Below are 55,862 nucleotides of genomic sequence, written 5' to 3'. Positions count from 1 at the left end.
CCGTAACGCGCCTGCGCGTACCAAAGGTGTTCGGTCAATGTCGCTAAGGGGCGGATGGACTGATTTGGATTCCTGATACTTGAAAGAATTGTCGGGAACAGTCGCGGCCGCATGTGTGCTGGCCGCCCGCTCGAACAGCATGTAGTTCGACCAATGCGCGCCTTCTCGCGCGTCCGGACGCCGGCGACCTCGGAATCCTCGCGCACGCCGCCCGCCCGCGGTGCCGACCGACTTCACAGCCCCCTCGCACGGTTCGTCCCTGCAACAGTCCCGCCGAAATTTCCGGCCGGGCCGTCGCACATCCCTTTCCCGGAGAACCCCATGCGATATCCCTTGCAGCATACCGACCAGCCCGCCGTCGCGCGGCGCCCGTCCGAACCGGAACCTCACGCACCCGCGCCGCGGGCGAATCTCGAGGAGGTGTGAGCCATGAGCAACGACACACTCGCCCCCCTGCTGCGCCAGATCGCGGAGAAGCGCCTGGGCCGGCCGCTCGAGCCGGGCGATGAACAGGCATTGCTGGCGCGGCTGTCGAGCGGGCAGGGGAACCCGTCGGCGCCCGTCGCCGGCACGGCGGCCACACAGGCGAGCGCCGCGAAGCCACCCTTGCCGCAGTTGAAAACCCGGCGCGAAGCGCGCGAACAGATCAAGCATTTTCTGCAGCTCAACCAGCAAAAGGCGTACGAGAAGATGCGCGGCATCCTGCAGACGATCGACACGCAGAACGAGACGACCCTCGGCATGCTGGCGTCGGAACAGCAGAAGGTGTCGGGCGTACTCGATGCCCACACACCGAACGACGCCGCGCAGGCCTCCGGCGCGGCGGAGATCCAGGACAGCACGCGCGAGGCGCTGACGCTGATCGGGGAACAGCTGACGGGCCTGATCCGGCAGGAAATCGAAACCTGCTTCCGCCAATACGGCGATGCGCTCGCCGAACGGCTCGCCGAAGGGCTTGCCGAACGGCTCGCCGTCAGGCTCGACTCGATGGAGGACCGGTTGCGAACCATCGGCGCCGATCCGGCCGAACCGTCCGAGCCCGCCGCCGCCGTTCACGATACGCCCGGCCCAGCGTCCATGGAGTAGCACGCGGGTCATGCGGCCGAACGCGAAACCGGACGGCCCCGTGTGCGACCTTTCAACTACGTGAACCAAGGAGCAACAAATGGCTGATACGTGTCAAGTGTGCCAGGTCAATCCCGCGATTACCGACGCGGTCACACAGGTCAACGTCAAGGTGGTCGCGGAAGCGCCGGCAATGGCGATGGGCTCGCTGTACCAGGCCCAGAGCCATTCGCTCAGCATCCTGTTCGAGAACGCGGTGCAGCAGCAGTCGCAGGCCGCGATCCAGTCGCAAACGTCGACGAACGTGGGGACGATGCAGCTCTACACGATCGGGCCGGAAAGCGCGGGCGCGGCCGCTACCGAAATCGGCGCGAACGGGATCATTTCCATTCTGGCCGATGTGATCGCGATCGGGAAGGCAGTGACCAAGCAGTAAGGCCTCATCGCAGCGCCGCGGTCGAGCGGCGGCGCAGGCGGCACGCGCCGCCGATACCGCCGCCCGCGCCGCGGAGTCGCAGCATGACCGCCGGCGCCTGACCCACGGTGCCGTGCGGTGTTCCGGAGCAAACGACAGAGCGGGCGAAGCCGATTCGATGCGGTGCCCGTTCGCGAACCAGGAGAAATACGATGCCGAATGACGCAAACGACCAGAAGGACCCCTGCAAGACCTGTACGGTCAACGCCGCGATCACCGACGCGGTCACGCAGACCAACGTCAAGGTGGTCGGCGAAGCGCCTGCGATGGCGACGGGCTCGCTGTACCAGGCCCAGAGCCACTCGCTCAGCGTGCTGTTCGAGAACGCCGTGCAGCAGCAGTCGCAGTCCGCGGTGCAACTGCCGACCTCGACGAACGTGGGCACGATGCAGCTGTACACGCTCGGGCCGGCGAGCGCCGGCGCCGCCGCGACGGAAATCGGCTCGAACGGCGTGCTGTCCGTACTGGCTGACGTGCTCGCGCTCGGCAAGGCGCTGGCCTGACGCGTAAGCCGGCGTCGGCGCCGGGCGGCGGCCCCGATCGCGGTGGCCGCCGCCCGGCGCCCGACGTCGTGTCGACGCCCGTGGCGGCGGGACGCCCTGCCGCGCATCGACGGCGCCGACCGACCGACTGACGCTTTCGCCATGATTGCGCCTCGGCGGCGCGCACACCAGGAGCAACGACATGCCGGAACAGGTTTCCCCTGCGATGACCGATGCGGTCACGCAAGCCAACGTCAAGGTGGTGGGCGAAGCGCCCGCCGTGGCCTTGGGCACGCTCATGCAGTCGAACAGCCATGCGTCCGCGATCCTGCTTCACAACGCGGTGCAGATGCAGGCGAACCAGGCGGCGTCCAATCTCGCCGCCACGACCGTCGGCATCATGCAGCTCTATGCCGGCTCGCCGGTGGCGCTGGCCAGCGCGGCGCGGTCGGCGAACGACAACTTCGTATCGCAACTGGCCGCCGTCGCGCAGTTGATGAACGCCATCGGCCACGGGCGCGGCTGACCCTGACGGCGCGCCGCGCAACCGGGCGCGCGCAAACCTGCCCGCACGGCGGCGCTGCATCACGCATGCGCTTGCCGGGGCGGGTGTCAATTGGCGTCGGCGATGGTCCGGAGCCGCTCCGGTTTCTCGATCGTCACGCCGTGTTCGTGTAGCCGGATCAGGCCGTCGCGCTGCATCTTCTGCAGGCTGCTGTTCAGCCGCGGCCGGCTGACGTTGAGCATCGCGGCGAGGATGCTCTGGCTCTCCGGCAGCGGCACCTCGAGATCATTCCCTTGCATGCGGTTCAGCAAATGGCGCGCGAGCCGTGCTTCGAGCCGGTACAGGCACGCCGACTCGACGAAGTCGCTCAACTGGTGAATGTGCCGGCACAGCTGCTCGTGGACGCGCGCCATGAATGCCGCGTTGGCCTGCAGCGGCGCGAAGTGCTGGCGATGCAGCAGCAAAACGCGGCAGTCGGAGCTCAACTGGGCGGTGAAGCTGCGCCGGTGCGCGCGAATCAGCGTGTTTTCGCCGATGAGGTCGCCCGGTATGGCGTGGCCGAGAATGATCTCGCGGCCGCCGGGTTCGTGCAGCGTCTTGTAGACACGGCCGTGGCGCACGAACGCGACGAAATCCTCCGGATCGCCCTTGAAGAACAACAGGCGATTGCCGTGTTCGGGCCAGGGCGTGACGTGCCGCTCGATGTGGGCGAGCAGACTTTCCGGAAGATCGGTCAGTATCGGTATATTGCGCAGCGTTTGAGCGTCAGCAAGGGCAGGCATGTTTTCCGCGCGAGGTTGTTTGACGATGCGGCCACCTAGCGAAAAACGCTGCCTTCGGCATGACGTGAAAAATGAATAACGAAAGTATTGAAATAATCGGCAGGCAGTCCGGACAGGGCGGCACTTCGGCGGCAAGCGCGCTTGATCGACCGACATGGAAAGCAGCATGCCGACGCACGGGCGCATCGCGGCGGTAGTCGTTCTTTTTCATCGCAATGCCGTTATTCGGTCAGGCCCGACGGCGCATCTGAAACGACGGATTCGGGCTATGCCGGTGAATTAAAATTTCCGTTCATAATAATCAAGAAAATTTACCGAAACCGATTATCGTTATATCGGTGTTACGCGGGTAACAGCGCTATTCCCGGTGTCGAATCGATTCTGTGTTTTCCATAAAAAAAGGAAGACACGGGATGACAACCTCGAACCAGCACGCTGCCCCGACGCTCGAGTCTTCGGCGCAGCAGCTCGATCGCACGTGGCGGGAAATGCAGGGGAAATTGCGGCGCCGCGCGCGCCTGTTGTGCAAGGGCGATATTCACCGTGCCGACGAACTGCTTTCCGATACCGCACTCAAGGTCCACATTTACCTGCAGCGCTCGCCCGAGCGCGTTCGCAACCTCGCGGGCTTTCTCTTTCTGGCGCTGAATCATGCATTCCTCGATGGCGCGCGCCGCCGTCTGCGCGAAAGCGGCATGCTCGAATTCGACCCGGCCTGGGACGACGATCATGCCGTCGAGCTGGCCGGCCACGCGCCGTCGGTGGAGCAGCAACTGCTGCTTCGGCAACAGCTGCTGCGCCTCGAGCAGGCGCTGTCGATGCTCTCCCCGCAGCAGCAAATGCTGTTCACGCTGAAGTTCGAGGAGGACCGGCCCTATCTGCACATCGCCGCGACGCTCGGGATCAACGAACCGCTTGCCCGAAAACGCGTCGAGCTGCTGCGCAAGAAGCTGCGCGAGGAACTCGCGTGAGCGCGTTCACGAATGCCGGCAGCCAGCGTTCCTGACTGCATGCACGGCGTCGATGGCCTGCGGGCCCGCCCGTTCCTTCAATCGCATGCCGGAGCCGAGATCCGAGGAGGCCTCGTGGCAGACAAAGTCAATGAGCAGATTACCGACGCGCTGACGCAGACCAACGTGAACGTCGTCGCGGGATCGCCGGCCCAGGCGCTGGGCATGCTTTACCAGATGTTCAGCCAGGCCGTCGGCATCTCGGCGCAGAACATGACGCAGCAGCAGGCGGCGCTGAACCAGATTTCGAACGCCGTCGTGTCGAAGGCGGTGGCCATGATCCTGTCCGTCGAGGCGTCGCCGAAGCCGCCATCGGGCGGCGCGGCGCTGCCCACGGCGGGCACGCCGCAGACGGGTTCCACGCATTAGGACGCGACGACTATCGGGATACCTAAGTCATGAACATGAAAGGTCTTTTGGACGGACGCGGAGCAGGCGCGACGCAAGCGCCGGATGACGCCGCGAGCGCCGCAGCCGCAGCCGCAGCCGAAGCAACGACGCAGGCCGATGCCGCGCCGCACGCCGCTGCTTCGGCAGCCGGCACGCGCGCGTGGCCGATCAACCGGCTGCGCAGGTTCACCGATGCGCTGAAGGCGCCGGATCAGATCGCGGGTGTGACCGGAGTCGCCCCGTCGGCGCTGAAGACCGTGCAGGCGATCAACGCGGAGGCGGCGTCCTACGCGACGACGCAGATCGCCGTCGGCCCGAACATGATGATCACGCAGGCGGGCGGCATGGTCGCGCAGGCGGCGGCCAACTACTTCGAGGCGTCGACGTCGCTGGCGATCGCGGGCAAGAGCGTGCTGATGAAGGACCTCGCGCAGAAGACCATCGACGAGGACGTGAAAGGCATGGCGATGGATGCGGTGGGCCTGCTGTTGACGGACCTGTTCGTCGCGACCGCGGCGGTCGTCGCGGGCGCCGCGGAGGCGATCGAAGGCGAGGCCGCGAGCGTCGCGCTCGACCGGATCGACGAGAGCCTGCAGAAGTATCAGGCGCTGCTGGACAAGAAGGGCACGTAGCGCACCTGGCGCACGCAGCGCGCGGCGCCGATGACGAACGTCGCGGGCAATCGCGTCGTGCGAACCGCGGGGCGATCGCCTGCCGTGCGTGCAGCGACACAGTATCGATCGACACGACCCGCCGGGCCGTTAGGGCCGATGCGGGGTGTGAGCGGCCGGCGCGACGCACGTTCCGGGTCGAACGCGTCGCGGCCTGCTACCGGCAGTCCTGTCCAGTCATGAGAGGAACCTATGTCCTACATCATTGAGAACGTACACGGTCCCGCGCCGCTGCGGGTTGGCGAGCGCAAATGGGGCGATGCGACGGAGATCGATTTCGGCGCGATGACGAGCTGCATCGCGCTCGTCGAGCAGACGCCGGGTCAGCCGACGCTGGTGCGCGGGATCCATTTGTCGATCGTCGGCGACGGCGGCACGAAGGTCTACGACACGGCCGCGGATGTCGCCGGACAGGTCGAGACGATCATGCAGCAAAACGGCGACATGCGAGCGTGCGTCGGGCGTATCGACCACTGGCAGGCCAACACGTCGCAAGAGGTGCAGGATTTCTTCGTCGCGTTGATGATGAGCCTCGACATGATCGACTGGGTGCAGGTGCCGGACGGCAACCTGCGGGTGCGGATCCACGGCGGCGTGATGCAATATCGGCAGGGCACCGACGCCTGGACCAACGTGTAGCCGGCACGATTCGCCGAAACCGGCGCCCGCGATGCGAGTGGGCGCCGGCGACATACCGTTTGATGGCGTTGACGCATCCGTTTTTTTCGGCGCCGATACGCAAGTGCCGGACCGTCCCCGGCCGGCTTACCGCTTCGGACTACGTGCACGCACGTCGCCCGCCGCCGGCCCCCGCCCCAGCTTTTTGTTCGTCAACACCAACAAAAAACCTCGTTTCGCCTCACGCAGCCTGTCAGCAGAATGTCTCCATTCCCGCTCACGCGACCCCGCGCGTCGCATGAGCCGCACTTCAGAAGGAGACAGCCGTGGCAGTCGAAACAACCGCAATCGATACGCTCGTCGTCGGCGCCGGGCAGGCCGGCGTGGCCATGAGCGAGCATCTGGGCAAGCTGGGCGTGCCGCACCTCGTGCTGGAGCGCGACCGTATCGCCGAACGCTGGCGCACCGGACGCTGGGATTCGCTGGTCGCGAACGGCCCCGCATGGCACGACCGGTTCCCGGGCCTCGAATTCGACGGTCTCGATCCCGACGCGTTCGCATCGAAGGACCAGGTCGCGGACTACTTCGAAGCGTATGCGCGCAAGTTCGATGCGCCGATCCGCACCGGCGTCGAAGTGAAGAACGTGGTGCGCAACACGGGCAAGCCGGGTTTCGTCGTCGAGACGTCCGACGGCACGATCGACGCGAACCGCGTGGTGGTCGCGACGGGGCCGTTCCAGCGCCCGGTGATTCCGCCGATCGCGCCGGACGACGCGCGCATCGTGCAGATTCACTCCGCCGACTATCGCAACCCGGGCCAGCTTCCGGCCGGCGCGGTGCTGGTGGTCGGCGCGGGTTCGTCGGGCGTGCAGATCGCCGACGAGCTGCAGCGTGCGGGCCGGCAGGTTTACCTGTCGGTCGGGCCGCACGATCGCCCGCCGCGTGCGTATCGCGGCCGCGACTTCTGCTGGTGGCTCGGCGTGCTCGGCGAATGGGACAAGGAAGTCGCGACACCCGGCCGCGAACACGTGACGATCGCGGTGAGCGGCGCGCGTGGCGGCCATACGGTCGATTTCCGCGCGCTCGCGAACCAGGGCGTGACGCTGGTCGGACTGACGAAGTCGTTCGACGGCGGCGTGGCCGTGTTCGAACGCGATCTCGCGACCAATCTCGCGCGCGGCGACGAGAACTACCTGTCGCTGCTCGACGCGGCCGACGCGTATGCGGCCCGCAACGGCCTCGACTTGCCGGAAGAGCCCGACGCACGGCGCATCCTGCCGAACCCCGACTGCGTCGCGCATCCGATCCTCACGCTCGATCTCGCCGTCGCAGGCATCACGTCGATCGTCTGGGCGACGGGCTACGCGGTCGACTACGGCTGGCTGAACGTCGACGCGTTCGGGCCGAACGGCAAGCCGCAGCACCAGCGCGGCGTGTCGAAGGAGCCGGGCATCTATTTCCTCGGGCTGCCGTGGCTGTCGCGACGCGGCTCCAGCTTCATCTGGGGCGTGTGGCACGACGCGAAACACATCGCCGATCACATCGTCACGCAGCGCAAGTACCTCGCGTATCACGACGCGTCGCAGCGCCGCGCGGCCGCGCAAGCGGGGCGGCCCGACACGCGCCTGCTCGCCGAAGCGGCGAACTGATCGCCTGACGAACAGACCCATCCCGCCGCGTCGCGACGGCTTCCGGCGCGGCGGGCGACCCCACCGACACTCGAAGGACCTCGATGAGCCAGCCTACCCATACGCGTATCCGGATGTTCAACACGAAGGATACCTATCCGAACCAGACGCTCGACAACGACCTGTGCCAGGCCGTGCGGGCCGGCAACACCGTCTACGTGCGCGGCCAGGTCGGCACCGATTTCGACGGCAACCTGATCGGCCTCGGCGACGCGCGCGCGCAGGCCGAGCAGGCGATGAAGAACGTCAAGCAGTTGCTCGAGGAAGCCGGCAGCGACATCACGCATGTCGTGAAGACGACGACCTACCTGATCGATCCGCGTTATCGCGAACCCGTGTACCGGGAAGTCGGCAAGTGGCTGAAAGGCGTCTATCCGATCTCGACGGGGCTCGTCGTCTCCGCGCTCGGCCAGCCGCAGTGGTTGATGGAGATCGACGTGATCGCGGTGATTCCCGACAACTGGCAGCCGAGCCGCGCACAGGAGGCGACATGACTTTCTCCATCGTCGGGCGCTGCCCGGAGACGGGCCAGCTCGGGATCGCGATCAGCTCGTCGAGCATCGCGGTGGGCGCGCGCTGCCCGTGGGTGCGCGCGGGCGTCGGCGCCGTCGCGACGCAGAACATCACGCTGCCGGCGCTCGGACCTCAGATTCTCGACCTGATCGAACACGACCTGCTCGCGCCTGCCGCGGCGCTCGACCGCGCGTTGAGCGCGAACGGCTGGAGCCAGTACAGGCAGGTCACGGCGATCGACGGGCAGGGGCAGACGGCATGCTTCACCGGCAAGGAGGCGCTCGGCATGCATCGCGCGGTGCAGGGCGAACAATGCGTGGCGGCCGGCAACCTGCTCGCCGCGCCGGCCGTGATCGACGCGATGGTGCGGGCCTTCGAGCAGGCGTCCGGCTTGCTCGCCGACAGGCTGCTGGCCGCGATGCACGCGGCCATGGCGGCCGGCGGCGAGGCCGGCCCGGTGCATTCGGCCGCGTTGAAGGTGGCCGGCGACGTGACCTGGCCGATCGTCGACCTGCGCGTCGACTGGGCCGACGCCGATCCGATCGGGCAGCTCGATGCGCTGTGGCGCGCGTATCGACCGCAGATGCAGGACTACCAGACGCGCGCGCTGAACCCGACCGCCGCGCCGAGCTACGGAGTGCCGGGCGATGAGTGATCCGTCGAGCCGCGCGTTGCTCGAACGGCTGATCGGCTTCGCGACGGTCAGCCGCGATTCGAATCTCGAGATGATCGGCTTCATCCACGACTATCTCGCCGGGTGGGGTGTGCAGAGCGAACTGTTCTACAACGCGGAACGCACGAAGGCGAGCCTGTATGCGACGATCGGCCCGCGCGATCGCGGTGGCGTCGCGCTGTCGGGGCACACCGACGTGGTGCCGGTCGACGGGCAGGCGTGGACGGTCGAGCCGTTCCGGCTGACCGAGCGCGACGGCCGGCTGTACGGCCGCGGCACGGCCGACATGAAGGGCTTCATCGCGTCGGTGCTCGCGGCCGTTCCGGCGTTCGTCGCGCGGCCGCTGAGCCTGCCGGTGCATCTCGCGTTCTCGTATGACGAGGAAGTCGGCTGTCTCGGTGTGCGGCCGATGCTTGAACGACTCGCCGCGCGCGAACATCGTCCGCGGATGTGCCTGATCGGCGAGCCGACCGAACTGAAGCCGGTGCTCGGTCACAAGGGCAAGCTCGCGATGCGCTGCCACGTGAAGGGCGCCGCGTGTCACTCGGCTTACGCGCCGTCGGGCGTTAACGCGATCGACTATGCGGCGAAGCTGATCGGCCGGCTCGGCGAGATCGGCGCGGCGCTCGCGCGGCCGGAACGGCACGACGGCCGCTTCGATCCGCCGTTCTCGACCGTGCAGACGGGGCTGATCAAGGGCGGCCGCGCGCTGAACATCGTGCCGGCCGAATGCGAATTCGATTTCGAGGTGCGTGCGCTGCCGGATTTCGATGCGCACGACGTGCCGAGAACGCTGCAGGACTATGCGGAATCCGAACTGTTGCCGAGGATGCGCGCGGTGCAGCCCGATACCGACATCCGGCTGCAGTCGCTCGGCGCATATCCGGGGCTGGCGACCGCGCCGGACAGCGAGGCCGCGCGCCTGCTCGCGCTGCTGAGCGGGTCCGACGCGTTCGGCACGGTGGCGTTCGGCACCGAGGGCGGGCTGTTCGGGCAGGCCGGCATTCCGACCGTGGTGTGCGGGCCGGGCAGCATGGATCAGGGGCACAAGCCCGACGAGTTCGTCACGCTCGAGCAACTGCATGGATGCGACGCGATGCTGGGCCGTCTGGTCGCGTATCTCTCGTCCGCCGCCTGAACGGGCGGCCGGGCGCGCGTGATCGTCCTCGTCCCGTTCCCGATCGTCGACCTTGCCGCCGCTATCGAGCCGATGGCGGCGATTGCCCCGATTGCGCGACGATCTGCGCGAGCCGCTCGCGGCAGAAATCGACGAACGACTGCGCCTGTTTCGTGAGCTGACCGCGCTTCAGCCGTGCGCTCACGAGCCCGGACGGGCTGACCGTTTCGCTGAGGCCGATCGTCACGACGCGCTGACCGTCGTACGTATATTCGGAATGCGGGCGCGTGACGAGCAGCGAGAAACCGAAGCCGCGGCCGACCATCCCGCGCACCATCTCGATCGACGGCGAACCGAACACGATGTTCGGCGTGAGCCCGAGCTCGTGAAACAGGCTGACGAAATACGTGCGGCTCGGCTGCACGTCGAGCAGGATCATCGGCTCGACGCACAGGTCGCGCAGCGACACGTGCGTCTGGCCCGCGAACCGGTGGTGCTCCGGCAGCAGCACGTACGGCTGCTGCGGCGGCATCAGCGGCTCGGTTTCGATCGTGCCGTCGAGATCGTGGTCGTACATCAGCGCGAGATCGAACGTGCCGGACGTCAGCCCCTGCACGAGTTCCTGTTGGTCGCCGTCGCGCAGCCGGATGTTCACGCCCGGGTAGCGCTCGCGAAAACCCGCGATCAGTTGCGGCAGATAGAGTGGCGCGACCGTCTCGAAGCAGCCGATGTCGATCTGCCCGGTGATCACGTCGTTGTCGGCGAGCGCGTTCTGTTCGAACTCGTGCGCGATGCGCAGCAGTTCCTGCGCTTTCCGGTAGAAGCGCGTGCCGCTCGGCGTCAGCGACACGCCCTGCGCGTGGTGGCGAATGAACAGCTTCACGCCGAAGCTCTCTTCGAGCCCCTTGATCGCGCTGGAAATCGACGGCTGCGCGATGAAGAGCTGACGCGATGCCTCGGCGACGCTGCCGGATTCGACCGTCGTGACGAAGTATTTCAGTTGCCGCAAAGTGTAGTGAGCCACAAGCACCCCTGATGCCCGGCCCCGGCGTGCCGCCGTGGGCGCATGCTGTTGGATTCGCGTAGCACCTTACCTGAAGTCGTTCGGCGCCGAAATTTCCGCTGCAGAGCTTTTTCGTATGTCGCGGAAATATTTTTAGTATTTTCCGGTCCCGATGCGCATGGCGCACCATCGTCTCCAGCCTGGATCGCGACGAGGCCGCGTGGGTGCCGGCAGGACACGTCATCCGTCCCCGCCTGGCGGCGCACGCGACGCTTCGTTCGGCGCCGCCGCGTGCATGCAGCGCGGCGGCGCTCGCGTATCCGGACCGATTGCCGGCGCGCCCCCCGACGCGCGCCGGCGCACACGGCACGCGCGCATCGCCGCGCAGGACTGGAGACATCACCATGACGAACGCGGAACGCAATGCGTCCCCGATGATAGAAAAGCACACGATCGGCTATGTGCCGCCCGCGGAACGCCACGGCAAGGTGCGCGACCTGTTCACGCTCTGGTTCGGCGGCAACATCGCGCCGCTGCCGATCGTGACCGGCGCGCTCGGCGTGCAGATGTTCCACCTGAACCTGATGTGGGGCATCGTCGCGATCGTCGTCGGCCAGGCGGTCGGCGGCGTGCTGATGGCGCTGCATTCGGCGCAGGGGCCGCAGATGGGGATTCCGCAGATGATCCAGAGCCGCGCGCAGTTCGGCTCGTGGGGCGCGCTGCTCGTCACGGTGATCGCGGCCGTGATGTACGTCGGCTTTTTCGCGTCGAACATCGTGCTCGCGGGCAAGTCGGTGCACGGCATCGCGTCGTCGGTGCCGGTCCCCGTCGGCATCGTGATCGGCGCGGTGGGCTCCGGGCTGATCGGGATCGTCGGCTACCGGTTCATCCACATCCTGAACCGGATCGGCACATGGGTGCTCGGCATCGGCATCGCCGTCGGCTTCTGGATGATCCTGTCGCACGTGAGCACCGCCGATTTCCTGACGCGCGGCGGCTTCGACTTCGCGGGCTGGCTCGCGACGGTATCGCTGTCGGCGCTGTGGCAGATCGCGTTCGCGCCGTACGTGTCGGACTATTCGCGCTATCTGCCGGAAAACGTCGGCGTCGCGTCGACGTTCTGGGCAACCTATCTCGGCTGCACGATCGGCTCGACGCTCGCGTTCGTCTTCGGCGCGGTCGCGGTGCTCGCGGTGCCGGCCGGCGCGGACACGATGGATGCGGTCAAGCAGGCGACCGGCCCGCTCGGCCCGTTGATGCTGGTGCTGTTCCTGCTGAGCGTGATCAGCCACAACGCGCTGAACCTGTACGGCGCGGTGCTCGCGGTGATCACGTCGGTACAGACGTTCGCATACAGATGGATTCCGACCGCGAAGACGCGCGCGGTGGTGTCGGTCGCGATCTTCGTCGCCTGCTGCTATGCGGCGATCGGTGCGTCGACGAACTTCGTCGGCAACCTCGTCGATCTGGTGCTCGCGCTGCTGGTCGTGCTGGTGCCGTGGACGGCGATCAACCTGATCGACTTCTACGTGATCCACAAGGGCAAGTACGACATCCAGTCGATCTTCATGGCGGACGGCGGGATCTACGGCCGCTTCAATCCGCAGGCGCTGCTCGCGTATGCGATCGGCATCGTCGTGCAGATTCCGTTCATGAACACGCCGATGTACGCCGGCCCGATTCCCGCCCATCTGGGCGGCGCGGACCTGTCGTGGCTCGTGGGCCTGCTGCTGACGTCGCCGCTGTACTACTGGCTCGCGACGCGCGACAGCGCGTATCGGCGCCGGCAGACGGGCGCGACGATGCCGCCGACGGCCGCACGATGAAGAAGGGGCCGCCGCGTCGCTCGCGCCGCGGCGGCGAGCGGTGGCGGGAGTCGGGCAGGCACGCGGCGGGTTACGTGGCGCGCGCCTGCCGCGGCATCACACGACCGCCGAGCGCGTAACGCGCACCGGTACCGACTTGTACGACGGCGTGCCGCTTTCCTTGTCGATGTAGTCGAGCGGCACGAGCACGTTCGCTTCCGGGTAGTACGCCCCGACCGAGCCCGGCGCGATGTCGTACTCGATCGCGGTGATCTTCTCGAGGCGCAGCGTACGGCCCGACGCGGCGACCGTCTCGATGTCGACGAGGTCGCCGTGTTCGAGCCCGTACTTCTCGAGATCGGCCGCGTTCATGAACAGCACGTCGCGCCGACCGAACACGCCGCGATAGCGATCGTCGAGCCCGTAGATCGTCGTGTTGTACTGGTCGTGGCTGCGCAGCGTGATCAGGCGCAGCACCTGTTCGGCGCCGAGCACGTCCGCGTCCTCCTTCACGCCCTTGTAGACCGAGAACATCGCCTTGCCGGTCGGCGTCGGCCACACGCGCTCGGTGGGCGGCAGCGGCAGGCGGAAGCCGCCCGGCGTGCGAATGCGCTCGTTGAACGCCTCGAAGCCGGATACCGTCTTGTCGATCAGGTCGCGGATGCGATCGTAGTCGGCGATCAGGTCGAGCCATGCGACCTTGCTGTTCGGCAGCGTCGCGTGTGCGATGCCGGCCACGATCGCGGGCTCCGAGCGCAACTGGTCCGATGCGGGCTTGAGCTTGCCGGCCGACGCATGGACCATCGACATCGAATCCTCGACGGTGATCGACTGCCGGCCGGTGGCCTGCATGTCGAGCTCGGTGCGGCCGAGCACCGGCAGGATGAAGGTTTCCTTGCCGACCAGCAGGTGCGAACGGTTGAGCTTCGTGCCGAGATGCACGCTCAGGTCGAGCTTCGCCATCGCCGGGAACGACTGTTCCGGATCGGGCAGCGCGACCGCGAAGTTGCCGCCGAGGCACAGCAGCGCCTTCGCGGTGCCGTCGATCATCGCCTGCATCGCCTGCACCGCGTCGTGCCCGTGCTGCGCGGGCGGCGTGAAGCCGCACACGTCCTCGATCTTCTTCAGGAATTCGGCCGACGGCTTCTCGGTGATGCCGACCGTGCGGTTGCCCTGCACGTTCGAATGACCGCGCAGCGGGCACACGCCGGCGCCGGGCTTGCCGATGTTGCCGCGCATCAGCAGCAGGTCGGCGATCAGGCGCACGGTGGCCGTGCCCTTGTTGTGCTGCGTGACGCCCATCCCGTACGTGACGATCGTCGCGTTCGACTTCGCGTACGCGAGCGCGACCTGTTCGAGTTGCGCCTGGCTCAGGCCGCTCGCGCGTTCGATGTCGTCCCACGACGTGGCTTCGAGATCGGCCGAGAACGCCTCGAAGCCGCTGGTGTGCTGCGCGATGAAGTCGCGGTCGAGCACGTTGCCTTGCTCGGCCTCGAGCCGCAGCAGCGCCTTCATGATGCCCTTCAGCGCGGCCGCGTCGCCGCCCGCATCGACCTGGTAGTACGTCGACGCGATTCGCGTCGAGCCGAACGACGCCATCTCGATCATGTCCTGCGGATCGGCGAAGCGTTCGAGCGCGCGTTCGCGCAGCGGGTTGAACACGATGATCGGCACGTTGCGGCGCGCGCACTCGTGCAGCGTGCCCATCATTCGCGGATGGTTCGTGCCGGGGTTGTGGCCGATCGAGATGATCAGCTCGCAGTGGTCGAAATCCTCCAGCGACACGGTGCCCTTGCCGATGCCGATCGATTGCGGCAGGCCGACGCTGGTCGGCTCGTGGCACATGTTCGAGCAGTCGGGGAAGTTGTTGGTGCCGAGCTCGCGCGCGAACAGCTGGTACAGGTATGCGGCTTCGTTCGACGCGCGGCCCGACGTGTAGAACTCGACCTGCTCGGGCGGCAGCGCGCGCAGCACTTCGCCGATGCGCGCGAATGCGTCGTCCCATTCGATCGCGCGGAACGTGTCGGTCGCGCGGTCGTAGACGAGCGGATGGGTGAGCCGGCCCATGTTCTCCAGTTCGTAGTCCGACATGCGCAGCAGCGACGACACGGTGTTCGCCGCGAAGAACTCGGGCGTCACGCGCTTGGTCGTCGCTTCCCACGTGACGGCCTTCGCGCCGTTCTCGCAGAACTGGAACGTCGACTTGTGCTCCTTGTCGGGCCACGCGCAGCCGGGGCAGTCGAAGCCGTCGGGCTGGTTGGTCCGCATCAGCACGATCGGCGCCTCGATGGTTTCCATCTGCGTGCGCACCGCATCGGCTGTCGCGCGAAGCGCGCCCCAACCGCCGGCGGGCCCATCGTATTTCCTGATGCCTGGCACTTCGCGTCGATTTGTCATGTGAATCTCCAATAGCCGGGCCCGGTGCGGGCGGCTCGGTTGCGCCGTGTCGCGGCGTGGGGCGGCTCCGTCCGGCGGACGGAGCCGGTCATGCGTGCCCCGGGTGGCGGGGCATGCGTTTTCCTAGCGGGCGTCCTTCTTCGCGCCGGACGACTTCTTGCCGGGCTTCGCCGTGGGCGGCGGGGCGTCGGCGGGCGTGTCGTCCGGCTTCGCGTCGCCGGTTGCGTTGGCAGCCTTGCCGGCCTTGCCGTTCGCTTCAGGCTTGCCGTCGGCGTCCGGCTTCGCGTCCTTCGTGCCTTTCGCTGCCTTGGTGTCCTTCGCTTCGGGCGCGGCGAGCTTGTTGAACTTCACTTCGTCGCTGCCCTCGTCGTAGTCGACTTCGCACCGGTCGCCCGACTTCAGCCGGTCGGCGAGGATCTCTTTCGCGAGTCGCGTCTCGATGGTCTGCCGGATCTGGCGCTTCAGCTCGCGTGCGCCGAACTCCGGCTGGTAGCCGGCTTCGGTCAGGTGTGCGACGAGCGCGTCGCCCATCACGAGCGTGATGTCTTGAGCGGCGGCCGTGCGCACCACGCGGTCGAGCTGGATCTGCACGATCGCGCGGATGTCGTCCTTCGACAGCGCGTGGAAGACGATCACCTCGTCGATCCGGTTCAGGAACTCGGGCCGGAAATGCCCCTTCAGCACCTGCATGAGTTCGTCGCGGATCGCCTTGTCGGTCTTGCGCGCGGCTTCCGGCTGCGTGAGGTTGTCCATGATGATCGCCGCGCCGAGGTTGCTGGTCGCGATGATGATCGTGTTGCTGAAATCGACCACGCGGCCCTTGCCGTCGGTCAGGCGGCCGTCGTCGAACACCTGCAGCAGCACGTTGTAGACGTCCGGGTGCGCCTTCTCGATCTCGTCGAGCAGGATCACGCTGTACGGGCGGCGCCGCACGCGCTCGGTGAGCTGGCCGCCTTCGTCGTAGCCGACGTAGCCGGGCGGCGCGCCGATCAGCCGCGCGACCGCGTGCCGCTCCATGTATTCCGACATGTCGATGCGGATGATCGCCTGCTCGTCGCCGAACACGGTCTCGGCCAGCGCCTTCGCGAGCTCGGTCTTGCCGACGCCCGTCGGCCCGAGGAACAGGAACGTCGCGATCGGCCGGTGCGTCTGGCCGAGGCCCGCGCGCGACAGCCGCACGGCATCGCTGACGGCGACCACCGCATCGCTCTGGCCGACCACGCGCTCGCGCAACTGCTCTTCCATCTTCAGCAGCTTCTGGCGTTCTTCCTGCGTGAGTTCGGACACGGGGATGCCGGTCAGTCGCGACACGACCTCGGCCACCGATTCGACGGTCACTTCGAGCGTCTCCGAGCCGGTCTTGCGCTGCCACGCCTCCATCTTCTCGTCGACGGCCTTCTGCTTCGCGTTGATCTGCTCTTCGAACTGTTTCGCTTCGTCGAAGCGCTTGCGCGAGGTCGCATAGTCCTGCTCGCGCTTCAGTTGCGCGATCTGCGCTTCGCCTTCCTGAATGTCGACCGGACGCGACGTCGCGCCGATCCGCACGCGCGCGGCGGCCTGGTCGATCAGGTCGATTGCCTTGTCGGGCAGGAAGCGCGACGTGATGTAGCGGTCGGCGAACTCGGCGGCCGCGACGAACGCGTCGTCGGCGAACGTCACCTGGTGATGCGCCTCGAGGCTGTCGCGCAGCCCGCGCAGGATCACGATCGTTTGCTCGACGCTCGGCTCCGGCACGAACACGGGCTGGAAGCGGCGTTCGAGCGCGGCGTCCTTCTCGATGTACTTCTGGTATTCGTTGAGCGTCGTCGCGCCGATCAGGCTCAGCTCGCCGCGCGCGAGCGCGGGCTTCAGCACGTTCGCGATGTCGAGGCCGCCTTCGCCGCCGCCCTGGCCCGCGCCGACGATCGTATGCAGCTCGTCGATGAACAGGATCAGTTCGTCCTGCTTCGCCGTCACTTCGTCGATCAGCTGTTTCGCGCGTTCCTCGAATTCGCCGCGATACTTCGCGCCGGCCACCATCGAGTTGATGTTGACTTCGACGAGCCGCTTGTCGCGCAGCACTTCGGGCACGTCGCCGTTGACGATCCGCTGCGCGAGCCCTTCGACGATCGCGGTCTTGCCGACACCCGGCTCGCCGATCAGCACCGGATTGTTCTTCTTGCGGCGCGCGAGCACCTCGATCGTGCTTTCGATTTCCTGCGCGCGGCCGAGCACCGGATCGAGCTTGCCCTGGCGCGCGATCGCGGTGAGGTCGCGGCCGAACTTGTCGAGGTTCGGCGTGCCGGTCGGCGCGTCGACGCGGCCGTCCTCGGCGCCCTTGCCGACCACCTTCACGACCTTCTGGCGCAGCGCCTCGGGCGTCACGCCGTATTTCTTCAGCAGCGTGCCGGCGACGCTGTCCGGCACCGATGCGAGCCCGATCAGCAGGTGCTCGGGGCCGATGTACGAGTGGCCGAGATCGCGCGACGCCTGGAACGCGTATTGGACGGCCTTCTTCACGCGCGGCGAGATCGACAGCTTGTCGAGCGGCGCATCGGGCGCGGCCGTGCCGGTGTGCGCGTGTTCGTCGATGTACGACCGGATGTCTTGCGGCGACAGCTTCAATTCCTTCAGCAGCGCGGCGCAGACGTCGGTGTCGGCGAGCGCGTACAACAGGTGCTCGGAATCGAGCTCGCTGCGGCGCAGCTCGTGCGCCTTCTCGGCCGCGCGCTGCAGCAGTTCGAGCGTCTGTTCGCTGAATGCGTCGGTCGGGTCGACCGATTCGCGCGGGATCTCGGCGGCGAGCGGCGATTCGTCGCCGAGGCCGCCGAACAACGACGACGGTCCGCCGCCGCCCAACAGCGCATCGAACGGATTCAGCATGCTCTGATGCCGCATCAGCTGGCGGAAGTGGTAATCGCAGATCGAGATCGTCTTGCGCTCGCCGTCCTGCATCACGGTTGCGCGCGCGACGGCCGGCCGGGCGTGACAGATATCGCAAAGTGCGGGCATGGTGGTCTGGCTCCTGTCGGTGAAGGTGGGGCGAAGGGTGAAGCCCGATGCGGTGCGGCGCTCACGCGCGCCGACCGCAGGCACGGCACGCACCGCGGCGGCGCGCGGGCCGCACCCGTGCGATCGCGCAGCGCGCGCCGGCGTGGCGCACGGTCGCGGTCCGGGCGGAAAGCGCGCGTGCCGAGAGGAGCCCACGGCATCGCTTCGACTGCGTTCAAAATAGCGAATCGGCGCGGGCCCTCCAAGACACAGTTCCATGCCGGACCGGCCGTGAATTGCACCCTCACATCGGCGCGCGATTCGGCGGCAAGGAGTACAGACGGGCGCGCGCACGGCGGCGCGGGCCGCCGGCGGTGGAAGGGGGCGGGAAAGCGGTAAAGGGCGGCGGGCGAACGGCGCGGTGCGACATGGGCGCGCAGGGCGCCGGCAGCCGGCAAACGGGGAGCGAAAGGCGGAGAAAAGCGGGGAGTGAAGCGGCGAGCGAACCTGAGTGCGACACGCAGCGCGGGCGCGAACCGGCTACGCCCGGCCCCGCGCGCACCGCAGCCGGTGCGCGCCGTGGGGCCGGCGCAGGCGAGCGCGGGGTGCACGGTACGCGCCGGACATCGCGCAACCGCCGTGAACCGCGATCAGTCCGACAGTGTCATCGCGAGCCGTTGCCGTGCGATCTGCTTCACGTCGGCCGACAGCGCCGCATTCGGCAGACCATTGGCCCAGACGGAGAACGAATCCTCGATCAGGTTGCGCGTGTCGGGCGGCAGCTCGGCCAGCATCAGCGACACGACGGTAAACAGCACGGCGGTATCGCCGGCCTGGCTGCCCGCGTTGGCATCGACCTTCTGCTGCAGGGTGGCGACGGACGCTTGCAGCGCCTGTAATGCGTCATTCGATTCGCTCATGACATCCTCCATCCAAGATGGGCTGGATCGGCGACGAACCTGCGGCCGGCAGCGCGGCCGTCGCGCGCGACGCCTGGGCGGGCATCGCGCGCCGGCAACCGCGCTCAGGCGGCCGCGTGGTCCTGCGGCGCCACGGCCACCGATGCCTCGCTCGTCAGCATCAGGAACGTGAACGTTTCGCGCAGGTACAGGCGGACGCCCCTGTCGGTGTGGCTCGTGTAGCCGATCGACACGTCTTCCCCGAGGTGCAGCTCGTAATCGCCGCCGCGCGTGGACAGCACGCAGCCGCCGCTGATCGCCGGCGCCCAGATGATCTCGCCGCTGACGATGCGTTTGATATGGCCGAGGACCGGATAGCCCTGGTCGCGCGCTTCGCTGAGCGCGGTGTACGCGTCCGACCCGAGCACGACCGAGTACGGGCCGTCGACGCCGGCGAGGCGCAGCGCCTCCAGCGCGTCGCTGATCGCGTCCGGGTACGCGCTCACGTCCGCCGGCAGCGTGAGCCGGCGGTTCGACGTGCCTTCGCGGATGCCGACGATGCCGGCCGCGCGGTAGCCGTCGAAAATCGCGTTGTCTTCGGCGAACGCGAGCCGCTGCGCGGCTTCCTTCGCCGGCTGCCAGTCGGCGTCGCGCGCGCCGCGCTCGACGCTGTCGATCGCGTCGCGGCTCAACTCGAACGGCACCGTCAGCTCGACGATCGTGCGCACCTCGCGCAGCCGCGCGTTCACGTGCTCGCGCGGCGCGGCGACGTCGAGCAGGTGCCCGGTGCCGACGGCCGACAGCTCGGGCCCCGCGGGGCCGTCGACGTCGACGACGCGGCGGCCGGCCACCGAGCGTTTGAAGGTGCGCGCCACTTCCTCCTCGATTTGTTCCCAGGCGGCGGACGAGATCGGGGCGAGTTCGCGGTGCAGGTTATTCATAGGTCGGGATTCCTTTCAGCGAGCCGATGTTCAGCGAGCCGTCGCGCTGCGGCGCGGACGGCGCGGATTCCGGTTGGGTGGCGCCGGCGGCCGGCGCCGCGCGATCGGCGAGCGCCTCGAGCAGGTCGGCCGACGGCACGAAGAACAGCGAGCCGGTGACCGCGCGGCTGTAGTCGAGCAGGCGGTCGTAGTTGCCGGGCGGGCGGCCGACGAACATGTTCTCGAGCATCTGCTCGATCGGCGCCGGCGAGCGCGCATAGCCGATGAAATAGGTGCCGAATTCGCCGGCGCCCGGGCGCCCGAACGGCATGTTGTCGCGCAGGATCTTCACTTCCCGGCCGCCTTCGTCGAGCGTGGTCAGCGAGCTGTGCGAGCACGACGGCTTCACGTCCGGCGCGAGCTCGATGTCGGACAGCTTGGTGCGGCCGATGATGCGCTCCTGCGTCTCGACCGCGAGCGCGTTCCAGCCGGCCATGTCGTGCAGGTACTTCTGCACGAGCACGTAGCTGCCGCCCGCGAATTCGGCATCCTCGTCGCCGATCACCGTGAAGTCGACCGCCGCGCGGCCTTCCGGGTTCTCGGTGCCGTCGACGAAGCCGATCATCGCGCGCTGGTCGAAATTGCGGAAGCCGTGCACTTCGTCGACGACCGTGACCGCGTCGCCGAGCGCGCCGAGCAGTTGCGTCGCGAGCTCGAAGCACAGGTCCATCGCTTCGGCGCGGATGTGCAGCAGGATGTCGCCGGGCGTCGCGACCGCGACGCGCTGGCCGGCGCCGAATTCGCGGAACGGATGCAGCGACGCCGGACGCGGCTCGCCGAACAGCGCATCCCATGCATCGGAGCCGAAGCCGCATACGCACGTGAGGTTGCCGCCCGGTACGCGCTTGCCGACCGAGCGCACGAGCGCGGCGATGTCGCCGCACCACGAACGGATCGTGTCGGCGTGATCGGCGCCGGGATTGATCGTCGCCACGAGAAAGATCGCGCTGCGCGTGATCGTGCTGTGAACGGCCTGGGAGATCGGGAGAGGGGGCGTCTGCATCGCGGCCTGCCGGTCAGTCGGGTCGGGACGGACGGGCCGCGGCAGCCGCGGCGCGCGAAGGCGAACGGTTGAACTGTGTCATGCGACGGTTCTCTGTGCTCTGTGTGACATGCGGATGAAGGACGTTGCGCGGGCATCGCGCAACGGGCCGCAGCGGCGGCGGCCGCCCCCCGGCGCGAAGGGAAGGCGGACGGTGGCGCCGCGCGTTCGCCCGGCGCGTGAACTGCCGCACCGCGTAACGTCGTCGAGCATGCAATCTAGCAGCTTCGGCGGGTCTTTGGAACACGTATCGACGATCTGTCATTCGAATGGATCAAACCGGGCCGGGTTTTGTGCGGCGGCGGCGCAGCTGTACTCCTGACGCCCGCGGCGCTGTGCTCTTGAGCGTGCGTGTCGCGTGCAGTAGATTAGGTTCCGCTCCGCCCGACGACGGCCATCATGATGAACCTTTTGGAAGCGATGCGTATTTTCGGTGCAATCGTCGAGCACGGCGGGCTGCACGGCGCGGCGTCCGATCTGAAGCTCGACGTCGCGCAGGTCGATGCGCGGCTCGATGGCCTCGAACGCTATCTCGGCTGCCGGTTGCTGCTGGACCGCGCGGGCGACGACGTCGTGTGCACCGATGCCGGCGTCGCGTTTTACGCGTGTTGCCGGCGGACGCTGTCCGCGGTCGCGCAGGCGACCGGCGCGAGCGGAGCCGATGCGTGCGCAACGGTTTCCGGTCCGCCCGTCGCGGGCTTTCCGTTACCCGACACTACCCGCCGCGGCGATGCGGCATCGATCGCACCCTCTACGACACTGCACCGGTCAACGCGTTGAATACGTCCACTGCATCCGCCGATACGACCGCCGAGCGCATTCGTCGCCGCTTCGGTCATTTCCTGCACGCGGCCGAGCTGGCCGGGCTGGTCGTGATCGGGCTGGCGACCGCGTTCGCGATGACGCAGGAAGCGTGGAAGGTCGTGCTCGCGGGCGAAGTGTCGCTGACCGACCTGCTGTTGATGTTCCTGTATCTGGAAGTGCTCGCGATGGACCTGCGCTATCTGCGGCTCGGCCGGCTGCCGGTGCGGTTTCCGCTGTTCATCGCGATGACGTCGCTCGCGCGCGACCTGATCCTGCGCGGCGCGACCGACAGTCCCGAGCGGATGCTGATGACGACCTTCGGAATCGTGCTGCTCGCGGTGGGCGTGCTGATCCTGAGTTTCGGGCAGCACCGCTTTCCGGCGGACGTCGACGATGTCGAGGACGACTTGCATGCCCGCAAGTAACGCGCGGGCGGCATGCGGAGCGAACCCCGGCACGCCGCGCGAGGTGCGGCGGCCCTACCTTCATCCCACCACACGAGGTGTCGCATGACCAGGCAATTGATCGTCGCCGTGTTCGGCGGCGTCGACACGGCTCGGCAGGCCGCGAACGATTTCGACGCGCTGTCGGAGAAGAACGAAGGATTCCACATCGAGAACGGCGTCGTCGTCGAGAAGGACGCGAACGGCAAGCTCGCGGTGCTCGACGCCGAATCGCGGCCGTTCAAGGGCGGCGTGATCGGCGCGATCGCGGGCGGGTTGCTCGGCCTGCTCGCCGGGCCGCTCGGCATGGCGACCGGCATGGCGGCCGGCGCGGGCGCCGGCATGCTCGCGCACGCGGCCGGCAATGCGCTGCTCGACGGTGCGTTCGTCGAGACGGTCGCGGCGCGGCTCGTGCCCGGCAGCGTCGCGGTCATTCTCGAAGCGAAGGAGGACACGCCGTTCTCGGTCGACAACGTCGTGACGGGATTCGGCGGCAAGGTCTTTCGCCAGGCGCTCGATTGAGCGCGTTCCTTTCGAACCGATTCGGGGGCATGGCATGCGTATCGATCAATCGTACCGGCGCTTCGACATCGCGGCGACGCTGTCGCCGCTGCCCGGCAACCGCGCGATCGCGGTCGTCGACGTGACGACCGACGATCCGGACCGCATCGCCAATCTCGGCACCGGCCAGTTCCTGCAGATCCGCAAGTGGATCGAGTCGAACGACGTCGCGCTGCTGACGGCGGTGTTCGACGAGTGCAAGGTCGCGATCGACCACTACGCGGACAACGTCGACGACGCGTGAGCGCGAGCGAGCCCGCGCGTGGCCGGGCCTCGCATTACCGCCGGCGCCTTCGGCACCCGCGGTACTTCATGACATGACGTGCGCGGCGAACGGCCGCGGCGCGGCCGCGCCGTCGCGTTCGCATCTGTTCACCACGCCGGCCGGATTTGAGTTTTCCTCGCCAAACTGTCACTTACATTCGCCGAAATGACGCAGTAGGATGCCGAACCTTGTCTTGATGAGATTCGCATTGCTATCCGCCTTCAATTTCGGTAACGGACGAGGTCCGCACCGGGACACCCGCGCCCGGCGACGGCTATCCGGCTTCATGCGTCGGCGTGGCCGTACCGCTCGTGCGGGGCAGGCCGGTTCATCGCTGGCGGGGCGAGGCGGATGAAGCTCTACGAGAAATTTGCAAACGACGTAGAGCGACTCATTCGGCAAGGGGTATATCGACACGGCGATCGTGTGCCGTCGGTGCGGCAGGCGAGCCAGCAGCACCGGATCAGCATCACGACCGTGCTGCACGCGTATCTGCTGCTGGAGAGCCGCGGGCTGCTCGAAAGCCGGCCGCAGTCGGGCTATTTCGTGAACCTGCGGCGCGACGACAGCCATGCGCCGGTTCGCGAGCTGCGACCGTCGAAGCCGATCGCGATCTCGTCGTCGGTCGACGTGAGCCGGCTCGTGCTGTCGACGCTGCGCTCGATCGGCACGGACGACGCGGTGCCGCTCGGCTCGCCGTATCCGGACCCGAGCCCGTTTCCGTTCGAGAAGCTGAATCGCTACGCGTACGCGGCCGGCCGCGACAAATCGCTGTGGGGCGTGACCGACGGGTTGCCGCCGGGCCACCCGCGGCTGATCCGGCAGATCGCGCGCCGCTACCTGGAAAACGGGATGTCGGTGGATCCGAACGAGATCATCGTGACGGTCGGCGCGACGGAGGCGATCAACCTGTGCCTGCAGGCGGTCGCGAAGCCGGGCGACACGATCGCGGTGGAGTCGCCGACGTTCTACGCGATGCTGCACGCGATCGAGCGGATGGGGATGAAGGCGATCGAAGTGGCCACGCATCCGGAATACGGGATCGACATCGCGGCGCTGGCCGCGATCGCGAAGTCGCAGCCGATCGCCGCGTGCATGGTGATGCCGAACTTCCAGAACCCGCTGGGCTTCCAGATGCCGGACGAGCGCAAGCGCGAACTGGTTGAGTTCGCAACCAAAGCCGGGATGCCGATCATCGAGAACGGCGTGTACAACGAACTGTATTTCGGCGACACGCATCCGAGTTCGCTGAAGTCGTACGACCGTAGCGGGATCGTGCTGCATTGCTCGTCGTTCTCGAAGAGCCTGACGGCCGCATACCGGATCGGCTGGGCGCTGCCGGGGCGCTATCGCGAACAGGTCGAAAAACTCAAATTCCTGAATACGCTCGCGACGCCGTCGTTGCCGCAGCTCGCGATCGCGGAGTTTCTCGAGCGAGACGGCTACGAGCATCACCTGCGGCGCTTGCGCAAGGCGTATGCGCAGCAAGCGAACCTGATGCGCGCGATGGTGTCGCGGTTCTTTCCGGAGGGCACGCGCATGTCGAGCCCGGCGGGCGGCTACGTGTTGTGGGTCGAGCTGCCCGCGCAGGTCGATGCGATGCGGTTGTACCAGCTCGCGCTGGAGCAGGGGATCACGATCGGGCCGGGCTACATGTTCTCGATCGCGGACAGCTACCGGAATTTCATCCGGCTGAACTACAGCAGCCCCTGGTCGCCGGAGATCGAGCACGCGGTCGTCGTCGTCGGCAAGCTCGCCGCAGCCTGCGTCGGCTGAACGTACCGCCGCGTGGTGCGCCGTCATCGCGGCCGGTACGGCTGCGCGCCGGTGCTCGGAGAGCGGGCGCGCGTCGGCACGCGGCTTGCGATGGCCCACACGGCGGCGGCCGCTCGCGGAGCGGCCGCCGTGTTGCGCCGCAACGTCGATCGCGTGCTACGCCGGTCATGGATCGGGTCCAGGCTACAGTCGGTGTTTGCGTGCGCTGCGGGGCGTCTGTGCCTGTTCTTTCCAGGACGGATGTCGATAATGGAATCGTTACCTGACTTTCCGGGAGCCACGTCATGACTGGAAGCGATGCTGCGTCCTCACCCGATCTCACGCAAGGGATCGCCGTCGACGATCTCGCCGACGGCGCGATGATCGAGGGCCATGTCGGCGACGCGGCGGTGCTGCTCGTGCGCCGCGCCGACGAACTGTTCGCGGTGGGCGCGCAATGCCCGCACTACGGCGGCCCGCTGGCCCAGGGCCTGCTGGTCGGCGACACGATTCGCTGCCCGTGGCATCACGCGGCGTTCTGCCTGCGCACCGGCGAGATGGAGCGCGCGCCGGCGCTCGACGGGCTGCCGTGCTGGCGCGTCGAGCGGCGCGACGGCCGCGCCGTCGTACTCGATGCGCGGCCGGCCGCCGTACCGGCTGCACCGAAGGCAGCCGGGCTGCCCGCGTCGGTCGTGATCGTCGGCGGCGGCGCCGCTGCGATCGCGGCCGCGGTGACGCTGCGGCAGGAAGGCTATCCGCATTCGATCACGCTGCTGAGCGCCGATGCCGATCCGCCGTACGACCGGCCGAACCTGTCGAAGGATTACCTCGCGGGCACCGCGCAGGCCGACTGGCTGCCGCTGCGTGCGCCGTCGTTCTATGCGGAGCAGCGGATCGACGTGCGCTGCAACACGCGGGTCGTGCGCATCGATCCCGCGCAGCGGGCGGTCGAGCTGGCCGACGGCGGCCGTGTCGAATACGGTGCGCTGCTGCTCGCTACCGGCACCGAGCCGAACCGATTGAACGTGCCCGGCGCCGATCTGCCGCACGTTTGCCTGCTGCGCTCGCGCGCCGATTGCGATGCGCTGATCGGCAAGCTGGAAACGGCGCGCCGTTGCGTGGTGGTCGGCGCGAGCTTCATCGGGCTCGAAGCGGCCGCCGCGCTGCGCACGCGCGGGCTCGACGTGCACGTCGTCGCGCCGGATGCGCATCCGATGGGCCGCGTGCTCGGCGATGCGCTCGGCGACACGATCAAGGCGTTGCACGAGGCGCACGGCGTCGTGTTTCATCTCGGCGCGACGCCCGCGCGGATCGGGCCGGACAGCGTGACGCTGTCGAACGGCGACGTGCTGCCGGCCGACGTCGTGGTGGTCGGCATCGGCGTGCATCCGAACGTCGGGCTCGCGCAGGACGCGGGGCTCGCCGTCGAACGCGGCGTGACGGTCGACCGCTTCCTTCGGACGAGCGCGCCCGACATCTACGCGGCCGGCGACATCGCGCGCTGGCCCGATCCGCTGACGGGCGAGCGGATTCGCGTCGAGCACTGGGTCGTCGCCGAGCGGCAGGGCGGCATCGCGGCGCGCAACATGCTCGGCCAGCAGCGGCCGTTCGACGCGGCGCCGTTTTTCTGGAGTCAGCAGTACGACCTGACGATCCGCTATGTCGGCCATGCGGAGCAATGGGATCGCGTGGAGATCGACGGCGACCTCGGCGCGCACGATTGCTCGATCGGTTACTGGCGCGGCAACACGCGGCTCGCGGTCGTGACGATCGGCCGCGATCTCGACAACCTGAAGGCCGAAGCGGCGCTCGAGCGGCAGATGGCCGCCGCGTGACGGCGGCATGACGGCACCGGCCTGACCGTTGATGGAGGCGCGACGAACCCCGACGTCCGTGCATGTTTCGAAACCGGGTCCGCGCCGCGCATCGCGACGCGCGGATGTTCCGGGCGTCGTTACCGGTCGCGCGTCCTGATCATCACGCGCCCCTGGTCGATGCCGCCGCGCAGTGCTTTGTCGCACGTGAGCCATTCGGGCGTGACGAGTTCGGGCGCGGGCAGATCGACCGGCGCGCCGTCGCGGAAGATCCGCACCTGCGCGACCCACGCGCCGTTCGCGTTGCGCGTCGCGTCGACGCGAATTTCGTGATCCATGAAAGTGTCGGTGGCTTGCATCGGTCGGGGCCCTCCGTCGTGCGCGAACGCGGTGCGTCGATCGTATCAGCAACGCGCGACGTGTTGTCCTGTTCCGATATCGACGCGCCGCCGGGCGACGACGTGACCGACGCGACACCGTCGCTCGGCGCCGAACCGACGCTCGTCGAAGCCATCTCGAACGCGCGTGACGGCGGCAGCGACAGCGGCCCGTCGACGGACCGACGCGCGGGCACGCCCCCTCCTCGAAAACGAAGCGCTTCCTGTCCGTGCATCGCGGCGCGCCGCACGCGCGCTGCACAGGAGCATGCCTTGCTCGATCGGCTCGACGGTCACATTCACCGTTTCCGCTTTCGACAAGGAGGGCCAGACATGAAAGCAGTCGTATTTCACGGCATCGGCGACATTCGCATCGACACGGTGCCCGATCCGGAAGTCTCCGAGGCGACCGACGCGGTCGTGCGCCTGACCGCCAGCGCGATCTGCGGCACCGATCTGCACATGGTGCGCGGCACGCTCGGCGGCATGAAGCCGGGCACGATTCTCGGCCACGAAGGCGTCGGCATCGTCGAGGCGGTCGGGCGCGACGTGCGCAACCTGCGGCGCGGCGATCGCGTGCTGATCCCGTCGACGATCGCGTGCGGCAGTTGCGCCTACTGTCGCGCGGGCTACACCGCGCAATGCGATGTCGCGAACCCGGGCGGGCCGCGGGCGGGCACCGCGTTCTTCGGCGGGCCGGCCGATACGGGCCCGTTCGACGGGCTGCAGGCCGAATACGCGCGCACGCCGCTTGCGCACGCGAGCCTGATCCGGCTGCCCGACGCGATCGACGACGATCGCGCGATCCTGATGTCGGACATTTTCCCGACCGGTTATTTCGGCGCGCAGCTCGCGGAAGTGAAACCGGGCGACACGGTCGCCGTGTTCGGCGCGGGGCCGGTCGGCCAGTTCGCGATCGCGAGCGCGAAGCTGATGGGCGCCGGGCGCGTGATCGCGATCGACCGCATCGCGTCGCGGCTCGAGATGGCGTGCGCGCAGGGCGCCGAGATCGTCGATTTTTCCGAGGACGATCCGGTCGATACGGTGCTGCGGCTGACGGGCGGGATCGGCGTCGATCGCGTGATCGACGCGGTGGGCGTCGACGCGATGCGCGCGACGCACGGGCCGGCGGCGGCCGATCGCGACGCCGCGCGCGCGTTCGATGCGGAAGTCGACGCGATCGCGCCGCACCGCAAGCCGGACGGTCGCAACTGGGTGCCGGGCGACGGGCCGTCGCAGGTGCTGCAATGGGCGGTGCGCGCGGTCGCGAAGGCCGGCACGGTCGCGGTGATCGGCGTGTATCCGCCGGCGGCCCGCGTGTTTCCGATCGGCGAGGCGATGAACCGCAACCTGACGATCAAGATGGGCAACTGCAATCACCGGACGGTGACGCCGCCGCTCGTCGAGCTCGTGCGCAGCGGTGCGTTCGATCCGCTGTCGGTGCTCACGCGCTGCGAGCCGCTGACGAACGCGATCGACGCGTATCGCGCGTTCGACGTGCGCGAACCGGGCTGGATGAAGGTGAAGCTGGCGCCGTGACGACACGAACCTCAACCGGGAGCACTGCAATGACGGATCGATACGACAACTGCATGGCCGCGTGCGACGCCTGCGCGCACGCGTGCGACACCTGTGCGGCCGCGTGCCTCGCGGAGCGCGACGTGCACGCGCTGGCCGGCTGCATCGCGCTCGACATCGAGTGCGCGCAGCTGTGCCGCTTCGCGTCGGGCGCGATGGCGCGCCGCAGCGCGTTTGCCCCGCGCATCTGCGGGCTGTGCGCGCACGCGTGCGACCTGTGCGCGGCCGAGTGTTCGCGGCATGCGCACGAACATTGCCGCCGCTGCGCGCTCGCGTGCGAGGCCTGCGCGGCGATGTGCCGCGCGATGGCCTGAGCACGGGCGCTTACGGCGTGCCCCGAACGTCGCGCGCGACGCGCTGAAGCAATGCATCGAGCACGGCCATCTCGACGGGCTTCACGAGATGGTCGTCGAAGCCCGCGCGTTCGGTGCGCGCGAGATCCGATGCGCGTGCATGGCCGGACAGCGCGACACAGGTCGTATCGCGCAGCGCATCGATCGCGCGCAGTTCCTCCAGCAGCGCGAAGCCGTCGACGTCCGGCATCGTCAGGTCGAGCAGCATCAACTGCGGCGCATAGTCGCGCGCGAGGGCCAGCGCGTCGGCCGCGTTGTACGCGACGCGCGGCGCATGGCCTTTCAGTTGCAGCAGCACGGCGAGCGTGTCGGCCGAGTCGCGGTTGTCGTCGACGATGACGACGCGCAGCGGCACGGCGGCCGGCTGAGCGGGCGCGGCAGGCGTGTGCGGTTCGGCGCGCTCGTTGCGCGCCGTTCGCACGATCGGCAGCCACACCGTGAACGTCGCGCCGTGGCCGGGCCCGTCGCTTGCCGCGACGATTCGCCCGCCGTGCAGCTCGACGAACGACCGGCAGATCGCGAGACCGAGCCCGAACCCGCCGGACGGGGAGCGGCCCGACGCACCTTCCTGCTGGAACAGGTCGAAGATCGTTTCGAGCGCGCCGGGCGCGATGCCCACGCCGTGATCGACGACGTCGATCGCCACCGACGATCCGTCGATACGCGCGCCGACGTCGATCCGGCCGCCGTGCGGCGAGAATTTCGATGCGTTGTCGAGCAGGTTGTGCAGCACCTGGACGAGTCGTGCGTCGTCGCCGTGCAGCACCACGGAATCGTCGGGCAGATCGACACGGATCCACTGCCCGCGCGCGGCCAGTTTCGGCTGGATGCTCTCGACGCCGCGGCACACGATGTCGCGCACGGTGACGGGGCGATCGTCGAGTTCGACCTTGCCGGCCGTGATGCGCCCGACGTCGAGCAGATCGTCGACGAGCCGCGTCAGTTGCCCCACCTGACGGTGCACGGCGTCGCGGCATCGCGCGAGCTCGGGTGCCGGATCGGGCAGGGTCTGCAGCACGCCGACCGAATTGCGCAGCGGCGCGAGATGATTGCGCAGCTCGTGCGCGAGCATCGCGATGAACACGCTGAGCCGCTGCGTCGATGCTTCGAGTTCCTCGAGCCGCTTGCGCTCGGTCATGTCGCGCGTGATCTTGATGAAGCCGCACAGCTGATGCGTCGCGTCGTGCACCGGCGTGATCGTCACGCTCGCCCAGAACTGCGTGCCGTCCTTGCGCACGCGCCACCCTTCGTCCGCGAAGTGGCCGTGCGCGGCGGCCAGCGCGAGCCCGTGCGCCGGCCGGCCGGCCGCGATCGCGTCGGACGGATAGAACTGCGAGAAGTGCCGGCCGACGATCTCGGCGGCGCGGTAACCCTTGATGCGCTGCGCGCCGGCGTTCCAGGTCGCGACGTTGCCCTGCGGGTCGAGCATGAACACCGCGTAATCGGTGATCGCCTCCACCACGGTCTGGAACCGGAATTCGGCGAAGCGGTGCAGCAGGTCCCGCGCGTCGTGCGAGCCAGGCGGCGGAAGCGGGTGAAGATCGGCGTCGTCGTTCGTCATCGGTGGGCGGCAGGTCCAAAATGCGGGCGGCCGAATACCGTCCGCCCGCCGCCGGACACGCCGGGGGCGGCTACGCGAACCGGATTGGCACGTCCGAAAGAATAAAGGAACTCGATTCGGCTGATCAATGGGTGCGCATCGGCCGTGCCGTCCACCGCACCGCGAGCCGGATTCGCGCCGGCGCGCCCGACGCCGGCCGGCGCGGCATGCCGATTGCACGACGGTTCGGTCCCCCTGCCGTGCCGCGGCCGTCCGGCCGGCTGCACGGCAGGCAAGCCAGGCAAGGAGATCGACATGAACAGCACGCTGAATCCCGACAACGAACCGGCCGGCCCGGACGACGACAACGCCAGCCGCGGCCGCGACGGCCGTGCGCTCGGCCCGAGCGACTCGTCCGACAGCGGCAGCGACACGGCGGGCGCGCGGCGCCATCCGTTCGACGTCGACTCGCCGCTCGACGATCACGCGCTCGAACGCGGCGACGCCTCGCTCGACAGCGATACCGACCGCGCGGGCACCGGCGAGCGCGCGTCGGCGGACGGCGACTCGACGCTCGAGGAGGGCGCCGACATCGAGCCGGACCGCACCGAGCGGCTGAGCGAGCCCGGTCGCACGGACGAACCGGACGACGGGGGCGGCCCCGGCGGCGCGCCGTGACGCGCGGCGCGCAAAAACTGCAATCGCGTTGCAGATTGGGGCGCCGGCGGCTTCCCGGCGCTGCGACGCACAACCGTCGCGGCCCGGCAACGGCCCCGGCACGCGATTTGCATTGACCCGACCGACGCGCGCCGCGACGCGGCATGGGGCCATGCGCGGCGCAGGCGCGATCAAGGAGAGACACGATGCAACGACGATATCCCGGACGGCACGGCGAGCGTGGCGGCCCGCCCGACTGGCAGGAGCGCAACGAACGCGCGTACCGGGGCGCCGGCGAGCGCGGCATCCCGGACGACCCGGCGCGATGGCCGGAAGAAGACGATGAATCGGCCTACCGCCGCTTCGCGAGCGAGGACGTGGGCCCGGAAGACTGGGGCAGCGAATGGACCGAGCGCGCCGCGCGCCCGGCCGAGCAGCGGCGCGGCGGCGCCGGCCCGGACTGGCCGGGCGGCGCGCGCCAGCCGGCGCGGGACCCCGAGCGCGGCTACGGCGGCACGGGCCGCCGCGCGGAGGGCCGGGAAGGCCGGTACGGCGACGAGCGCCCGGAATTCCGCGGCCAGCACCGGATGGGCGGGTACGGCGGCGAGCGGGAGCTCGGCGATCCTCGCGGCGCGCCGCGCGGCGACCCGCGCTACGGCGGCCGCGCCCCCGACCTGTCGCGGTTCGGCAGCGAAGCCGAACACGACGCGCTGCGCCATCGCCGCGGGCCGAAAGGCTATACGCGCTCGGACGAGCGGATTCGCGAGGACGTATGCGAGCGGCTCGCGCATGCGCTCGAGATCGACGTGAGCGATGTGACCGTGCAGGTGAAGGAGGGGCGCGTCGAGCTGGACGGCACGGTGCCGGCACGCTGGATGAGGCACGACATCGAGGATCTGGCCGACGGCTGCATGGGCGTGTGCGACGTCGAGAATCGTGTGCGCGTGCGTCGCGACGGCGAACACGATACGGGCATGGTGCTGCATCCGGATCAGCGGACCGTCACGCCGACCCAGCCTGCCGCGCGCGACCCCGAGCCCGGCACCGTCGTGCCCGGCCGCGAGCGTGAATCGCGCCACTGACGGCCGTGGGTGAAACGGCTCGACCCCGACCGCGGGCAACGCGTGCATGACGACCGGAATCGACGACACGCCGACCAGGCACCATGACGCCCCCGCAGCCCGCGCGCGCGGCGACGCGCGCGGCCTGCGGCTGCGGATCGCGGGCGAGCTGTGGCGCGCGATCTGGCGTTACCGCGCGCGCGTGCTCGCGGCGATCGGGCTGCTGGTGCTCGCGAAAGCGGCGGCCGTGTCGGTGCCGCTGCTGCTCAAGGACATCGTCGACGGTTTCGGCCGCGTGGCCGGCCAGCCGATGGCGTGGCCGGTGCTGCTGCTGTTCGCGTACGCGGTCGTGCGCTTCGCGTCGAACGCGCTGAACGAAGTGCGCGACATGACCTTCGTGCAGGTCACGCAGCATACGGTCGCGTCGTTTACCGTGCGCACGTTCGGTCACCTGCACCGGCTGGGCGCGCGCTTTCATGCGCAGCGCGAGACGGGCGCCGTCGTGCGCGACCTCGAGAAAGGCACGGCCGGCATCGGCTACCTGCTCGGCGTCGCCGTGTTCACGATCGTGCCGACGGCCATCGAGATCGGCTCGGTGCTCGTGATCGTGATCGGCAAGTACGGCGGCGGCTTTACCGCGATCATCCTCGTCACGTTCGCCGTCTACGCGGCGTATACGGTCGTATTTACACGCCGCCGCATGCGTTACCAGCGGCGGGTGAACGCGCTCGAGGCCGAGTCGAATTCGCGGGTGGTCGACAGCCTGCTGAACGTCGATACGGTCAAGTACTTCGCACGCGAGGACGTCGAGCGCGACCGGCTCGATCGCGTGCTCGACGCGTGGCGCGAAGCCGGCGTCGACAACCAGTACGCGCTGTCGACGCTGCATATCGGGCAGAGCGCGTGCATCGGCGCGGGGATCGCGGCCGTGATGCTGCTCGCCGGGCAGCAGGTCGCGCGCGGCGCGATGACGATCGGCGATCTCGTGCTGATCAACGCATACATCATCCAGATCAGCTTGCCGCTGAACGCGCTCGGCTTCGTGTTTCGCGAGGCGAACGACGCGATGACGAACGTCGAGCGGCTGTTCGGGCTGCTCGATGCGCGCGGCAAGCCCGGCGAGGACGGCGATGCGCCCGGCGCGCAGCCGCTCGTCGTGCGCGGCGGCGCGATCGAGTTCGAGCATGTCGACTTCGGCTACGAGCCGAGCCGGCAGATCCTGTTCGACGTGTCGTTCCGCATCGAGCCCGGGCAGACGATCGCCGTGGTCGGCGGCAGCGGCTCGGGCAAGTCGACGCTCGCGCGGCTGCTGTTCCGGCTGTATCAGCCCGACGCGGGCACGATCCGGATCGACGGCCAGGACTTGCGGCTCGTCACCGAGCGCAGCCTGCGCGACGCGCTCGGCATCGTCCCGCAGGACACCATCCTGTTCAACGACACGCTCGCGTACAACATCGCATACGGCAAGCGCGATGCGACCCGCGGCGAAGTGGTCGCGGCCGCGCGCGGCGCGCAGCTCGACGCGTTCATCGAGCGGCTGCCCGACGCGTACGACACGCGCGTCGGCGAGCGCGGCGTGCGGCTGTCGGGCGGCGAGCGGCAACGTGTCGCGATCGCGCGTGCGTTGCTGAAGGCGCCGCCGATCGTCGTATTCGACGAGGCGACGTCGGCGCTCGACACGCGCTCGGAGCGCGCGATCCAGCAGGAGTTGATGCGCGTCGCGCAGCATCGCACGAGCCTCATCATCGCGCACCGGCTGTCGACGATCGTCGATGCCGACCGCATCCTCGTGATGGAGCATGGCCGGCTCGTCGAGCACGGCACGCACGACGAGCTGCTCGAAAGCGGCGGCGTGTATGCGCAGATGTGGTCGCTGCAGGCGAAGCAGCGCGAACTGGAACGCACGGAGGCGAAGTTCGCGCGGCAGCCGGTGCGGATCAACCCGCTCGTGTCGCAGGTGCTCGATGCGCTGGCGGAGGCGGCCGCGCAGCGCGGCGTGCCGGTGTTCCGCCACATGTCCGACGAGGATCTCGTCGTCAAGGCCGATCCGGCCGCGCTGCGGCGCTTCGTGTGGGAACTGTGCCGCGGCGCCATCGACGCGAGCAGCGGCGGGCAACTCGAGGTGCGCACGGCACGCCACGATCCGGAAGCGCGGATCACGATCGCGTGCGCGGGCGTCGATGCCACCGAACTGTCGCTGATCGATCTCGAACGATTGCAGGACACGATCGAGGAGGCCGGCGGCTACGTCGTGCGCGAACGCGACGATATCGGCGTGACGCTGCACCTGTCGCTGCCGATGTGCGCGGTGGCGCCGGCGTCGATGCAGCCGGGCGGCGCCGTGCCGAACGCGGACGCCGGCGTGGCGGCGGCGGCCAGGCCGCTCGACGGCCTGCGCATCGCGTGCGTGGACGACCACGACGAGGCGCGCGACGCGCTCACCGCACTGCTGCAGGTGGCCGGCGCCGACGTGCACGCGTATGCGTCGGGCCAGGCGTTGCTGGACGACCTGTGGCGCGCGCGCCGGGCCGACTGGCCGGCGCTGCTCGTCTGCGACATCGACCTCGGCGACGACGAGGAGGACGGCTATACGGTGATGTCGCGCGTGCGTCAGCTCGACGCCGCGCGCGATCGCGATGGCCGCGCGCCGCTCGAGGCGCTGGCATTGTCCGGCCATGCGCGCGATCGCGATCGCACGCGCGCGGTCGAAGCCGGTTTCCATGCGTACCTGACCAAGCCCGCGGTAGCGGCCGACCTGATCGCGGCGTTGCGTGCGCTCGCGTATTCCTCCGGAGAAATCCATGCCGAACCTTCTGAATCCGACGACACCCGAAGCCCTGAACGCGCGTCGCGGCGGTAGTGCGTTCGCCGACCGCCAGGCCGCGGTGGCGGCCGTCGAGCTGCTGCTGCCGAGCCTGGCCGCCGCGCTGCAGAGCGACTTCGTCGGCGACAGCGGCTGCCTGCACATCGTGATCATGGACCCGGCGCTCGGGCCGCACGACGCGGCGTTCGAGGACGCGATCCTGTATGAATTTTCGCTGCCCGACCCGAAGGACTGGGACGCCGACTATCGCGCGTATGCGCGGGCCAAGGCGCGGCTGTCGTGGGAAACGGGCCGCGACGGCCACGTCGTGCAGGCGCTCGAGCCGTACCGGCTGCGCGCGGGCGACACGAACCTGTGGGGCGGCGTCGCGCTCGGCGGCATCGTGGTCGGCGTGTCGGGCGCGCAGCCGTGGTTCGACGAGGCGTTCGCGGGCTGCATCGCGCACTGCCTGCGCGCGCTCGCGAAGCACCGTGCGCAGGCGACGCCCGACGGGCTGGCGATCTGAGGGGGCCGCCCAGGCGCGAGCGCCCGGGACCCGTTTTTACAGCCGGTTATAAAAAAGCCAGCGCGCGCGCGGCACGGCCCGATGCGGCGCGGGCGCGCGCAGGCCGGCACGGTTTTCGCTGTACCTCGTCCACGGACGGTTGTCGCGACAAGCGTCGCCGTCAGCCGGATTGCTTTCCGACATCGACAGGAGGTGCAGGTGAACGCGACTCACGATCCAGCCAGACCGCCGCTCGCCGGCCGGACCGCCCTCGTGACCGGGGGCGGCCGCGGTCTCGGCGAAGCCATTTGCGAAGAGCTTGCGCGCCATGGCGCGCACGTGGTGGTCGCCGATCTCGACGGCGATCGCGCGGCGGCCGTCGCGCAGCGGCTCGAACGGCACGGCGGGCAGGCGGTGGGCCGGCCGCTCGACGTGCGCGACGAAGCATCGGTGCTGCAGGTCGTGCACGATGCGCGCGAGTCGCTCGGCGAGCTCGACGTGATCGTCAACAACGCGGCGATCGACGTGACCGCGCCGATCGACGACGTGAGCGTCGACGCGTGGCAGCAGGTGCTGATGACCAACCTGTTCGGCCCGTACCTGATGTGTCACGCGGCCGTGCCGATGATGAAGGCGCGCGGCGACGGGCATATCGTCAACATCGCGTCGACCGCGTCGAAGCGGGCGTGGCCGAACGCGTCCGCGTATCACGCGACGAAGTGGGGGTTGCTCGGCCTGTCGCACGCGCTGCATGCCGAACTGCGGGCGAGCGGGGTGCGCGTGTCGGCGATCGTCGCGGGCGGGATGCGCACGCCGTTCCTGCTCGACCGTTTTCCGGACATCGACGAGGACACGCTGCAGCCGCCGGAACACGTCGCGGCCGCCGTGCGTTTCGTGCTGACCCAGCCGCCGGGCACGGTCGTGCCGGAACTGATGGTGCTGCCGATGAAGGAGACGTCATGGCCCTGAAGCGCGAACGGCGGCTGCCCGGCGCGGTGCTGCTCGACAAGGACGGCACGCTGCTCGACGACGTGCCGTACAACGTCGATCCTGCCCGGATGCGCCTCGCGCCGGGCGCGGCGCGCGCGCTGCGCACGCTCGGCGCGACCGGCATGCCGCTGGCGGTCGTGTCGAACCAGTCGGGCGTCGCGCTCGGCCGCTTTACCGAAAACGAGCTTGGCGCGGTCCGCCAGCGTCTCGCCGAACTGTTCGAAGCGAACGGTGCGACGCTGGCGGATTTTTTTTACTGCCCGCATCACCCGCGGGGCAGCGTGCCGCGCTACACCTGTGACTGCATCTGCCGCAAGCCGCGCCCCGGCATGCTGCGTCGCGCGCTGGCGGCGCTCGGCGCCGTGCCCGAATGGAGCTGGATGATCGGCGACATCCTCGACGACGTCGAGGCCGGCCGCGCCGCGCGCTGCGGCACGATCCTGGTCGACTGCGGTCACGAGACCGAATGGCGCGTCAACGCCGCGCGCACGCCGCTGCACGTCGTCGACCGCATCGACCTGGCCGCCGACATCGTCGTGCGCGAAGCCGTGCGCCGGCACGGCTCGGGAGTGCGGCGATGAACATGGCCTGGAGCCGCGCCCGCCGCATCCTGTGCGTGCGGCTCGACAGCATGGGCGACGTGCTGATGACGACGCCCGCGCTGCGGGCGCTGAAGGAAAGCGGCGCCGACCGCCGGCTGACGCTGCTGACGTCGCGCACGGGCGCCGCGCTCGCCACGCATCTGCCGATGGTCGACGACGTGTGGCGCTACGACGCGCCGTGGGTCAAGCATCCCGACGTGCGCGGCGACCCGGTGGCCGATCTCGACATGATCGACCGGCTGCTGGCGGCCCGCTTCGACGCGGCCGTGATCTTCACCGTCTACAGCCAGAATCCGTTGCCCGCCGCGATGATGTGCTGGCTCGCCGGCATTCCGCTGCGGCTCGCGCATTGCCGCGAGAACCCGTACGAACTGCTGACCGACCGCGTGCCGGAAACCGAGCCGGAATCGCACGTGCGCCACGAGGTCGCGCGTCAGCTCGCGCTGGTGCGCACCGTCGGCGCGACGACGTCGGACTGGCGGATGGCGTTCGACCCGGGCGACGCGGCGCGGCGCGCGCTGCACGCGCGCTTGCAGGCCGCGTTGCAACGTATCGGCGGCGCACGCGGGCCGGACGCGCGGCGCGCGCGCTGGCTGGTCGTCCATCCGGGCGCGAGCGCGGCGTCGCGGCGCTGGCCGGCCGAGCGTTTCGGCGAAGCCGCCGCCGCGGTCGCGCCGCTGTTCGACGGCATCGCGGTGACGGGCAGCGCGGGCGAACGCGAGCTGATCGACGCGGTGTGCGAACGCGCCGGGCCGCGCGCGGTGCCGCTCGCCGGCGTGCTGCCGCTCGGCGAACTCGGCGCGCTGATCGAGACGGCCGATCTGCTGCTGTCGAACAACAGCGGCCCCGTGCATCTCGCGGCCGCGCTCGGCACGCCGGTGGTCGACCTGTACGCGCTGACCAATCCGCAGCACACGCCGTGGCGTGTGCCGCATCGTGTGCTGAACGTCGACGTGCCGTGCCGCAACTGCTACCGCAGCGTGTGCAACCAGCCCGGCCATCCGTGCCTGCGCGGCGTGAGCGTCGACGACGTGGTCGCCGCCGTGCACGCGCTGCTGCACGGCCGCGCGCGCCATGCGCAACGCGCGGCCGCGCGGGCCGCCGCGCACGGCAGCGAGCCGGTCGCGGCGCACGCGTCGAACGTGCTTCCGTTCGCGCACGTCATCACGAGGAACTGACGCATGCCTGACCCGATCCATACGCTCGGCATCAACGCCGCTTTCCACGACAGCGCCGCGTGCATCGTGCGCGACGGCGTCGTGATCGCGGCGGCCGAGGACGAACGCTTCACGCACGTGAAGCACGCGAAGCGCCCGGTGCCGTTCTCGACCTGGGAGCTGCCCTTCCACGCGATCGACTATTGCCTCGCGGAAGCGGGCATCACGCTCGCGGACGTGGACCACGTCGCGTATTCGTACGACCCGTGGCTCGAACTCGACCGCGACGGCACGGAGCCGGCGCTGACCCTGCCGCTGTCGCCGTCCGCGCATGCGCCGCGCGCCGACGGCGCGTCGCCGTGGCATCCGCTGTTCCTGTCGTCGATCGTCAACGCGCCGCGCCAGCTCGCGGGCGGCGTGCCGCATCATCTGCAGCGGCGCTTTCGCGGCGTCACGCACGACGGGCCGTTCCGCTGGCATTTCATCGAGCACCATCTCGCGCACGAGGCGAGCGCGTTTCTCGCGGCGCCGTTCGAGCGCTGCGCGGTGATGACGATGGACGGGCGCGGCGAGCGCGCGACGACGAGCTACGGCGTGTTCGACGGCCGCACGTACCGGCGGCTCGGGCAGGTCAACCTGCCGCATTCGCTCGGGCTGCTGTACGAGCGCGTGACCCGCTATCTCGGCTTCCTGCACTCGTCCGACGAATACAAGGTGATGGCGCTCGCGTCGTACGGCAAGCCGGTGTTCGCCGACGAGATGCGCAAGCTGGTGCGGTATCGCGACGCAGGGCGCTACGACGTGGTCGACGGCGATCTGGCCGCGCAATTCGGGCCGCCGCGCGAACGCGGCGGCCCGATCGAGCCGCATCACTGCGACATCGCGCATGCGTTGCAACTGGTGCTCGAGGAGACGACGCTGCAGGCGGTCGACTGGCTGGCCGCCGAAACCGGCGAGCGGCAGCTCGCGATGGCGGGCGGCGTCGCGCTGAACTGCGTGATGAACGCGAAGATTCGCGATCGCGGCCCGTTCGACGACGTGTGGGTGCAGCCGGCTGCCGGCGACGCGGGCACGGCGCTCGGCGCCGCGCTGTGGACCGACTTCCGGATGCGCGGCGAGCGCGGCGGCTGGCGGATGGATCATGCGTATCTCGGGCCGGCCTACGACGACGATGCGATCGAGGCGTTCCTGAAGGAAGCGCAGCTGCCGTACCGGCGGCTCGCCGACGTCGCCGCGCAGACGGCCGCGCTGCTCGCGGCGAACCGCGTGATCGGCTGGTTCCAGGGGCGCATGGAATTCGGCCCGCGCGCGCTCGGCGCACGGTCGATCCTCGCGTCGCCGATCGACCCGGACATGCAGCGCAAGCTGAACCGGATCAAGGATCGCGAGGATTTCCGGCCGGTCGCGCCGGTCGTGCTCGAAGACCGTGCGCATCACTGGTTCAGCGGCGGCCGGCGTACGCCGCTGCGCGCGCCGTTCATGCTGTTCGTGTACGACGTCGTGCCCGAGCGCGCCGAGCGGATTCCGGCGGTGCGCCACATCGACGGCACCGCGCGCGTGCAGACCGTCGACGAAACGCAGCACCCGCTGCTGCATGCGCTGCTGACCGAGTTCGACGCGCTCACCGGCGTGCCGGTGCTCGTCAACACGTCGTTCAACACGCGCGGCGAACCGATCGTGTGCTCGCCGCGCGACGCGATCGAATGCTTCTGGACGTCGCCGCTCGACGCGCTCGTGATCGGGCCGTTCCTGCTGGAGAAACCGAGATGAACGCGCGCGACACGCAACTGCCGCCGGTCGTGTCGGTCGTCGTGCCCACCTACCGGCGGCCCGACCTGCTCGCACGCTGCCTCGACGCGCTGTGCGTGCAGGTGTTCGATCCGACCACCTACGAGATCGTCGTCGTGGACGACGATCCGGCCGGCAGTGCGCGCGCCGTCGTCGATGCGTGCCGCACGCGCGTGACCGACGTGCCGGCGATCCGCTACATGACCGCGCCCGACACGCAGGGCCCGGCCGGCGCGCGCAACGTCGGCTGGCGCAGCGCGTGCGGCGCGCTGATCGCGTTCACCGACGACGACACGATTCCCGATCCGACCTGGCTGCGCCACGGCGCGGCCGCGCTGCTGGCCGAGCCGTCGGCGGCGGCCGCGGCCGGCCGGATCGACGTGCCGCTGCGGCCGTGCCCGACCGACTACGAGCGCGATGCGGCGGGGCTCGCGCGTGCGGAATTCGCGACCGCGAACTGCTTCGTGCGGCGCGCGGCGCTCGAACGCGTCGGCGGCTTCGACGAACGCTTCACGCGCGCGTGGCGCGAGGACGCCGACCTGATGTTCGCGCTGCGCGAGCATGCGGGGCCGATCGTCGAGGCCGACGCCGCGCGCATCGTGCATCCGGTGCGTCCCGCGCGCTGGGGATCGAGCATCGGCGCACAGTCGAAGGTGTATTTCGATGCGCTGCTGTACAAGAAGCATCGCACGACTTACCGGCGTCATATCCGGCCGACGCCGCCGTGGCATTACTACGCGGCGGTGCTGGCCGCGCTCGGCGCGCTCGGCTGCCTCGCGGCCGGCTGGCCGGCGCCGGCCATCGCGTGCGCAGGGGTGTGGGCCGCGATTACCGCGGCGTTCTGCGCGAAACGGTTGCGCGGCACGCAGCTCACGCCGTCGCATGTGGCCGAAATGATCGTCACGTCCATCGCGATTCCGCCCGTGTCGCTGTACTGGCGCATGCGCGGCGCGCTTCACTTCCGGGTACTGTTTCTATGAAGCTCGATCCCAGCGTCGATTCCGACAGCCCGCGCGGCCCGAAGCGGATCGCGGTGTTCCGCGCGCTGCAGCTCGGCGACATGCTGTGCGCGGTGCCCGCGCTGCGGGCGCTGCGGCGCGGCGAACCGGATGCGCGCATCACGCTGATCGGCCTGCCGTGGGCGCGCGAGTTCGCGTCGCGCTTTTCGGACTACATCGACGGTTTCATCGCCTTCCCCGGCGCGGCGGGGCTCGGCGAACAGCCCGAACCCGACGCGGCCACGCGCGAGGCGTTCATCGCCGAATGCCGCTCGCGCGACTTCGACCTCGCGATCCAGTTGCACGGCAGCGGCGCGCACACGAATGCGATCGTCGCGTCGCTCGGCGCGACGCGCACGGCCGGCTTCGTGCCGGCCGACGGCGGCACGGCCGCGCTCGACTGCACGCTCGTGTGGCGCGACGGCGAACCGGAAGTGGCGCGCTATCTGGCGCTCACGCGCAAGCTCGGTTACGCGGACTGGGGCGACTACCTCGAATTCCCGCTCGGCGGGCTCGACTACGCGCTGTGGCACGTGCTCTGCGACGAACACGCGCTCGATCCCGGCCGCTACGTGATCGTCCATCCCGGCGCGCGGATGGTGTCGCGGCGCTGGCCGGTCGAACGCTTCGCGCTCGCTGCGCGGCAGCTCGCCGACGACGGCTGGCAGATCGTGCTGACCGGCACGCGCGCGGAACTGGCGCTCGCGAGCGCGTTCGCCGAGCACCTCGGGCGGCCGTGCGTGAACCTGTGCGGCCGCACGCCGCTCGGCGCGCTGGCCGCGCTGATCGCCCGCGCGCGGCTGCTGCTGTGCAACGACACGGGCGTGTCGCACGTCGCGGCGGCGCTCGGCACGCCGAGCATCGTCGTCGCATGCGGCAGCGATACGGCCCGCTGGGCGCCGCTCGACGCCGAACGCCATCGCGTGCTCGCGAACTACCCGGCGTGCCGGCCGTGCATGTTCGATACGTGTCCGTACGGGCACGAGTGCGCGACCGCGATCGGCGTCGGCGAAGTGATCGATCGCGCGGGCGAGCTGCTCGCCGAGGAGAGACGTCATGTCACGTAAGCGATTGCGCGTGCTGACCTGGCACGTGCATGGCAACTACCTGTATTACCTGTCGCAGGCGCCGCACGATTTCTACATCGTGACGAAGCCGCAGCATCCGCCCGGTTATGCGGGCCGGGTCGGGCACCTGCCGTGGGGCGACAACGTGCACGAGGTGCCGGCCGAGTGCGTGCGCGACACCGCATTCGACTGCGTGCTGTACCAGCACGTGAATCATTACCGGAACGACCGCCTGCGGCTGCTGAGCGAAGCGCAGCGCGCGCTGCCGACGCTGTTCGTCGAGCACGATCCGCCGCGCGAGCATCCGACCGACACGCTGCATCCGGTGCAGGACCCGAACGTGTTGCTGGTGCACGTGACGCCGTTCAACGCGCTGATGTGGGACAACGGCGTGACGCCGACGCGCGTGATCGAGCACGGCGTGCTGCTGCCGGAAGGCGTCGAGTATCACGGCACGCTGCCGAAGGGCGTCGCCGTCGTGAACAACCTCGCGCGCCGCGGCCGGCGCCTCGGCGCGGACCTGTTCGAGGTGGTGCGGCACAGCGTGCCGATCGATCTGGTCGGGATGGGCTCGACCGAACTCGGCGGGATCGGCGAAGTGCCGAACCCGGCGCTGCCGCAATTCCTGTCGCACTACCGGTTCTTCTTCAATCCGATCCGCTACACGAGCCTCGGGCTCGCGGTGATCGAGGCGATGATGATCGGGCTGCCGATCGTCGCGCTCGCGACGACCGAGATGGCGCAACTCGTGAAGACCGGCAGCAACGGCGTGGCCGATACGCGGCCGGCCGTGCTGATCGACGCGATGCGGATGCTGATTCGCGATCAGGAACTGGCGCGCGAGTGGGGCGCGGCGGCCAGGCGCGACGCCTGCGAGCGATTCGGCATCGAGCGCTTCGCGCGCGACTGGGACGCCGCACTGCGCGACGTGACGGCGTGACGTGACGGCGTGACGAAGGCGGCGTGACGAAGGCGGCGTCACCCGCCGTCTTCATTGCGTCGTCGCGGGCGGCGAAGCGGGCGGACTGCCGCCGTTCGCGGCGTTCGGCGCCGCCGGCGCGCCGCCGCTGGCTGCATTGCGCTCGTTCTCGGGCAGCAGCGCGAGGCGGTTGTACAGCGTTTTCAGGCTGATGCCGAGCGCCTTCGCGGTGCGCGGCTTGTCGCCGTTGAAATGGCGCAGCGACGCGACGATGAAGCGCTGCTGCGTATGCGCGAGCGTCGTGCCGATATGCAGCGTCATCGCGTTGTGGCGCACTTCCTCGCGCGGCGGCTGGCGGCGCGGCAACTGCAGTTCGATCTGCTCGTCGGCGAGGATGAACGCGCGCTCCAGCGCGTTGCGCAGCTCGCGCACGTTGCCGGGCCACGTGTACGCACGCAGCGCCTTCATCGCCTGCGTCGACAGGCGCTTTCGCGTGCGGTGCCGCGCGTTCAGCCGTTCGACGATCTGCAGCGCGATGTCGCCGACGTCGTCCTCGCGCTGCCTGAGCGCGGGCACGTGCAGCGCGACCGGCGCGATCCGGTAGAACAGGTCTTCGCGCAGCCGGCCGCTGCGCAGTGCCTCGACCGGATCGTGGTGGGTGGCCGCGACGATCCGCACGTCGAGCGGAATCGGCTCGTGGCCGCCCACGCGCACGATCGTGTTGGTTTCGAGCGTGCGCAGCAGCTTGACCTGCAGCTCGGCGGGCATCTCGGCGATCTCGTCGAGAAACAGCGTGCCGCCGCGCGCGGCCTCGAACATGCCCACATGTTGCGCGACGGCGCCCGTGAAGCTGCCCTTTTCGTGACCGAACAACTGCGACTCCGCGATGTCCTTCGGAATCGCGCCGCAGTTGACGGGCACGAACGGCCCGCGCCGGCGCGGGCTCATGTCGTGAATGAGCCGGGCGACGATATCCTTGCCCGCCCCGCTTTCGCCGACCACCAGCACACTCACGCGGGTAGCGGCGACGCGCGACACTTTCAGCAGCAAATCCTGAATTGTTCGCGAACGGCCGAACAGTCGCGTGCCGTCATCGTCGGATTTCGACATGGAGTATGACCGAGTTGGGAAGTTTTGACCGAAGGTGTCGTGATCAGGTAAAAAACGACGTGGCACACATCGTCATTCACGTATGCAGGATACCTTTTATACCGATTCGTCGACATTGAATCTGGCAATGCGGCTGGCGTCGATAGATAGATTTATTCGATGAACGACGAATGCACGACACCGTTCTTCTATACTGCTAAGCACTCGTTTTCAGTGCAGGACCGCTTGTCTGCCCGATCGTGTGCAGCGTTGAAGATGCGTCGTGTGCCCGATGCGTGCATGACGCTGCACGTGTCGCGGTGCCGGCCCACGCATGCGCCGGGCCGCATTAAAAGGAGCCTCGATGCCTTACGTCCTGATCGTCGAAGACGATGCCGATACGCGAGCGATGCTGGCCACGCTCGCGCGCACGCAGCAGCTTTCGTGCGATACGGCCGCGACGCTTGAAGAAGCGCGCACGCTCGTCTCGACGCATACCCCCGATCTCGTGCTGTGCGACCTCGTGCTGCCCGACGGCAACGGGATGGATCTGTTCGACGCCTTGCCCAAGCGCGGGCATTGCGAAATGGTGTTGACCACCGGCCACGCGAGCCTCGAAACCGCGATCGACGCGTTGCGGCGCGGCGCGACCGACTATCTGGTGAAGCCGCTCAACATGCAGCGGCTGAACAGCATCTTCGCGCGCGTGCCGCGCACGACCGCGCTGCACGAGGAAATCGCGGAGCTGCGCTCGGAGCTGCAGCGGCTCGGCCGGTTCGGCCGCATGCTCGGCAGCTCGCCCGCGATGCAGGCCGTCTACGATGCGATCGGCCGGGTCGCGCGCACCGAAGCGTCGGTGCTGCTCACCGGCGAATCGGGCACCGGCAAGGAACTCGCCGCGCAGACCGTGCACGACCTCAGCCTGCGCCGCCGCGGCCCGTTCCTCGCGGTGAACTGCGGCGCGATCGCCGCGAATCTCGTCGAGAGCGAGATGTTCGGCCACGATCGCGGCAGCTTCACCGGCGCGGAACGCCAGCACAAGGGCTTCTTCGAACGGGCGGACGGCGGCACGCTGTTTCTCGACGAAATCACCGAGATGCCGGTCGAATCGCAGGTCAAGCTGCTGCGCGTGCTGGAGACCGGGCGCGTCACGCGGCTCGGCTCGACGCGCGAGATCGACGTCGACGTACGCATCGTCGCCGCGACGAACCGCGATCCGGAAGCGGCGATGGCGGAAGGCAAGCTGCGGCCCGACCTGTTCCACCGGATCAATGTGTTCCCGATTCCGCTGCCGGCGCTGCGCGAGCGCGGCGACGACATCCCGATGCTCGCCGATGCGTTCCTGCAGCGCTACAACGAGGAGAGCGGCCGCAACCTGCGTTTCGCGCCCGCTGCCCGCGAAGCGCTGAAGGGCTACGAATGGCCCGGCAACGTGCGCGAGCTGCGCAACTTCGTGCAGCGCGCGAGCATCTTCACCGATGCCGACGTGATCGAGACGTTGCCTCCGCCGATCATGGACGAGTTGTCGAGCATGGTCGATTCGCATGAAGATCGCGTGACGGTGCCGTTCGGCACGCCGCTCGAGGAGGTCGACCGCAAGCTGATCCTCGGCACGATCGCGCAATGCGGCGGCGTGAAGGCGCAGGCGGCGGAGGTGCTCGACGTCAGCCTGAAGACGATCTACAACCGGCTCGCGCAGCTGGAAGACGAAACGGAGAAACCGGATTCCTGATGCGGCCCCGATCGCGCCCGTGTTCCCGTTCATGGTCCCGTTTCGGCCTCGCGGGGCGCGTCGCGCTCGAGCCGCCGCCGCATGCATTCGACGTGCGGCGGAATCGCGCGTCGTTCGCGCAGGATCCACGGCAGGCCGGCGAACGTGCGCACGATCGCCCGTTCGCGGCGCAGCAGCGGCAACATGCGCACCGTGTGCAGCCACGCGGCCGCGGCCGGCCATCTGAGCCACGCCGTCCATACCGCGTTGCGGGCGGCGGTGCGCGCGCGCGTGGGCCGGTCGCGCTGCGCCGACGGGTAGTGATGGACCGTCAGGTGCGGCGCATACACGAGCCAGTGGCCGGCGCGCGACAGATCGAGCGCGAGCAGCGCTTCCTCGCCGCCGAGAAAGTAGCGCGGATGGTAGCCGCCCGCGCGCACGAACGCGTCGCGCCGGAACGCGGTCGCGCCGGCCAGCAGCCCGAGGATCGGGCGGCCCGGCAGCGCGACGGGCGCGTCCAGCGGGCTGTCGGCCATCAGCCGGCAGGTCGGGTCCTCGCGCCGGTCGGGGCCGACGAGCACGCGTGCGGTGACGGCCGCGACGTGCGGATACGCGTCGAGCAGGTTCGCGGCTTCGGCGATCGAGCCGGGCGCCCACCACGTGTCGTCGTCGCAGAACGCGACGTGGCGCGTGCGCGCCACGGCGACGCCGAGATTGCGGCCGGCCGCGCCGAGATTGCCCGGCGCATGCACGAGCGCGACGTGCGCGAAGCGCTCGCGGATCAGCGCGACCGTCTCGGCGTCCGCCGCGTTGTCGACGACGACGATCGCCGGCCGGTCGGGCAGCGCGGAAAGATGTTCGAGCGTGCGCGCGAGTTCGGCGGCGCGCCGGCAGGTCAGCACGACGGCGGTCATGCGCGGCTCGCCCGGCGGCAGCGCGACGCGCGCGGGCGTTACGCGGACGTGACGTCGCATTCGAGCCGCCAGATCGTTTCGGGTTCGTGGAGAGCGGCGCGCATATGAGGTTCGAACAGCGTTACCTGGCTCGCATAGGCATCGACGGCGGCGGCTTTCGCGGCGGCGCCCGTCGCATCGCGGCCGGCGGGCGGCGCGACCGGGTGCGCGATCCAGCCGCGCTCGCGCCAGCCGATCAGGCGCCTGGCCATCAGCCCGTCGATGCGGCGATACGGCACGTCCTCGTAGAAGCGCCAGACGCGCGCCGGATCGGCTTCGCGCAGCAGCGACAGCATGGCCTCCTGCACCTGCAGGTGATCGCGGTGGAACAGGCCGGCCGGCGCGAGCACGCCGAAGCCCGGGTGCGCATCGATCGTCGCGGCCACGCGTGCCGCGATCGCGGTCGCCGTGGTCGGCATGCCGTACTGATCGTCGAGGAAGTCGAGCCACACGGGGCGAGCGTCGAGCAGCGCGAGCGCGCGGCGGTCTTCGTCGCGGCGCGCGCGCACCGCTTCGTCGGCGTCGCGAAACCCTGCGCGGCGATCCCACGGCGGCGCGGGCGTGCCGCGCGGCGGGATTCCCGCGAATACGGTGACGACGATCGAGCCGGGCGCCTGCGCGAGCAGTTGTCCGCAACTGAAGACGGCATCGTCGAGATGCGGCGAGACGACGAGCCAGCGTGTCGGGTCGGGCATGGCGTGAGGATCTCCATCGTGAGCGGCCGGGCCGCCGATGCCGATCGGCCAGCATGCGCCGTGCCCGCCGGCGGCGCCCACGGCGCCCGCTGTCGACTGTTCCCGCAGGAGCGTGTTCAATGACCGAAATTGCACGGCCGCAGGCCGGAAATTACGCAACGGCCGTGATGCTGGTCGCGATCGCGACCGTGCTGCAGACGCTCGCGATCCGGTTCGGCGGCGTGAATTTGCCGTTCGTGCTGTATTACCCGCTGCTCGCCGGCGCCGCGTGGGTGACATCGTTCCTGTTCGGCATCGTGTCGACCGTGGTCAGCGGGCTGCTCGTGTGGACGCTGTTCCTGTCCGACCCGGCCGCTTATACGGCGCCGCTGCCCGAGCGGCTCGTGCAGCTCGGCACGTTCATGCTGATCGGCGCGCTGGTGTGCGCGATCGCGTCGATGCTGCATCACACGCGCGTCACGAACGATCGCGCCGGCCGGCGCGAGGCGGCCGCGCGTCGGCAGCTCGAAGCCGTGCTGGGCGCGCTGCCGCACGGCGTGATCGCGACCGACACGAAAGGCCGGCTCACCTATCTCAACGCGGCCGCGGCCGAACTCGTCGGCTGCCGGCCGGACGATGCGATGGGGCGGCCGGTGCGCGACGTGCTGCGGATCGTCGACCACGAAGGCCGCCGCGTGCCGACCACGCCGCTCGATCGCGCGCTCGGCGGCGCCGAGGCGACGTCCGACCGGCACTGGCTGCAGGCCGGCAACGGCGATCCGGTGCCGATCGTCGCGGTCGCGTCGCCGCTTGGCGATGCGGACGGCAATCTCGACGGCGCGGTGCTGTTGCTGCGCGATGCCGGCGCGGACCGTGCGCGCGTCGACGCGTCGCGGCTGCAGCATGCGGTCGTCGATGCATCGCCGGACGCGATCGTCGGGATCGACGCCGACGGCCGCATCGCGAGCTGGAATCCGACCGCGCAGCGGATCTTCGGATACGACGAGGTCGATGCGCGCGGCCGCCGGTTCGACACGCTGATCGCGCCGCGCTGGTTGCGGCGCCATCCGCTCGCCCAATCGTTCGACGCGATGCGCGAGCCGGTCGGGCCGCTCGAACTGCTGTGCGTGCGGCGCGACGGCCGGCGGTTTCGGGCGACGGTATCGGCGTGCCCGGTGCAGGGCGACGCGCGGGCCTGCGTCGCGCTGTCGCTGACGCTGCGCGAAACCGGCGCGCAGCGTCGGCACGACCTCGGGGCGCGGCGCTCGTTGCAGGGCGCGCGCCATGCGCGCGAGCAGGCCGACACGTCGAACCGGCTGAAGGACGAGCTGCTGGCCACGGTGTCGCACGAATTGCGCACGCCGCTGAACGTGATCTACGGGTGGATCGAGGTGCTGCGCAATACCGGCGACCACGCGCTGCAGCATCAGGCGATCGATGCGATCGACCGCAGCGCGCGCTCGCTCACGCGGATGGTCGGCGACATCCTCGATGCGTCGTCGCTCGCGACCGGCAAGCTGCGGCTCGACACGACGCCGGTCGACATCGTCCGGCTGTTCTCCGACCAGGTCGGCACGTTCCAGACCGCCGCATCGTCGGCCGGCATCATGCTCGAATTCGACTGCGACGCGTCCGCGTGCATCGTGTCGGGCGACGCCGAGCGGTTGCGGCAGATGCTGTCGAACCTCATTTCGAATGCGCTGAAATTCACGCCGGCCGGCGGCAGCGTGAGGGTCGGGCTCGCGCGCGACGACGCGCATGCGGTGCTGACCGTCGCCGATACGGGACAGGGCGTCGCACCGGAGTTCGTCCCGTACGTGTTCGACATGTTCCGCCGTGCGGACGATTCGCCCGCGTCGCCGCGGCGGGGGCTCGGTCTCGGCCTGTCGATCGTGCGGCATATCGCGCAACTGCACGGCGGCCGGGTGACCGTCGCGAGCGCGGGCCGCGATCGCGGCACGACGTTCACGGTGACGCTGCCGTCCGGGTGGCAGCCGGGCGGCGCGATAGCGTGGGGAATCGTGCAGGCGGGCAGCCGTCGCGACGCGCTCGTGCTCGATACGCAGCGCATCCTGATCGTCGACGACGATCCGACCACGCGCGCCAGCCTCACGGCCGCGCTGACCACGTTCGGCGCGGCCGTCGCGATCGCGTCGTCGGGGCGCGAGGCGCTCGCGATGGCCGCCGACATGCGGCCGACGGTCGTGCTGTCCGATCTCGCGATGCCCGACGGCGACGGCTTCTGGCTGCTGGACGCGTTGCGGCGCGGCACGATGAACGGCGACAGCGGCCCGCCCGACGTGCGCGTGCTGGCCGTCACCGCGCACGCCGGCCTCGCCGACGAACGCCGCGCGCTGGAGGCCGGTTTCGACGGCTACCTGTGCAAGCCGGTCGACGTGCGCGAACTGGCGCACAAGATCGTGCACGTGACGAAGCGCGACGGCTGACGCGCTTTGCGCACCGGCCGCGTCAGGTGGTGGGCGCCGGCCGGTTCTGCGTATGGACCTGCGCGAGCAGATGCGACGCGATGCGCGTGCTGCGCACGAGGTCGCCGGGCGTGTGATGCGTGACCTGGCGTTGAATGAAGTATCGCGCGGTGTGCGCGAGCCCGTTCGCGAACGTCGTCGTCGCGCGCCAGCCGAGCCGCTTCTGCGCGGCGGCCAGATTCGGCCGCCGCTGGCGCGGATCGTCGGACGGCAGCGGCCGGAATTCGATTGGTACGGTCGCGCCGACGATGCGCACGACCTCCCGCGCGACGTCGATCATCGCGATCTCGACGTCGCTACCGAGATTGACCGGCTCGCTCGCATCGCCCGGTTCGTCCATCAGCCGGATCAACGCATCGACCATGTCGTCCACGTAGCAGAACGAGCGCGTCTGCTTGCCGTCGCCGTAGACGGTCAACGGCTGTTCCGCGAGCGCCTGCGTGACGAAGTTCGACACCACGCGCCCGTCGGCCGGGTGCATGCGCGGGCCGTAGGTATTGAAGATTCGCGCGATCCGCACGTCGACGCCGTACTGGCGGTGATAGTCCGCGAACAGCGTTTCCGCGCAGCGCTTGCCTTCGTCGTAGCACGCGCGGATGCCGGTCGGATTGACGCGGCCGCAATAGTGCTCGTCCTGCGGATGGACGTCGGGGTCGCCGTACACCTCGCTCGTCGATGCCTGCAGGATGCGCGCCTTCACGCGTTTCGCGAGGCCGAGCAGGTTGATCGCGCCGTGCACGCTGGTCTTCGTCGTCTGCACGGGGTCGCGCTGATAGTGAATGGGCGACGCCGGGCACGCGAGGTTGTAGATCTCGTCGACTTCGACGTAGAGCGGAAACGTCACGTCGTGGCGCATCAGCTCGAAGTTCGGCGCATCGAGCAGGTGCGCGATGTTGTCCTTCGTGCCCGTGTAGAAATTGTCGACGCACAGCACGTCGTGGCCGGCCGTCACGAGCCGTTCGCACAGATGCGAACCCAGGAAGCCGGCGCCGCCGGTGACGAGGACGCGTTTTCGATCGTAGCCCTTCATTACGTGTTCTCCTTGCGGTGTGCGAGCATGGCCGTCGCGGTGCCGACGGGCGTGCGCCGGCCGGTGCCGGCCGACGTGCCGGCGCGCTGCGCGTGGGCGACGTCGCGGTAGATGTCGACGAGCCGGTCGGCTACGCCTTGCCAGGTGTAGAAGCGATGCGCGCGCAGGTAGCCGGCGCGGCCGAGCGCCGCGCACAGCTCGGGCTTCGCGCGCAGTTGCACGAGGCGCGCGGCCAGCGCGGCCGGGTCGCGCGGCGGCACGAGGTAGCCGGTGGCGCCGTCGTCGACCGTCGTGCGGATGCCGCCGACGTCGCTGCCGATCACCGCCGCCGCGCACGCCATCGCCTCGACCGGCGTGATGCCGAACGGCTCGTACCACGGCGTCGTCACGAACACGTCGGCCGCGCTGTAGTACAGGTGCAGCGCGTCGCGATCGCGCCGGCCGACGAAGGTCACGCGGTTCGCGATCCCGAGTTCGTGCGCGAATGCGGCGAGCCGCGCGAGTTCCGGGTCGCGCGCGGGGTCGGGCGTCGCCTGGCTGCCGCCGACGACGTACAGGTGCGTCGGCCGCTGCGGATCGCGCGGCATGCGCGCGAGCGCATCGATCACGGTATCGATGCCCTTGCGCGGCACCAGGCGGCCCAGTTGCAGCACGACGAACGCGTCCTGCGGCCAGCCCAGCCGCGCGCGCGCATCGACGCGCGGCACCGGCCGGAATTCCCGCTCGTCGAAGCCGCACGGCACGATCTCGATGCGCGCGGTGTCGGCGCGATAGTGCGTCGTCAGATCGAGCGCATCCTGAGGGCATTCGGCGATCAGGCGGTCCGAGCGGCGGGCGAGCGTGTCCTCGATCGCGAAGCGCGCATCGGGGAAGCCGTCGGCCGTGCCCTGATGCAGCCGCCGCACGCGGCCGAGCGCATGGAACGTCGTGACGAGCGGGATGCCGAGCGCTTTTTTCACGCGCAGCGCCGCGTCGCCCGACATGAAGAAGTTCGCGTGCATCACGTCGACCGGGTCGGGCTCGCGCCGCATGCGCGCGATCATGTAGTGCGCGAATGCGCCCATGTACGGCAACAGCCGCTCCTTGGGCACGTCGGTCGGCGGCCCGGCCGGCACGTGGATCACGCGCATGTGCGGGCCGATCGGCACGACTTCCGGCAAATGCGGATTGTCGCAGCGCGTGTAGACGTCGACGTCGAGGCCGCGCTCCGCGAGCTGCTTCGCGACGTTCGCGACATAGATGTTCTGACCGCCGGCATCGACGCCGCCGATCACGCCCAGCGGCGATGCATGTTCACTGATCAACGCGATTCTTTGCATGGTCTTGCTCCCGATATCGGGGCCGCGCTCACGGGCCGCCGTCATCGGTGGATCGGCAATCGGCATGCCCGCCGGATTGCGGGGAAAACCGCTTCCCGCTGTGCCGAAAAAATTACAACGCGTTGGATGAAAGGGCGTCTGATCGCGGTTTCCCGCCGGCATGCGGCGCGCGCGCCGCGGCACGCGATTTGCGCGACCTCTGTTCACCTGCCGGCTCACCCGGCCCGATGAAAAGGAGGTCACGATGAAGGTATTCCAGCTGCAAGCCCGCTCCCCGCGCATCCGCCGCCAGCGTGCGGTGCGCACCGGCATGGCGGTCGCGATCGCCGCGGCCACCGCGTGCATGGTCGTCGCGCCGAACGCGGTCGCCGCCGGCGACGACGGCGCCGCATCGTCGTCGACGTCGTCGTCGTCGCATTCGAGCACCGGCACGAAGATCCGCGACGCAACGATCACGACCAAGGCGAAAGCGGAACTCGTCGGCACGAGCGGCCTGTCGGCCGGCGACATCCACGTGAAGACGCGGCACGGCACCGTGACGCTGACCGGCAGCGTGCCCGACGAGCAGCAGCGCACGCAGGCCGTCGGCGTCGTGAAGCAGGTGGACGGCGTGCAGTCCGTGCGCGACCAGTTGACCATCCGGCCCAAATAACCGCGCGGCCGCAAAGGAGTCCAGCGATGAACTGCATGCTCAAACCCGTCGGCGAACAGACGATCGTCATCACCGGCGCGACCAGCGGCATCGGTCTCGTCACCGCGCGCAAGGCGGCACGGCGCGGCGCGAAGCTCGTGCTGTTCGCGCGCAACGAGGAAGCGCTGAACACGCTGTGCGAGGAAATCCGCCAGCACGGCGGCCTCGCGGTGCCGGTCGCCGGCGACGTCGGCAATATCGAGGATCTGCAGCGCGCGGCCGCGGCGGCGGCCGACACGTACGGCGGCTTCGACACCTGGGTCAACAACGCGGGCGTGTCGATCTTCGGCACGGCGGCCGCGGTGCCGCTCGAGGATCAGCGCCGGCTGTTCGACACCAACTACTGGGGCGTCGTGCACGGCTCGCTCGTCGCGGCCGACCATTTCCGGCGCAAGAGCGATTTCCATGGCGGCGCGATCATCAACATGGGCAGCGAGGCGTCCGACGCGCCCGTGCCGCTGCAAAGCGCATACGTCGCGTCGAAGCACGCGGTGAAAGGCTTCACCGATTCGCTGCGGCTCGAGATGGAAGCGGATCACCTGCCGGTGTCCGTCACGCTGATCAAGCCCGCCGCGATCGACACGATGTTCGTGATGCACGCGAAGAACTACATGAACGTCGAGGCGAAGCTGCCGCCGCCGATCTACGACCCCGACCTGGTGGCCGACGCGATCCTGTTCGCGGCCGCGCACGCGCGCCGCACGCTGTTCGTCGGCGGCGCCGCGAAGTTCACGTCGGCGAGCGCGTATCACGCGCCGCGCCTGTTCGATCGCGTCGCGGCCACGCTGTTCTCGCGCGGCCAGCGCACGGTGCGCCCCGCGCGGCCGCGCGACGACAACGCGCTGTACGACTCGCGCCACGCGCTGCACGAGCGCGAGGGCATGGAAGGGCCGGTGCTGCGCAGCTGTGCGTACAACACGGTGGTGCAGCGGCCGAAGGTCGCCGGCGCGGTCGCGCTGGGCGCGGCGGCGCTGGCGTTTGCCGCGTACGCGCGCTCGCGCCGGTCGTCCGCGTGATTTCATCGATTTTCCAAGGAGGCTTTCATGACATCCCGACAACATACGGGCCACGAATACAGCCACTCGCGCGCGCACGAAGGCGAGCGCACGCAGCAGGACCACGACAAGGGCGGGCACCAGACGGGGCACGGCAAACCGCCGAGCCCGGTCGACGTGCAGAAGGCGCTGAAGGGGATGGACTACCCGGCCAGCAAGTCGGACGTCGTGCAGTGCGCGGAACGCGCGCATGCCGATCGCGAGGTGCTCGACATGCTGCGCAAGATTCCCGAGCGCGAGTACGACACGCCGGCGTCGGTATCGAAGGAACTCGGGCGGCTGATGTAGGCGCCGCCCCGTCGCGCCGCGTGCGCGAGCGCGCGGCGCACCCATCACGAGGAGCACGACCATGGCGATGATCGTCGCAGGCCGTTTCACGACGTTCGATGAAGCGGAAGGTGGGGCGCGTCACCTTTACGAGCGCGCGTTCGGGCGCGACGACGTGTCGATCTTCTTCCTGAACCCCGGCGGCCAGCACGCGCGCTTCCCGATCGGCGGCGACGTGTATGCCGATACGGCGGCGAAACCGGGCGGCCGCGGCGCGATGGTCGGCGCGATTCGCGGCTTGCTGATCGGCGTCGTCGTCGGATTGATCGTGTATGCGCTCGGCGTGCGCTACTGGTTCGTGCCGGCCGCGGGCGCGCTGGCCGGCGCGTATCTCGGCGCATTCGGCGGCGCGCTCGGCCGGATGCGCGGCGAGCAGGCCGAAGGCAAGGGCACGCTCGCGCAGAGCGAAACCGGCGTGATCCTCGCCGCGCGCGTGACGCCCGACACCGCGACGACCGCGGAAGACGTGCTGCGCGCGACCGGCGCGAAGTCGATCGAGCGCGTCGAAGGCGACTGGCAGGACGGCGAATGGCGCGATTTCGATCCGGTGCGCCGGCCCGACGAAGCCGCGTCCGGCGGCCCGCGCTGAATACGTCCTTTTTCCAGACGCTTGCAACGCCAACCGTCGAAACACGCTCGCCGCGCGCAGGCCGGCGTGCGGCGCACGCGGCACGCCGCTTGCGCGGCATCGGCGGCATTCGTTCAAGGAGGAACCCATGACCCACGAACAGACCCCGCCGCCGCAGAAACAGTCGCATCGGCCGGGCACCGAGCGCGAGATGCATCCGAAGCCGCGCGACGAAGCGGCCGACTACATCGGCAGCGGCAAGCTCGCCGGCAAGGTCGCGCTGGTGACGGGCGGCGACAGCGGGATCGGCCGCGCGGTGGCGATCGGCTTCGCGAAGGAAGGCGCGGACGTCGCGATCGTCTACCTGAAGGAATCCGACGACGCCGCCCATACGAAGCAACTGATCGAGCAAGCCGGCCGGCGCTGCGAGGCGATCGCATGCGACGTCGGCGATCGCCGGCAGGCGCGCGATGCGGTGGCGCGCACGGTCGAACGGCTCGGCCGTCTCGACGTGCTCGTGAACAACGCGGGCGAGCAGCATCCGCAGCCGGGGATCGAGGACGTGTCCGAGGAACAGCTCGAACGCACGTTCCGCACGAACGTGTACGGGATGTTCTTCTGCACGCAGGCCGCGCTGCCGCACCTGAAGCCGGGCGGGCGCATCGTCAACACGGCGTCGGTCACCGCCTATCACGGCAGCCCGAAACTCCCCGACTACTCGGCGACCAAGGGCGCGATCGTCGCGTTCACGCGATCGCTGTCGATCGAGCTGGCCGAACGCGACATCCGCGTGAACGCGGTCGCGCCGGGACCGATCTGGACGCCGCTGATTCCGTC

The 55,862-nt window shown here is 69.3% G+C and carries 54 protein-coding genes (1 of these 54 running past the window's edge); 39 read left to right on the top strand and 15 right to left on the bottom strand.

Going from position 1 to position 55,862, the window contains the following annotated elements:
• Positions 1–429 precede the first annotated feature (429 nt).
• From WS96_RS22445 to WS96_RS22430, 4 genes are all read left to right on the top strand, one after another.
• Positions 430–1,086, top strand: a complete 657-nt coding sequence (locus WS96_RS22445; RefSeq protein WP_059835479.1) for a hypothetical protein — start codon at positions 430–432, stop codon at positions 1,084–1,086.
• A gap of 79 nt (positions 1,087–1,165) precedes the next feature.
• Complete coding sequence (locus WS96_RS22440; RefSeq protein ID WP_034209306.1) at positions 1,166–1,501, top strand: RebB family R body protein; 336 nt, start codon at positions 1,166–1,168, stop codon at positions 1,499–1,501.
• A 191-nt stretch (positions 1,502–1,692) separates the two neighbouring features.
• Positions 1,693–2,043 carry a RebB family R body protein gene (locus WS96_RS22435; protein WP_034209305.1) on the top strand — a complete coding sequence of 117 codons (351 nt, stop codon included), beginning with the start codon at positions 1,693–1,695 and terminating at the stop codon, positions 2,041–2,043.
• A 181-nt stretch (positions 2,044–2,224) separates the two neighbouring features.
• Complete coding sequence (locus tag WS96_RS22430; protein WP_034209304.1) at positions 2,225–2,548, top strand: RebB family R body protein; 324 nt, start codon at positions 2,225–2,227, stop codon at positions 2,546–2,548.
• Positions 2,549–2,634: 86 nt separating this feature from the next.
• On the opposite strand, the gene WS96_RS22425 is transcribed toward WS96_RS22430, so the two are convergent.
• Positions 2,635–3,477 (bottom strand): Crp/Fnr family transcriptional regulator, encoded by an 843-nt coding sequence (locus tag WS96_RS22425; protein ID WP_257128038.1) that lies wholly within the window; start codon positions 3,475–3,477, stop codon positions 2,635–2,637.
• Positions 3,478–3,722: 245 nt separating this feature from the next.
• Here WS96_RS22425 and WS96_RS22420 point away from each other — a divergent pair, with 245 nt between their 5' ends.
• The 8 genes from WS96_RS22420 (at position 3,723) to argE (ending at position 10,010) form a co-directional block, all read left to right on the top strand.
• Positions 3,723–4,280 (top strand): RNA polymerase sigma factor, encoded by a 558-nt coding sequence (locus WS96_RS22420; RefSeq protein WP_059835475.1) that lies wholly within the window; start codon positions 3,723–3,725, stop codon positions 4,278–4,280.
• A 12-nt stretch (positions 4,281–4,292) separates the two neighbouring features.
• A complete protein-coding gene (locus WS96_RS22415; protein ID WP_257128037.1) occupies positions 4,293–4,688 on the top strand; it encodes a RebB family R body protein in 396 nt (131 codons plus the stop codon).
• 29 nt (positions 4,689–4,717) lie between these two features.
• A complete protein-coding gene (locus WS96_RS22410; RefSeq protein ID WP_059835471.1) occupies positions 4,718–5,341 on the top strand; it encodes a hypothetical protein in 624 nt (207 codons plus the stop codon).
• A 231-nt stretch (positions 5,342–5,572) separates the two neighbouring features.
• Entirely contained in the window at positions 5,573–6,019 is a 447-nt protein-coding gene (locus WS96_RS22405; protein ID WP_059835469.1) for a hypothetical protein, read from the top strand.
• Positions 6,020–6,324: 305 nt separating this feature from the next.
• Positions 6,325–7,647, top strand: coding sequence for a flavin-containing monooxygenase (locus tag WS96_RS22400; protein ID WP_059835468.1), 1,323 nt, complete (start codon positions 6,325–6,327; stop codon positions 7,645–7,647).
• Between the two features lie 83 nt (positions 7,648–7,730).
• Positions 7,731–8,180, top strand: coding sequence for a RidA family protein (locus WS96_RS22395; RefSeq protein ID WP_059835466.1), 450 nt, complete (start codon positions 7,731–7,733; stop codon positions 8,178–8,180).
• Entirely contained in the window at positions 8,177–8,854 is a 678-nt protein-coding gene (locus WS96_RS22390; RefSeq protein ID WP_059835464.1) for a DUF1028 domain-containing protein, read from the top strand. The genes WS96_RS22395 and WS96_RS22390 overlap by 4 nt, the downstream gene beginning before the upstream one ends.
• Positions 8,847–10,010, top strand: coding sequence for an acetylornithine deacetylase (gene argE, locus WS96_RS22385; RefSeq protein WP_059835462.1), 1,164 nt, complete (start codon positions 8,847–8,849; stop codon positions 10,008–10,010). The genes WS96_RS22390 and argE overlap by 8 nt, the downstream gene beginning before the upstream one ends.
• 61 nt (positions 10,011–10,071) lie before the next feature.
• Here argE and WS96_RS22380 read toward each other — a convergent pair whose 3' ends face one another.
• Complete coding sequence (locus tag WS96_RS22380; RefSeq protein WP_059835460.1) at positions 10,072–11,013, bottom strand: LysR substrate-binding domain-containing protein; 942 nt, start codon at positions 11,011–11,013, stop codon at positions 10,072–10,074.
• Positions 11,014–11,396: 383 nt separating this feature from the next.
• Between WS96_RS22380 and WS96_RS22375 the strand changes: the two genes are divergently transcribed.
• Positions 11,397–12,818, top strand: a complete 1,422-nt coding sequence (locus tag WS96_RS22375; protein ID WP_059835458.1) for a purine-cytosine permease family protein — start codon at positions 11,397–11,399, stop codon at positions 12,816–12,818.
• 96 nt (positions 12,819–12,914) lie between these two features.
• Here WS96_RS22375 and WS96_RS22370 read toward each other — a convergent pair whose 3' ends face one another.
• The 5 genes from WS96_RS22370 to WS96_RS22350 all read right to left on the bottom strand — a co-directional run bounded on the left by WS96_RS22370 (position 12,915) and on the right by WS96_RS22350 (position 21,046).
• Entirely contained in the window at positions 12,915–15,194 is a 2,280-nt protein-coding gene (locus WS96_RS22370) for an FdhF/YdeP family oxidoreductase (RefSeq protein WP_059835456.1), read from the bottom strand.
• 123 nt (positions 15,195–15,317) lie between these two features.
• On the bottom strand, positions 15,318–18,185 hold the full coding sequence (locus WS96_RS22365; protein WP_059835454.1) for an ATP-dependent Clp protease ATP-binding subunit: 2,868 nt from the start codon (positions 18,183–18,185) through the stop codon (positions 15,318–15,320).
• 629 nt (positions 18,186–18,814) lie between these two features.
• Positions 18,815–19,084: a hypothetical protein gene (locus WS96_RS22360; protein WP_059835452.1), complete on the bottom strand. Its 270-nt coding sequence runs from the start codon at positions 19,082–19,084 to the stop codon at positions 18,815–18,817.
• A gap of 104 nt (positions 19,085–19,188) precedes the next feature.
• Positions 19,189–20,004 (bottom strand): family 1 encapsulin nanocompartment shell protein, encoded by an 816-nt coding sequence (locus tag WS96_RS22355; RefSeq protein ID WP_059835450.1) that lies wholly within the window; start codon positions 20,002–20,004, stop codon positions 19,189–19,191.
• Positions 19,997–21,046 (bottom strand): Dyp-type peroxidase, encoded by a 1,050-nt coding sequence (locus WS96_RS22350; protein WP_059835449.1) that lies wholly within the window; start codon positions 21,044–21,046, stop codon positions 19,997–19,999. The genes WS96_RS22355 and WS96_RS22350 overlap by 8 nt, the downstream gene beginning before the upstream one ends.
• A gap of 441 nt (positions 21,047–21,487) precedes the next feature.
• Here WS96_RS22350 and WS96_RS22345 point away from each other — a divergent pair, with 441 nt between their 5' ends.
• The 6 genes from WS96_RS22345 (at position 21,488) to WS96_RS22320 (ending at position 26,748) form a co-directional block, all read left to right on the top strand.
• Positions 21,488–21,865, top strand: coding sequence for a LysR family transcriptional regulator (locus WS96_RS22345; RefSeq protein WP_059835447.1), 378 nt, complete (start codon positions 21,488–21,490; stop codon positions 21,863–21,865).
• On the top strand, positions 21,862–22,314 hold the full coding sequence (locus tag WS96_RS22340; RefSeq protein ID WP_059785167.1) for a phosphate-starvation-inducible protein PsiE: 453 nt from the start codon (positions 21,862–21,864) through the stop codon (positions 22,312–22,314). The genes WS96_RS22345 and WS96_RS22340 overlap by 4 nt, the downstream gene beginning before the upstream one ends.
• A gap of 84 nt (positions 22,315–22,398) precedes the next feature.
• A complete protein-coding gene (locus WS96_RS22335) occupies positions 22,399–22,854 on the top strand; it encodes a DUF1269 domain-containing protein (RefSeq protein ID WP_059835444.1) in 456 nt (151 codons plus the stop codon).
• 34 nt (positions 22,855–22,888) lie between these two features.
• On the top strand, positions 22,889–23,137 hold the full coding sequence (locus tag WS96_RS22330) for a hypothetical protein (protein ID WP_059835443.1): 249 nt from the start codon (positions 22,889–22,891) through the stop codon (positions 23,135–23,137).
• Positions 23,138–23,509: 372 nt separating this feature from the next.
• Positions 23,510–24,934 carry an aminotransferase-like domain-containing protein gene (locus WS96_RS22325; RefSeq protein ID WP_059835441.1) on the top strand — a complete coding sequence of 475 codons (1,425 nt, stop codon included), beginning with the start codon at positions 23,510–23,512 and terminating at the stop codon, positions 24,932–24,934.
• A 284-nt stretch (positions 24,935–25,218) separates the two neighbouring features.
• Positions 25,219–26,748 carry an FAD-dependent oxidoreductase gene (locus tag WS96_RS22320; protein WP_059835439.1) on the top strand — a complete coding sequence of 510 codons (1,530 nt, stop codon included), beginning with the start codon at positions 25,219–25,221 and terminating at the stop codon, positions 26,746–26,748.
• Between the two features lie 119 nt (positions 26,749–26,867).
• Here WS96_RS22320 and WS96_RS22315 read toward each other — a convergent pair whose 3' ends face one another.
• A complete protein-coding gene (locus WS96_RS22315) occupies positions 26,868–27,086 on the bottom strand; it encodes a DUF6566 family protein (RefSeq protein WP_059835437.1) in 219 nt (72 codons plus the stop codon).
• A 351-nt stretch (positions 27,087–27,437) separates the two neighbouring features.
• Between WS96_RS22315 and WS96_RS22310 the strand changes: the two genes are divergently transcribed.
• Positions 27,438–28,643 (top strand): zinc-dependent alcohol dehydrogenase, encoded by a 1,206-nt coding sequence (locus WS96_RS22310; protein WP_059835436.1) that lies wholly within the window; start codon positions 27,438–27,440, stop codon positions 28,641–28,643.
• A gap of 29 nt (positions 28,644–28,672) precedes the next feature.
• Positions 28,673–28,996: a four-helix bundle copper-binding protein gene (locus WS96_RS22305; RefSeq protein ID WP_034209281.1), complete on the top strand. Its 324-nt coding sequence runs from the start codon at positions 28,673–28,675 to the stop codon at positions 28,994–28,996.
• A gap of 10 nt (positions 28,997–29,006) precedes the next feature.
• Here WS96_RS22305 and WS96_RS22300 read toward each other — a convergent pair whose 3' ends face one another.
• Complete coding sequence (locus tag WS96_RS22300; RefSeq protein ID WP_059835434.1) at positions 29,007–30,596, bottom strand: PAS domain-containing hybrid sensor histidine kinase/response regulator; 1,590 nt, start codon at positions 30,594–30,596, stop codon at positions 29,007–29,009.
• A 294-nt stretch (positions 30,597–30,890) separates the two neighbouring features.
• Between WS96_RS22300 and WS96_RS22295 the strand changes: the two genes are divergently transcribed.
• The 4 genes from WS96_RS22295 (at position 30,891) to WS96_RS22280 (ending at position 35,622) form a co-directional block, all read left to right on the top strand.
• Complete coding sequence (locus WS96_RS22295; RefSeq protein WP_059821667.1) at positions 30,891–31,253, top strand: hypothetical protein; 363 nt, start codon at positions 30,891–30,893, stop codon at positions 31,251–31,253.
• Positions 31,254–31,438: 185 nt separating this feature from the next.
• Complete coding sequence (locus tag WS96_RS22290; RefSeq protein WP_059835433.1) at positions 31,439–32,314, top strand: BON domain-containing protein; 876 nt, start codon at positions 31,439–31,441, stop codon at positions 32,312–32,314.
• A gap of 46 nt (positions 32,315–32,360) precedes the next feature.
• Positions 32,361–35,153 (top strand): ABC transporter transmembrane domain-containing protein, encoded by a 2,793-nt coding sequence (locus WS96_RS22285; protein WP_059835431.1) that lies wholly within the window; start codon positions 32,361–32,363, stop codon positions 35,151–35,153.
• Complete coding sequence (locus WS96_RS22280) at positions 35,095–35,622, top strand: hypothetical protein (protein ID WP_034185503.1); 528 nt, start codon at positions 35,095–35,097, stop codon at positions 35,620–35,622. Before WS96_RS22285 ends, WS96_RS22280 begins: the two co-directional genes overlap by 59 nt.
• 36 nt (positions 35,623–35,658) lie before the next feature.
• Here the strand turns inward: WS96_RS22280 and WS96_RS34115 are convergent, their stop codons facing one another.
• Positions 35,659–35,931, bottom strand: coding sequence for a hypothetical protein (locus WS96_RS34115; protein ID WP_179949970.1), 273 nt, complete (start codon positions 35,929–35,931; stop codon positions 35,659–35,661).
• On the opposite strand from WS96_RS34115, the gene WS96_RS22275 reads away from it, so the two are divergent.
• From WS96_RS22275 to WS96_RS22245, 7 genes are read left to right on the top strand one after another with little or no spacing between them, the layout of a single operon-like run.
• Complete coding sequence (locus WS96_RS22275; protein WP_059835603.1) at positions 35,821–36,570, top strand: SDR family oxidoreductase; 750 nt, start codon at positions 35,821–35,823, stop codon at positions 36,568–36,570. The two genes, WS96_RS34115 and WS96_RS22275, sit on opposite strands and share 111 nt — an antisense overlap.
• On the top strand, positions 36,561–37,172 hold the full coding sequence (locus WS96_RS22270) for a D-glycero-alpha-D-manno-heptose-1,7-bisphosphate 7-phosphatase (RefSeq protein ID WP_034209276.1): 612 nt from the start codon (positions 36,561–36,563) through the stop codon (positions 37,170–37,172). The genes WS96_RS22275 and WS96_RS22270 overlap by 10 nt, the downstream gene beginning before the upstream one ends.
• Positions 37,169–38,371 (top strand): glycosyltransferase family 9 protein, encoded by a 1,203-nt coding sequence (locus WS96_RS22265; protein ID WP_059835429.1) that lies wholly within the window; start codon positions 37,169–37,171, stop codon positions 38,369–38,371. The genes WS96_RS22270 and WS96_RS22265 overlap by 4 nt, the downstream gene beginning before the upstream one ends.
• Before the next feature lie 3 nt (positions 38,372–38,374).
• Complete coding sequence (locus WS96_RS22260) at positions 38,375–40,120, top strand: carbamoyltransferase family protein (RefSeq protein ID WP_059835427.1); 1,746 nt, start codon at positions 38,375–38,377, stop codon at positions 40,118–40,120.
• Positions 40,117–41,118, top strand: a complete 1,002-nt coding sequence (locus WS96_RS22255) for a glycosyltransferase family 2 protein (RefSeq protein WP_059835425.1) — start codon at positions 40,117–40,119, stop codon at positions 41,116–41,118. Before WS96_RS22260 ends, WS96_RS22255 begins: the two co-directional genes overlap by 4 nt.
• Positions 41,115–42,203, top strand: a complete 1,089-nt coding sequence (locus tag WS96_RS22250; RefSeq protein ID WP_059835423.1) for a glycosyltransferase family 9 protein — start codon at positions 41,115–41,117, stop codon at positions 42,201–42,203. Before WS96_RS22255 ends, WS96_RS22250 begins: the two co-directional genes overlap by 4 nt.
• The gene (locus WS96_RS22245; protein WP_059502880.1) at positions 42,193–43,143 is read left to right on the top strand and encodes a glycosyltransferase; all 951 of its coding nucleotides are present in this window, start codon (positions 42,193–42,195) and stop codon (positions 43,141–43,143) included. Before WS96_RS22250 ends, WS96_RS22245 begins: the two co-directional genes overlap by 11 nt.
• 51 nt (positions 43,144–43,194) lie before the next feature.
• On the opposite strand, the gene WS96_RS22240 is transcribed toward WS96_RS22245, so the two are convergent.
• A complete protein-coding gene (locus WS96_RS22240) occupies positions 43,195–44,232 on the bottom strand; it encodes a sigma-54 interaction domain-containing protein (protein WP_059835420.1) in 1,038 nt (345 codons plus the stop codon).
• A gap of 343 nt (positions 44,233–44,575) precedes the next feature.
• On the opposite strand from WS96_RS22240, the gene WS96_RS22235 reads away from it, so the two are divergent.
• Positions 44,576–45,943: a sigma-54-dependent transcriptional regulator gene (locus WS96_RS22235; RefSeq protein WP_059835418.1), complete on the top strand. Its 1,368-nt coding sequence runs from the start codon at positions 44,576–44,578 to the stop codon at positions 45,941–45,943.
• A gap of 29 nt (positions 45,944–45,972) precedes the next feature.
• Here the strand turns inward: WS96_RS22235 and WS96_RS22230 are convergent, their stop codons facing one another.
• Together WS96_RS22230 and WS96_RS22225 are read right to left on the bottom strand one after the other, a co-directional pair.
• Positions 45,973–46,896 carry a glycosyltransferase family 2 protein gene (locus WS96_RS22230; RefSeq protein ID WP_059835417.1) on the bottom strand — a complete coding sequence of 308 codons (924 nt, stop codon included), beginning with the start codon at positions 46,894–46,896 and terminating at the stop codon, positions 45,973–45,975.
• A complete protein-coding gene (locus WS96_RS22225) occupies positions 46,875–47,570 on the bottom strand; it encodes a PIG-L family deacetylase (protein ID WP_059835601.1) in 696 nt (231 codons plus the stop codon). Before WS96_RS22225 ends, WS96_RS22230 begins: the two co-directional genes overlap by 22 nt.
• 119 nt (positions 47,571–47,689) lie before the next feature.
• Here WS96_RS22225 and WS96_RS22220 point away from each other — a divergent pair, with 119 nt between their 5' ends.
• Complete coding sequence (locus tag WS96_RS22220) at positions 47,690–49,996, top strand: hybrid sensor histidine kinase/response regulator (protein WP_059835415.1); 2,307 nt, start codon at positions 47,690–47,692, stop codon at positions 49,994–49,996.
• Between the two features lie 22 nt (positions 49,997–50,018).
• Here WS96_RS22220 and WS96_RS22215 read toward each other — a convergent pair whose 3' ends face one another.
• Positions 50,019–51,065 carry a UDP-glucuronic acid decarboxylase family protein gene (locus tag WS96_RS22215; RefSeq protein WP_059835413.1) on the bottom strand — a complete coding sequence of 349 codons (1,047 nt, stop codon included), beginning with the start codon at positions 51,063–51,065 and terminating at the stop codon, positions 50,019–50,021.
• Positions 51,065–52,384: a glycosyltransferase family 4 protein gene (locus tag WS96_RS22210; RefSeq protein ID WP_059835599.1), complete on the bottom strand. Its 1,320-nt coding sequence runs from the start codon at positions 52,382–52,384 to the stop codon at positions 51,065–51,067. Before WS96_RS22210 ends, WS96_RS22215 begins: the two co-directional genes overlap by 1 nt.
• A 244-nt stretch (positions 52,385–52,628) precedes the next feature.
• Between WS96_RS22210 and WS96_RS22205 the strand changes: the two genes are divergently transcribed.
• From WS96_RS22205 to WS96_RS22185, 5 genes are all read left to right on the top strand, one after another.
• Positions 52,629–53,036 carry a BON domain-containing protein gene (locus WS96_RS22205; protein ID WP_059780013.1) on the top strand — a complete coding sequence of 136 codons (408 nt, stop codon included), beginning with the start codon at positions 52,629–52,631 and terminating at the stop codon, positions 53,034–53,036.
• A gap of 26 nt (positions 53,037–53,062) precedes the next feature.
• Positions 53,063–54,091 carry an SDR family oxidoreductase gene (locus WS96_RS22200; protein WP_059835411.1) on the top strand — a complete coding sequence of 343 codons (1,029 nt, stop codon included), beginning with the start codon at positions 53,063–53,065 and terminating at the stop codon, positions 54,089–54,091.
• A 27-nt stretch (positions 54,092–54,118) separates the two neighbouring features.
• Entirely contained in the window at positions 54,119–54,418 is a 300-nt protein-coding gene (locus WS96_RS22195; RefSeq protein WP_034209262.1) for a DUF2795 domain-containing protein, read from the top strand.
• Between the two features lie 61 nt (positions 54,419–54,479).
• Positions 54,480–55,046 (top strand): hypothetical protein, encoded by a 567-nt coding sequence (locus WS96_RS22190; RefSeq protein ID WP_034209261.1) that lies wholly within the window; start codon positions 54,480–54,482, stop codon positions 55,044–55,046.
• 127 nt (positions 55,047–55,173) lie between these two features.
• Positions 55,174–55,862, top strand: the 5' portion of a protein-coding gene (locus tag WS96_RS22185; protein ID WP_059835408.1) for an SDR family oxidoreductase. It continues 169 nt past the right edge of the window; 689 of the gene's 858 nt are visible here — the first part of the coding sequence; it begins with the start codon at positions 55,174–55,176; its stop codon lies beyond the right edge, outside the window.

It is taken from the genome of Burkholderia sp. MSMB1835 (genome assembly GCF_001526365.1).
Lineage (GTDB): Bacteria > Pseudomonadota > Gammaproteobacteria > Burkholderiales > Burkholderiaceae > Burkholderia.
This window is presented reverse-complemented; position numbering and strand designations above follow the sequence as displayed.

Bases quoted from the DNA above. Each gene is read 5' to 3' on its own strand.
- WS96_RS22445 (WP_059835479.1), top strand. From the start codon at position 430: ATGAGCAACGACACACTCGCCCCCCTGCTGCGCCAGATCGCGGAGAAG.
- WS96_RS22440 (WP_034209306.1), top strand. From the start codon at position 1,166: ATGGCTGATACGTGTCAAGTGTGCCAGGTCAATCCCGCGATTACCGAC.
- WS96_RS22435 (WP_034209305.1), top strand. From the start codon at position 1,693: ATGCCGAATGACGCAAACGACCAGAAGGACCCCTGCAAGACCTGTACG.
- WS96_RS22430 (WP_034209304.1), top strand. From the start codon at position 2,225: ATGCCGGAACAGGTTTCCCCTGCGATGACCGATGCGGTCACGCAAGCC.
- WS96_RS22425 (WP_257128038.1), bottom strand. From the start codon at position 3,477: ATGCTGCTTTCCATGTCGGTCGATCAAGCGCGCTTGCCGCCGAAGTGC.
- WS96_RS22420 (WP_059835475.1), top strand. From the start codon at position 3,723: ATGACAACCTCGAACCAGCACGCTGCCCCGACGCTCGAGTCTTCGGCG.
- WS96_RS22415 (WP_257128037.1), top strand. From the start codon at position 4,293: ATGCCGGCAGCCAGCGTTCCTGACTGCATGCACGGCGTCGATGGCCTG.
- WS96_RS22410 (WP_059835471.1), top strand. From the start codon at position 4,718: ATGAACATGAAAGGTCTTTTGGACGGACGCGGAGCAGGCGCGACGCAA.
- WS96_RS22405 (WP_059835469.1), top strand. From the start codon at position 5,573: ATGTCCTACATCATTGAGAACGTACACGGTCCCGCGCCGCTGCGGGTT.
- WS96_RS22395 (WP_059835466.1), top strand. From the start codon at position 7,731: ATGAGCCAGCCTACCCATACGCGTATCCGGATGTTCAACACGAAGGAT.
- WS96_RS22390 (WP_059835464.1), top strand. From the start codon at position 8,177: ATGACTTTCTCCATCGTCGGGCGCTGCCCGGAGACGGGCCAGCTCGGG.
- argE (WP_059835462.1), top strand. From the start codon at position 8,847: ATGAGTGATCCGTCGAGCCGCGCGTTGCTCGAACGGCTGATCGGCTTC.
- WS96_RS22375 (WP_059835458.1), top strand. From the start codon at position 11,397: ATGACGAACGCGGAACGCAATGCGTCCCCGATGATAGAAAAGCACACG.
- WS96_RS22370 (WP_059835456.1), bottom strand. From the start codon at position 15,194: ATGACAAATCGACGCGAAGTGCCAGGCATCAGGAAATACGATGGGCCC.
- WS96_RS22365 (WP_059835454.1), bottom strand. From the start codon at position 18,185: ATGCCCGCACTTTGCGATATCTGTCACGCCCGGCCGGCCGTCGCGCGC.
- WS96_RS22360 (WP_059835452.1), bottom strand. From the start codon at position 19,084: ATGAGCGAATCGAATGACGCATTACAGGCGCTGCAAGCGTCCGTCGCC.
- WS96_RS22355 (WP_059835450.1), bottom strand. From the start codon at position 20,004: ATGAATAACCTGCACCGCGAACTCGCCCCGATCTCGTCCGCCGCCTGG.
- WS96_RS22350 (WP_059835449.1), bottom strand. From the start codon at position 21,046: ATGCAGACGCCCCCTCTCCCGATCTCCCAGGCCGTTCACAGCACGATC.
- WS96_RS22345 (WP_059835447.1), top strand. From the start codon at position 21,488: ATGAACCTTTTGGAAGCGATGCGTATTTTCGGTGCAATCGTCGAGCAC.
- WS96_RS22335 (WP_059835444.1), top strand. From the start codon at position 22,399: ATGACCAGGCAATTGATCGTCGCCGTGTTCGGCGGCGTCGACACGGCT.
- WS96_RS22330 (WP_059835443.1), top strand. From the start codon at position 22,889: ATGCGTATCGATCAATCGTACCGGCGCTTCGACATCGCGGCGACGCTG.
- WS96_RS22325 (WP_059835441.1), top strand. From the start codon at position 23,510: ATGAAGCTCTACGAGAAATTTGCAAACGACGTAGAGCGACTCATTCGG.
- WS96_RS22320 (WP_059835439.1), top strand. From the start codon at position 25,219: ATGACTGGAAGCGATGCTGCGTCCTCACCCGATCTCACGCAAGGGATC.
- WS96_RS22315 (WP_059835437.1), bottom strand. From the start codon at position 27,086: ATGCAAGCCACCGACACTTTCATGGATCACGAAATTCGCGTCGACGCG.
- WS96_RS22310 (WP_059835436.1), top strand. From the start codon at position 27,438: ATGAAAGCAGTCGTATTTCACGGCATCGGCGACATTCGCATCGACACG.
- WS96_RS22305 (WP_034209281.1), top strand. From the start codon at position 28,673: ATGACGGATCGATACGACAACTGCATGGCCGCGTGCGACGCCTGCGCG.
- WS96_RS22300 (WP_059835434.1), bottom strand. From the start codon at position 30,596: ATGACGAACGACGACGCCGATCTTCACCCGCTTCCGCCGCCTGGCTCG.
- WS96_RS22295 (WP_059821667.1), top strand. From the start codon at position 30,891: ATGAACAGCACGCTGAATCCCGACAACGAACCGGCCGGCCCGGACGAC.
- WS96_RS22290 (WP_059835433.1), top strand. From the start codon at position 31,439: ATGCAACGACGATATCCCGGACGGCACGGCGAGCGTGGCGGCCCGCCC.
- WS96_RS22285 (WP_059835431.1), top strand. From the start codon at position 32,361: ATGACGACCGGAATCGACGACACGCCGACCAGGCACCATGACGCCCCC.
- WS96_RS22280 (WP_034185503.1), top strand. From the start codon at position 35,095: ATGCCGAACCTTCTGAATCCGACGACACCCGAAGCCCTGAACGCGCGT.
- WS96_RS34115 (WP_179949970.1), bottom strand. From the start codon at position 35,931: ATGGCGCGCAAGCTCTTCGCAAATGGCTTCGCCGAGACCGCGGCCGCC.
- WS96_RS22270 (WP_034209276.1), top strand. From the start codon at position 36,561: ATGGCCCTGAAGCGCGAACGGCGGCTGCCCGGCGCGGTGCTGCTCGAC.
- WS96_RS22265 (WP_059835429.1), top strand. From the start codon at position 37,169: ATGAACATGGCCTGGAGCCGCGCCCGCCGCATCCTGTGCGTGCGGCTC.
- WS96_RS22260 (WP_059835427.1), top strand. From the start codon at position 38,375: ATGCCTGACCCGATCCATACGCTCGGCATCAACGCCGCTTTCCACGAC.
- WS96_RS22255 (WP_059835425.1), top strand. From the start codon at position 40,117: ATGAACGCGCGCGACACGCAACTGCCGCCGGTCGTGTCGGTCGTCGTG.
- WS96_RS22250 (WP_059835423.1), top strand. From the start codon at position 41,115: ATGAAGCTCGATCCCAGCGTCGATTCCGACAGCCCGCGCGGCCCGAAG.
- WS96_RS22245 (WP_059502880.1), top strand. From the start codon at position 42,193: ATGTCACGTAAGCGATTGCGCGTGCTGACCTGGCACGTGCATGGCAAC.
- WS96_RS22240 (WP_059835420.1), bottom strand. From the start codon at position 44,232: ATGTCGAAATCCGACGATGACGGCACGCGACTGTTCGGCCGTTCGCGA.
- WS96_RS22235 (WP_059835418.1), top strand. From the start codon at position 44,576: ATGCCTTACGTCCTGATCGTCGAAGACGATGCCGATACGCGAGCGATG.
- WS96_RS22230 (WP_059835417.1), bottom strand. From the start codon at position 46,896: ATGCGACGTCACGTCCGCGTAACGCCCGCGCGCGTCGCGCTGCCGCCG.
- WS96_RS22225 (WP_059835601.1), bottom strand. From the start codon at position 47,570: ATGCCCGACCCGACACGCTGGCTCGTCGTCTCGCCGCATCTCGACGAT.
- WS96_RS22220 (WP_059835415.1), top strand. From the start codon at position 47,690: ATGACCGAAATTGCACGGCCGCAGGCCGGAAATTACGCAACGGCCGTG.
- WS96_RS22215 (WP_059835413.1), bottom strand. From the start codon at position 51,065: ATGAAGGGCTACGATCGAAAACGCGTCCTCGTCACCGGCGGCGCCGGC.
- WS96_RS22210 (WP_059835599.1), bottom strand. From the start codon at position 52,384: ATGCAAAGAATCGCGTTGATCAGTGAACATGCATCGCCGCTGGGCGTG.
- WS96_RS22205 (WP_059780013.1), top strand. From the start codon at position 52,629: ATGAAGGTATTCCAGCTGCAAGCCCGCTCCCCGCGCATCCGCCGCCAG.
- WS96_RS22200 (WP_059835411.1), top strand. From the start codon at position 53,063: ATGAACTGCATGCTCAAACCCGTCGGCGAACAGACGATCGTCATCACC.
- WS96_RS22195 (WP_034209262.1), top strand. From the start codon at position 54,119: ATGACATCCCGACAACATACGGGCCACGAATACAGCCACTCGCGCGCG.
- WS96_RS22190 (WP_034209261.1), top strand. From the start codon at position 54,480: ATGGCGATGATCGTCGCAGGCCGTTTCACGACGTTCGATGAAGCGGAA.